The sequence below is a fragment of the Phormidesmis priestleyi BC1401 genome, from assembly GCF_001650195.1.
Taxonomy (GTDB): Bacteria; Cyanobacteriota; Cyanobacteriia; order Leptolyngbyales; family Leptolyngbyaceae; genus Phormidesmis_A; species Phormidesmis_A priestleyi_B.
Genome location: NZ_LXYR01000029.1, coordinates 1 through 57,671, shown reverse-complemented (window position 1 = coordinate 57,671; position 57,671 = coordinate 1). Strand labels below are relative to the sequence as shown.

General features: G+C 47.9%; 46 protein-coding genes. 28 read left to right on the top strand and 18 right to left on the bottom strand.

Annotated elements, in window-relative coordinates:
* Positions 1-228 precede the first annotated feature (228 nt).
* The 4 genes from A8707_RS15585 to A8707_RS15570 all read right to left on the bottom strand — a co-directional run bounded on the left by A8707_RS15585 (position 229) and on the right by A8707_RS15570 (position 5,497).
* Entirely contained in the window at positions 229-1,614 is a 1,386-nt protein-coding gene (locus tag A8707_RS15585) for a GAF domain-containing sensor histidine kinase (protein WP_068818167.1), read from the bottom strand.
* 470 nt (positions 1,615-2,084) lie between these two features.
* Positions 2,085-2,924: an S-formylglutathione hydrolase gene (fghA, locus tag A8707_RS15580; protein ID WP_068818166.1), complete on the bottom strand. Its 840-nt coding sequence runs from the start codon at positions 2,922-2,924 to the stop codon at positions 2,085-2,087.
* A gap of 5 nt (positions 2,925-2,929) precedes the next feature.
* Positions 2,930-4,039, bottom strand: a complete 1,110-nt coding sequence (locus tag A8707_RS15575; protein ID WP_068818165.1) for an S-(hydroxymethyl)glutathione dehydrogenase/class III alcohol dehydrogenase — start codon at positions 4,037-4,039, stop codon at positions 2,930-2,932.
* A 261-nt stretch (positions 4,040-4,300) separates the two neighbouring features.
* Entirely contained in the window at positions 4,301-5,497 is a 1,197-nt protein-coding gene (locus tag A8707_RS15570; RefSeq protein WP_082906378.1) for an alpha/beta fold hydrolase, read from the bottom strand.
* Positions 5,498-5,913: 416 nt separating this feature from the next.
* On the opposite strand from A8707_RS15570, the gene A8707_RS15565 reads away from it, so the two are divergent.
* The 11 genes from A8707_RS15565 (at position 5,914) to A8707_RS15515 (ending at position 20,334) form a co-directional block, all read left to right on the top strand.
* Entirely contained in the window at positions 5,914-6,306 is a 393-nt protein-coding gene (locus tag A8707_RS15565; protein WP_068818164.1) for a DUF2267 domain-containing protein, read from the top strand.
* A gap of 998 nt (positions 6,307-7,304) precedes the next feature.
* Positions 7,305-8,387, top strand: a complete 1,083-nt coding sequence (locus A8707_RS15560) for a polysaccharide biosynthesis/export family protein (protein ID WP_068818163.1) — start codon at positions 7,305-7,307, stop codon at positions 8,385-8,387.
* Between the two features lie 5 nt (positions 8,388-8,392).
* Positions 8,393-9,916 carry a GumC family protein gene (locus tag A8707_RS15555; protein ID WP_068818162.1) on the top strand — a complete coding sequence of 508 codons (1,524 nt, stop codon included), beginning with the start codon at positions 8,393-8,395 and terminating at the stop codon, positions 9,914-9,916.
* Positions 9,917-10,142: 226 nt separating this feature from the next.
* Positions 10,143-11,102, top strand: coding sequence for a glycosyltransferase family 2 protein (locus tag A8707_RS15550; protein WP_068818161.1), 960 nt, complete (start codon positions 10,143-10,145; stop codon positions 11,100-11,102).
* Between the two features lie 208 nt (positions 11,103-11,310).
* The gene (locus tag A8707_RS15545; protein ID WP_156518615.1) at positions 11,311-12,570 is read left to right on the top strand and encodes an O-antigen ligase family protein; all 1,260 of its coding nucleotides are present in this window, start codon (positions 11,311-11,313) and stop codon (positions 12,568-12,570) included.
* Positions 12,571-12,735: 165 nt separating this feature from the next.
* Entirely contained in the window at positions 12,736-14,004 is a 1,269-nt protein-coding gene (locus A8707_RS15540) for a lipopolysaccharide biosynthesis protein (RefSeq protein WP_068818159.1), read from the top strand.
* A gap of 35 nt (positions 14,005-14,039) precedes the next feature.
* A complete protein-coding gene (locus A8707_RS15535; protein ID WP_068818158.1) occupies positions 14,040-15,044 on the top strand; it encodes a glycosyltransferase family 2 protein in 1,005 nt (334 codons plus the stop codon).
* Positions 15,041-16,036, top strand: a complete 996-nt coding sequence (locus tag A8707_RS15530) for a beta-1,6-N-acetylglucosaminyltransferase (protein ID WP_197484792.1) — start codon at positions 15,041-15,043, stop codon at positions 16,034-16,036. Before A8707_RS15535 ends, A8707_RS15530 begins: the two co-directional genes overlap by 4 nt.
* 5 nt (positions 16,037-16,041) lie before the next feature.
* Positions 16,042-16,938 carry a DUF6492 family protein gene (locus tag A8707_RS15525; protein WP_068818157.1) on the top strand — a complete coding sequence of 299 codons (897 nt, stop codon included), beginning with the start codon at positions 16,042-16,044 and terminating at the stop codon, positions 16,936-16,938.
* A 392-nt stretch (positions 16,939-17,330) separates the two neighbouring features.
* A complete protein-coding gene (locus A8707_RS15520; RefSeq protein WP_068818156.1) occupies positions 17,331-18,548 on the top strand; it encodes a glycosyltransferase family 2 protein in 1,218 nt (405 codons plus the stop codon).
* Between the two features lie 172 nt (positions 18,549-18,720).
* Positions 18,721-20,334 carry an alpha/beta hydrolase gene (locus A8707_RS15515; RefSeq protein ID WP_231948101.1) on the top strand — a complete coding sequence of 538 codons (1,614 nt, stop codon included), beginning with the start codon at positions 18,721-18,723 and terminating at the stop codon, positions 20,332-20,334.
* A gap of 184 nt (positions 20,335-20,518) precedes the next feature.
* On the opposite strand, the gene A8707_RS15510 is transcribed toward A8707_RS15515, so the two are convergent.
* From A8707_RS15510 to A8707_RS15490, 5 genes are all read right to left on the bottom strand, one after another.
* A complete protein-coding gene (locus A8707_RS15510; RefSeq protein ID WP_068818155.1) occupies positions 20,519-21,064 on the bottom strand; it encodes a Dps family protein in 546 nt (181 codons plus the stop codon).
* A 147-nt stretch (positions 21,065-21,211) separates the two neighbouring features.
* Positions 21,212-21,673, bottom strand: coding sequence for a DUF2141 domain-containing protein (locus tag A8707_RS15505; protein WP_068818154.1), 462 nt, complete (start codon positions 21,671-21,673; stop codon positions 21,212-21,214).
* Between the two features lie 54 nt (positions 21,674-21,727).
* Complete coding sequence (locus tag A8707_RS15500) at positions 21,728-22,345, bottom strand: helix-turn-helix domain-containing protein (RefSeq protein ID WP_068818153.1); 618 nt, start codon at positions 22,343-22,345, stop codon at positions 21,728-21,730.
* A 49-nt stretch (positions 22,346-22,394) separates the two neighbouring features.
* Positions 22,395-22,883, bottom strand: a complete 489-nt coding sequence (locus tag A8707_RS15495; RefSeq protein ID WP_068818152.1) for a Dps family protein — start codon at positions 22,881-22,883, stop codon at positions 22,395-22,397.
* Positions 22,884-23,112: 229 nt separating this feature from the next.
* The gene (locus tag A8707_RS15490) at positions 23,113-23,376 is read right to left on the bottom strand and encodes a ParB N-terminal domain-containing protein (protein WP_068818151.1); all 264 of its coding nucleotides are present in this window, start codon (positions 23,374-23,376) and stop codon (positions 23,113-23,115) included.
* A 358-nt stretch (positions 23,377-23,734) separates the two neighbouring features.
* Between A8707_RS15490 and A8707_RS15485 the strand changes: the two genes are divergently transcribed.
* The gene (locus tag A8707_RS15485) at positions 23,735-26,779 is read left to right on the top strand and encodes a helicase-related protein (protein ID WP_068818150.1); all 3,045 of its coding nucleotides are present in this window, start codon (positions 23,735-23,737) and stop codon (positions 26,777-26,779) included.
* 183 nt (positions 26,780-26,962) lie between these two features.
* Here the strand turns inward: A8707_RS15485 and A8707_RS28230 are convergent, their stop codons facing one another.
* Positions 26,963-27,172 (bottom strand): hypothetical protein, encoded by a 210-nt coding sequence (locus A8707_RS28230; protein WP_156518613.1) that lies wholly within the window; start codon positions 27,170-27,172, stop codon positions 26,963-26,965.
* A 108-nt stretch (positions 27,173-27,280) separates the two neighbouring features.
* Here A8707_RS28230 and A8707_RS15480 point away from each other — a divergent pair, with 108 nt between their 5' ends.
* Both A8707_RS15480 and A8707_RS15475 read left to right on the top strand, forming a co-directional pair.
* The gene (locus A8707_RS15480) at positions 27,281-27,523 is read left to right on the top strand and encodes a DUF2283 domain-containing protein (protein WP_068818149.1); all 243 of its coding nucleotides are present in this window, start codon (positions 27,281-27,283) and stop codon (positions 27,521-27,523) included.
* A 140-nt stretch (positions 27,524-27,663) separates the two neighbouring features.
* Complete coding sequence (locus tag A8707_RS15475) at positions 27,664-29,304, top strand: SpoIID/LytB domain-containing protein (RefSeq protein ID WP_231948100.1); 1,641 nt, start codon at positions 27,664-27,666, stop codon at positions 29,302-29,304.
* 41 nt (positions 29,305-29,345) lie between these two features.
* Here A8707_RS15475 and A8707_RS15470 read toward each other — a convergent pair whose 3' ends face one another.
* Both A8707_RS15470 and A8707_RS15465 read right to left on the bottom strand, forming a co-directional pair.
* Positions 29,346-30,854 (bottom strand): ABC transporter permease subunit, encoded by a 1,509-nt coding sequence (locus A8707_RS15470; RefSeq protein WP_068818147.1) that lies wholly within the window; start codon positions 30,852-30,854, stop codon positions 29,346-29,348.
* A 571-nt stretch (positions 30,855-31,425) separates the two neighbouring features.
* Positions 31,426-32,409, bottom strand: coding sequence for a metal ABC transporter solute-binding protein, Zn/Mn family (locus A8707_RS15465; protein WP_068818146.1), 984 nt, complete (start codon positions 32,407-32,409; stop codon positions 31,426-31,428).
* 66 nt (positions 32,410-32,475) lie between these two features.
* Between A8707_RS15465 and A8707_RS15460 the strand changes: the two genes are divergently transcribed.
* The 5 genes from A8707_RS15460 (at position 32,476) to A8707_RS15440 (ending at position 39,639) form a co-directional block, all read left to right on the top strand.
* Positions 32,476-33,222: a metal ABC transporter ATP-binding protein gene (locus A8707_RS15460; protein ID WP_068818145.1), complete on the top strand. Its 747-nt coding sequence runs from the start codon at positions 32,476-32,478 to the stop codon at positions 33,220-33,222.
* A gap of 21 nt (positions 33,223-33,243) precedes the next feature.
* Positions 33,244-34,131, top strand: coding sequence for a metal ABC transporter permease (locus tag A8707_RS15455; RefSeq protein WP_068818144.1), 888 nt, complete (start codon positions 33,244-33,246; stop codon positions 34,129-34,131).
* A gap of 93 nt (positions 34,132-34,224) precedes the next feature.
* Positions 34,225-36,015, top strand: coding sequence for an ABC transporter ATP-binding protein (locus A8707_RS15450; RefSeq protein ID WP_068818143.1), 1,791 nt, complete (start codon positions 34,225-34,227; stop codon positions 36,013-36,015).
* Between the two features lie 272 nt (positions 36,016-36,287).
* Positions 36,288-37,655 (top strand): hypothetical protein, encoded by a 1,368-nt coding sequence (locus tag A8707_RS15445; protein ID WP_231948099.1) that lies wholly within the window; start codon positions 36,288-36,290, stop codon positions 37,653-37,655.
* 250 nt (positions 37,656-37,905) lie between these two features.
* Positions 37,906-39,639 carry a polysaccharide deacetylase family protein gene (locus A8707_RS15440; protein ID WP_231948098.1) on the top strand — a complete coding sequence of 578 codons (1,734 nt, stop codon included), beginning with the start codon at positions 37,906-37,908 and terminating at the stop codon, positions 39,637-39,639.
* On the opposite strand, the gene A8707_RS15435 is transcribed toward A8707_RS15440, so the two are convergent.
* A complete protein-coding gene (locus A8707_RS15435) occupies positions 39,636-40,817 on the bottom strand; it encodes a GNAT family N-acetyltransferase (RefSeq protein WP_068818142.1) in 1,182 nt (393 codons plus the stop codon). The genes A8707_RS15440 and A8707_RS15435 overlap by 4 nt on opposite strands.
* Before the next feature lie 1,728 nt (positions 40,818-42,545).
* On the opposite strand from A8707_RS15435, the gene A8707_RS15425 reads away from it, so the two are divergent.
* Complete coding sequence (locus A8707_RS15425) at positions 42,546-42,944, top strand: hypothetical protein (protein ID WP_068818140.1); 399 nt, start codon at positions 42,546-42,548, stop codon at positions 42,942-42,944.
* A 429-nt stretch (positions 42,945-43,373) separates the two neighbouring features.
* Here the strand turns inward: A8707_RS15425 and A8707_RS15420 are convergent, their stop codons facing one another.
* The 3 genes from A8707_RS15420 to A8707_RS15410 form a co-directional block, all read right to left on the bottom strand.
* On the bottom strand, positions 43,374-44,063 hold the full coding sequence (locus A8707_RS15420; RefSeq protein ID WP_068818139.1) for a tetratricopeptide repeat protein: 690 nt from the start codon (positions 44,061-44,063) through the stop codon (positions 43,374-43,376).
* A 134-nt stretch (positions 44,064-44,197) separates the two neighbouring features.
* Positions 44,198-44,524: a hypothetical protein gene (locus A8707_RS15415; RefSeq protein WP_068818138.1), complete on the bottom strand. Its 327-nt coding sequence runs from the start codon at positions 44,522-44,524 to the stop codon at positions 44,198-44,200.
* Between the two features lie 111 nt (positions 44,525-44,635).
* Complete coding sequence (locus A8707_RS15410; RefSeq protein WP_068818137.1) at positions 44,636-45,595, bottom strand: orange carotenoid-binding protein; 960 nt, start codon at positions 45,593-45,595, stop codon at positions 44,636-44,638.
* A 291-nt stretch (positions 45,596-45,886) separates the two neighbouring features.
* Between A8707_RS15410 and A8707_RS15405 the strand changes: the two genes are divergently transcribed.
* The 8 genes from A8707_RS15405 to A8707_RS15370 all read left to right on the top strand — a co-directional run bounded on the left by A8707_RS15405 (position 45,887) and on the right by A8707_RS15370 (position 55,537).
* Positions 45,887-47,683 carry an ABC transporter ATP-binding protein gene (locus A8707_RS15405; RefSeq protein WP_068818136.1) on the top strand — a complete coding sequence of 599 codons (1,797 nt, stop codon included), beginning with the start codon at positions 45,887-45,889 and terminating at the stop codon, positions 47,681-47,683.
* A 105-nt stretch (positions 47,684-47,788) separates the two neighbouring features.
* Positions 47,789-48,205 carry an ester cyclase gene (locus A8707_RS15400; RefSeq protein WP_068818135.1) on the top strand — a complete coding sequence of 139 codons (417 nt, stop codon included), beginning with the start codon at positions 47,789-47,791 and terminating at the stop codon, positions 48,203-48,205.
* Between the two features lie 48 nt (positions 48,206-48,253).
* A complete protein-coding gene (locus A8707_RS15395) occupies positions 48,254-49,600 on the top strand; it encodes a dihydrolipoyl dehydrogenase family protein (protein WP_068818134.1) in 1,347 nt (448 codons plus the stop codon).
* A gap of 138 nt (positions 49,601-49,738) precedes the next feature.
* Entirely contained in the window at positions 49,739-51,331 is a 1,593-nt protein-coding gene (locus A8707_RS15390) for a response regulator (RefSeq protein WP_068818133.1), read from the top strand.
* Positions 51,332-51,703: 372 nt separating this feature from the next.
* Entirely contained in the window at positions 51,704-52,549 is an 846-nt protein-coding gene (locus A8707_RS15385; protein WP_068818132.1) for a metal-dependent phosphohydrolase, read from the top strand.
* Between the two features lie 165 nt (positions 52,550-52,714).
* A complete protein-coding gene (locus tag A8707_RS15380) occupies positions 52,715-53,857 on the top strand; it encodes a glycosyltransferase family 4 protein (protein WP_068818131.1) in 1,143 nt (380 codons plus the stop codon).
* Positions 53,858-54,041: 184 nt separating this feature from the next.
* Entirely contained in the window at positions 54,042-54,926 is an 885-nt protein-coding gene (locus tag A8707_RS15375; RefSeq protein ID WP_068818130.1) for a phosphodiester glycosidase family protein, read from the top strand.
* A complete protein-coding gene (locus A8707_RS15370) occupies positions 54,923-55,537 on the top strand; it encodes a DNA-3-methyladenine glycosylase family protein (protein WP_197484790.1) in 615 nt (204 codons plus the stop codon). Before A8707_RS15375 ends, A8707_RS15370 begins: the two co-directional genes overlap by 4 nt.
* A gap of 29 nt (positions 55,538-55,566) precedes the next feature.
* On the opposite strand, the gene A8707_RS15365 is transcribed toward A8707_RS15370, so the two are convergent.
* A complete protein-coding gene (locus A8707_RS15365) occupies positions 55,567-57,228 on the bottom strand; it encodes a CTP synthase (RefSeq protein WP_068818129.1) in 1,662 nt (553 codons plus the stop codon).
* Positions 57,229-57,364: 136 nt separating this feature from the next.
* Positions 57,365-57,556: a hypothetical protein gene (locus A8707_RS28225; RefSeq protein ID WP_156518320.1), complete on the bottom strand. Its 192-nt coding sequence runs from the start codon at positions 57,554-57,556 to the stop codon at positions 57,365-57,367.
* Positions 57,557-57,671 lie beyond the last annotated feature (115 nt).

Genomic DNA, 57,671 nt, shown 5'->3' with positions numbered 1-57,671 from the left:
GGAGGAATTCTGAAAGGCTTATCGCTTCGTTCCCATTGGAGCAACGCTGTGACAAGAGGGAACGAGTTTTCAATACTTTTGAGTTTTCTTCAATGACAATGAAACCACCCTGCCTCTCCTTGGAGAGAGGGATTGGGGGCGAGGGCAATTCATACCTTCAGCAACGCCCAGTTTCGTAGTGCGATAGGAGCAGCTTTCAACTCAAAACATTCTACTCTGGCTCAGTTCTCAGGTTCCTGAGTTTGCTGGAAATTCCATAGTTGCCTGTTCGTCACCTTGCAGAGGAAACTGAAGGATGAACTGCGTTTGATTAGTGCAGCTTCTTACTTCAATCGTTCCATCGAGCCGCTGCACTAGCTTTTTAACGAGTGCCAACCCCAATCCTGTCCCGGCGTGTTTCCAGGGATTCTGATTAGGGATGCGATAAAATTTGTCAAAGATGTATGGCAGTTCAGCGTCTGAGATCATGATTCCCGTGTTGCAGACGCTGATGTGAATCATGGCACCGATCGTTAGAACCCTGACAAGAATGGTGCCGCCGAGAGGAGTGTATTTATAGGCGTTGTTTAGTAGCTCTGTCAAAATTCGCTTTAAGCAAGACTCATCCGTCATTATCGTCGGCAGGTTGGGCGGCACGTCAACGATCAGCACCTGCCCCTGTGCGCGTATCTGCAACTCAAAGCTGTGAGCAACCGCTGGAATCCAGTGGGAAAGAGCGATCGAGTCTTGGTTTAGAGGCTGAATCGTCGCGTCTAGTCGAGCGAGATCCAGCAAATCGTTGATTAGCTCAATCTCACGGTTACATTCTGTTTGCAGAATCTGCACATACTGACCCAGCTTTTCATGAATGGGCAGCATTTGGGCTTGCGGCAGCATGATCTCTAACATCTGAATTGCCATCTTCATCGTCGCCATCGGGCTTCGCAACTCGTGAGAAACCGTGCTGAGAAAGTCGTCTTTGAGTCGATTCAGCCGCTCTAGTTCTTCTACCTGCGATCGAGACGTGCGATATAACCGTGCCTGACGAATGGCGGTTGCACACTGATTGGTAATCTGTTGAGATAATCGCAGCTCTAGTTCTCCAAACACATAGTCTCGGTCAATCACCAGACGCAGATCTCCCAATACTCCCTGCTCGTCAGCGATCGGGCAAAATAGCGTCGTCACTCGCCCTTGAATTGGGTCAGGAGAAACGAGACCCAGTTGAAAGTGCTCTCCCTGCAACAACTGACGATAGAGAATCGGGGATGCAGACATGGGCAAAACCGTCCCCTGCAAAGACAAAAAGGACTCGGAATATTCATATTGAAGGGTGGCGGTGTCTTGCTCCAACTGATAAAGGACAACCTGACAGCGCTTCACGCCCAAGCCCAAACCCACTTCTTCAACCGTCGTCTGAAGAATCTGCGTCTCATCTAAGCTATCGCGCACCTTGTCTGTGATTCGCTTCAGCAAAGATTCAAATTCTAGCGCCTGCCGGAGTTGAGCCGAATATCGATGCTTAGAGTCTTCAGCCAGTCTGCGATCGTGAGCCTGTTTGCTAGTCCGATCGTCAGAGTCAGAACACGTTGCGCTGCTAGATTTGAGTAGAGAGGAATCGCCTCTCTTCGTCATAAATCGGCGCACTATTGCCGAGAAAAAGCTATGCGACGCTAAGAATGCTCTGAAAAGGTCTAGCATCAGGGAAAATTCCGCTAAAACTGTCAAACACTGCTGTTAATTCTGCCCTAAAATCAGCGACTGCTCTTGACTGAAAAGAATAGAGATATCGGCATCTCTCAGAGAAAAACAGTAGAGAGAGGATGAGCGATTTAGGATAGTTGATAACAATCTTCCAGGCACTACTCAGTAGGCGCAATTTAAAGTTAACTCGTGTAGGTGGATTTTGCTCAACCCGCTAGAAGTTCTGACTTTGGGCGGTGTCGTAATTAGAGGGTTTATCTGAGATCTTGCAGCATTCTCAGTCAGCCCGACAACCCGCCCCGAACTTCAGTTCAGGGTGATTAGATGCTATGAACGGGAGGTTTTGATCAGGTGCAGGATCTCAGTTATGGCTAAACTTAACTCTTTTGCCGTTGGGCTAATTATTGGCTGCACAAAATGCTGGCATGATGACGAATGTGATCTTCGATAAACGTGGCAATGAAATAATAACTGTGGTCATAACCCGGTTGCATTCTCAGACTTAGCGCTTGTCCCATTTCAGCACAGGCTTTTTCAAACCTTTCTGGAAAGAGTTGAGTGGTGAGAAATGGATCACTCGTTCCCTGATCAATCAGGATTGATGAGTGAAACTTAGCTTTCTGAATCAGCTCAGTCGCATCATAATCACGCCATCGCGTTTGGTCGGAGCCGAGATAGTTGGAAAACGCTTTTTGACCCCACGCACACTGCATCGGAGCCACGATCGGAGCAAACGCCGAGACAGACTGATAGAGATCGGGGTTTCGCAGCGCACAAACTAACGCCCCATGTCCGCCCATTGAGTGACCCAAGATTCCCTGCTTGTCAGGGTTCACCGGAAAGTTTTGGTGGATCAGTGCGGGTAATTCATCGATAACATAACTGTACATTTGGTAGTGATCGCGCCAGGGTTGCTCGATCGCGTCCACATAAAATCCTGCCCCGGTGCCCAAATCCCAGTCTTTATCTTCGTCGGGCGCTCCAGTCTTGCGAGGACTCGTATCAGGAGCGACGATCATCAGTCCATGTTGGGCGGCAAACTGCTGTGCGCCAGCTTTGACCATAAAGTTCTCTTCGGTGCAGGTGAGACCAGAGAGAAAGTAAAGCACAGGAACGGGGTGTAATTTTGCTTGGGGTGGCTGATAGACTGCAAATCTCATTTCGCTATTGCAAACGGCGGATGAGTGGCTATAGAAGCCAACTTTGCCGCCGAAACAAAGACTTTCATTTAGAAGTTTCATAACGTTTAAAAGGTTAGAACGGCGCGAATCACTTCGCCTCGGTGCATTAAATCAAAGGCTTCGTTAATTTGCGCGATCGGCATTACTTTTGTGACTAAATCATCGATGTTGATTTTGCCATCCATATACCAATCGACAATTTTAGGAACGTCCGATCGTCCTCTTGCTCCTCCAAATGCGCTTCCTTTCCAAACACGCCCTGTCACGAGTTGAAACGGTCGGGTGCTGATTTCTTGTCCTGCTCCTGCAACGCCGACTACCACACTCACGCCCCAGCCTTTATGACAACACTCCAACGCTTGACGCATCACATTGACATTGCCAATGCACTCAAAACTATAGTCGGCTCCACCTTTTGTTAACTCGACGAGATAGGGCACTAAATCTCCGTCGATCTCTTTAGGGTTAACGAAGTGAGTCATGCCAAGTTTCTCAGCGAGGGCACGTTTAGCAGGATTGAGATCGACTCCGATGATCATATTGGCTCCCACCATTCTTGCTGCCTGAACTACGTTTAAGCCAACGCCACCCAGACCAAAAACAACGACGTTTGCCCCTGGCTCTACTTTGGCAGTGTTGACAACGGCTCCGAGTCCGGTGGTAACTCCGCACCCAATCAGACAAACTTTTTCAAACGGCGCGTCTTTTCTGATTTTGGCAACAGCGATTTCGGGCAAAACGGTGTAGTTCGCAAAGGTCGAAGTGCCCATGTAATGATGAATCATTGTGCCGTTGAGCGAGAACCGACTCGTTCCATTTGGCATCATGCCGCGCCCTTGAGTCGATCGGATTGCCTGACACAGATTGGTTTTTTGACTCAAGCAATATTCACAGTTGCGGCACTCTGGCGTGTAGAGCGGAATCACATGATCGCCGGGTTTAACGCTGGTCACGCCTGACCCAATTTCGACGACAATCCCCGCACCTTCGTGTCCTAAGATCGCCGGGAAGAGTCCTTCTGGGTCGGCTCCTGACAGGGTGTAAGCATCTGTGTGGCAGACTCCGGTTGCTTTGATTTCGACTAACACTTCTCCGGCTTGAGGCGGTTCGAGTTTAACCGTTTCTAGGCTGAGAGGGTTTCCGGCTGTGAAGGCAACTGCCGCTTGAATATCCATGACTTGCTCCGATGTAGATAGCCGATCGTAAAGAGCGCGTTGAAGCCACCTTTTACTATCTACTATTTACCATTCACTTCGGGTTCTGTCTCTTAAACTTCTTCTAGAGTCGCTCACCCCATGAGTAAACTTCTTGCAAAAGCCCGAAGATGCCCTCATCCCCCAACCCCTTCTCCCAAATTTGGGAGCAGAGGAGCCAGATTTCAAAGTCCCTCTCCCAAACTTGAGAGAGGGGTGAGGGCAGAAACTTTTGCAGGCGGTCTAGCCGCGATCGTCTCCTAACACTTGGGTCTGAATCCATTGAATTAATTCAGTGTTGACTCGCTCTGGACATTCATCGTGAGCACAATGTCCGGCTGCATCAAGTTCGACGAGTTGCAGGTCTGCGTCATAGCTCAAAAACTGTTGAGCAGACGCTGACGGAATCATCCGATCTTGCTTTCCCCACAGCAAAAGAGACGGAATGTTAATGCGAGTGAGAATCGACTGAACGCTCGGACTAAACTGCGGACTCATCATTCCTTTTAAGATTGCACAGAATGCTTGAGCCGATCCTTGCTCTCGTGTCGGCTTTGTCAAAATCTCTAACAACTCATCGCTGATAGCATCTCTACCCGCGTAAGCAAGACTTGCCCAGTGACGCGTGATCCACGGCTGTTTGAGAATATAAAAGAGGGGATAGAGCACGATCGGAGATGCAAAAATTCTTTGCAGCGATCGCACAAGAGGACGTAGAGCAGACGGAATCGCCTCTTCGTGACTGGCAGTATCAGGCAGACTGATCATCGCCACTCCGCGCACCATATCGGGGTGATTAGCGGCGGTCGCTAAACAGGTGAGTGATCCGATCGAGTTGCCGACTAAAATCACCGGAGTTCCGATAAATGTTTGCCAAAACTCGTGAAGTTGATCAACCCACAGATCGATCGAGTAGGCAATATCAGGTTTATCAGATGCGCCAAAGCCCAGCAAATCGATCGTGTAGACGCTGTGATGCTTTGCCAACTCAGAGATATTTTGTCGCCAGTGCCCGATCGAGCCGCCAAACCCATGCACCAAAATGATAGGCACCTGACTTCGAGGGTTTGGCATCACGGCATGATGAGTCTTCCAGCCTCGCCACAGTGAACTCTGCTGATACCCATATTTTTGAATTAGCTCTTTTGCAGAAGGCACAGAAACCTGAATTTTAGGAAGGGCAGACCGAGGAATAAACGTCTCTAGCGCCTCATAAAGGGCTTCTTCATTTGTCAGGTTAGGATTTAGAACTAGCCAACAGACTGCCAAAAAGACGATCGTAAACAGTTGAGTGATGTCAGTTGCTGAGAGGACTCCATCAGCAGCGCTGTTGATAACTCGATCGCCAATCGCAACCAGCCAGGCAAGATTTCCAAACTGCCAAAAATCATCTCTCAGTTGGTTAGAAAATTCGGGCGAAATGCTGCGATCGTAATTCATATTGCATTGCCGCTAAAATCTGCTTCTTCTGGAAAAATAGAAGTCTCAAGTCGCTGCTGTTAAAAGAGCTAACAGGATAAAACCCTACTATTCACATAAGTACACATTCGCTCAATTTCGGCGAAACAACCTCTATAGATAGTTCAAGATTTGGCAAGAATGCTCTTTTCAACTCCTAACCTTTGCACTCCTACTAATGCCTTTAGACAGATTTTATCTAGTTGAGACCTAGTTCAATGAATGATATTGAGTTTAGTGTGCAGGATGGACATTGCCGTCCAATTACAGGTCAAACCCAAAATAGAAGTTTCTTGACCCCTGTTCTCTGACACAAGGTAGAGACAATTAGCTTCGCCGCTCTACACAATTGAGAAGCGTGTTCGTTAACACCAACTGCAACATTCAGGAGATAAGACGTGAAATACGACGAATTTATCAAATATGTGCAAAGTTTGACACAAACTGACTCTCGCGAAGACGCTGAAAAAGCAACCCAAATCACGCTAGAAACATTGAAAGAAAGAATTGTGGGTGATGAGGCGAGTCAGCTAGCGGCTCAACTTCCTGAAAAGATTGCGAAATATCTTAGGGGGCGCGAAGGACAAGGGGGAGGTCATTTCAAAATCGAAGAGTTTTACCAGCGCATCTGCGATCGAGGAAACGTTGAGCCGGAGACAGCCGCAATCTATGCAAGAGGGGTCTTTGCTGTTCTTGAATCAGCCGTTAGCCCAGGTGAGTTTGCAGACGTTAAGGTCAACCTTTCTGAAGACTACGACGAGCTTTTTATAACTCCTGCTAGCCTGCATTAACTCGCTTCTAACACCCAAATGATTGCTGTAGGGACGTTGTTTTTCACGTCCCTTTTTTTTGAAAAGTTATGACTCAGCGCTGGCTCGCGATGGTCGTCTAATCGTTAACATCAGAATTTACAAGCAGTTTTGGCGCTGCTGAATCGATCGCTGAAGCACAGATTTTACCCTCATCCTAGCCCTCTCCCAAAAGGAGAGAGGACAAGAGTTCTGACTCTTTTCTCCCTAGGGAGAAGGGTTGAGCAAAGCTCTCGCCCCACTTCGTGAGGAGGGCATTTCACATCTGCATTCAGCAACGCCGCAGTTTCCATTCCTTCTTAAGCAATAATCCTTAACCTCTTCTCATACTTAACGGTGTGTATCTTCTTCTAAGTAATACTGTCTAGAAGATTTTCTTTCGTGAAGCTACTCTTGATCGCTTTTCTATCAAATTCTTACGAATGGAAAAAACTAATGAGGAAAACTTCAATCAATTGTGTTTTTAAGGGCATTCTGTTGTGATAAGAGGCAGCAGATGTACAGAGACGAATATACAGTGAACAGCAGTTGTTCTCGCGCCAGGGTTGGTAAGTAGACAGACTTGATTAAACATAAAATGCGGGAGATGCCCTCACCCCAGCCCTCTCCCGCAGGAGAGGGAGCCAGAATCTAGTTCCCCTTCTCCTTGGGGAGAAGGGGTTAGGGAATGAGGGTCTTCAGTTTAATTGTGCCTACCTACTTATACCTTGTACACAAAGCGAAAAGCAGAGGTAAGCTGGTCGAGAACCCGCTCAGTCATGATGTTGCAAGAAATGATGATTGCTACCTATGAATGGCTTCAGCTCAACGCCAGAGTTGTAGCAAGATCACAGAAAGCCAGTTAGAGTGCATAAAAGTTCTAAATAATAGACGTATTTGCCCCGATATTTTCAGCCAACCAATGGGTAGACTTTAGACGCATACAGATTAGTTCTGTAGCGAAATGAAACAAAGTTGGGTTCAACAAGTCAGATTGACCTATGTCATTTAATAAGTCTGCTATTCTCCTACTTGCTGTCGGTGTCACACTGCTAAAAGTGACCCCTGCATCTGCACTGCCACTCTCACCGGGCGATCGCCTTCGCCTATTCATCCCTGCTGATGCTGATCTCCCAGAATCTCAGCGGATTAGCGGTCTATATGAAGTCAACCTTGACGGAACTCTGCAATTCCCCTTTCTCGACCCCGTTCCGGCTGCTGGATTAGAGCTTCCTCAAGTCGAGCAGCAATTAAGCCGCATCCTCATCGAAAAAGGTTTATTTAGAGCAAACGGACTGCGAGTCAGTATCAAGGTCTTTCAATGGGCACCCGTTCAGGTCACGGTGTCAGGTGCCACGTTTGAACCCGGTCGAGTGTTGATTAACAGCCAGCCAACTAACTCCACGAGTGGCAACCTAGTGAGCATCCCGACTCCGATCGCGGGCACTATTCCCGTTTCGGGCAACTATCCTCCTGAGCGCTACCTAACCGCCGCAATTCGCGCCGCAGGGGGAGTTAAGCCAGATGCTGACATTAAAAACATTCGCCTGATTCGCAATAGTCGAACCCAAGTGGTTGATTTATCAGGTGTGCTTTCTGGCGAGTCAGAGCAAGATGTTCCTTTGATTGCAGGCGATCAGGTGGTCGTTCCTCGTTTAGAGAAGATTCAAAATGATCTGGTGCGCCCTTCGCAGTTAACTCCTTTAATTGTTCCAATCTTTGTCTCAAACTCGACGACCCCCAACCCAACCGGGGGGATAAATCGCGCTACCGAGTTAGCCTATGGAACGCGCTTCTCAAATGCTGTCGTTTCGGCAGGGTGTGTGGGTGGAAACATCTCCACCAATGCAAAGCGCCGAGTCACTCTAATGCAGACCGATCGTACAACCGGGAAAACAACCGTCATCGATCAACCTGTCGAGACCCTTCTAAGAAATTCTACTGATAATATCAACAATCCTTTTCTCATGCCGCGAGATGGAATCGTCTGCTACGACTCTAAAACCGAGAATACATCAGGGATTGTTCGCTTTATCTCTGACATCCTTAATCCCTTCAACATAATAAGAGGGTTATTCCGTTAAAGCTTATGAATGAGCTAACAAAAGCCTCCTATCCTTCCGAGCCTTCTCTAGAGCGCAATGACTGGCAGGGCTATCTGCTCTTAGGTCTGGTTGCAAATGCTTCTATCTGGGGGTTGTCTCTTCTGTTCCTGAACGTTGCCAAACCTATTTATACCAGTCAATGGGCGCTCACTTTGCCTTCTAGTCGCTCTAGCAGCAGCGTCAACCTGCCTCAAATCGGTGGAGGAAGTTCGCAAGTCAGTTCTCCCTTTGACATCAAGACTCAAGACCCGCGCGAAAACTATAAGTACATCGTGACAAGCGAGTCTGTTTTAGCAGAAGCGGCTAAACAGTTGAACATGACGGTTCAGAAGTTTGGTGAGCCTCGCGTTAAGATTGTTGATAGCTCTACCCTCATGACGTTTGAGGTCAAGGGCAGCACTCCTCAAGAATCTAAAGATAAGTCGATCGCGCTCTATCAAGCATTTGAGGCAAGGCTCGTTCAACTGAGACAGCAAGAGGCGATTGAGAAGAATCAAGGCATCAAGGCAGCCTTAAAAGATTCGCAGCAAAACCTTGAATCAACCCAAGAGCGTCTTTCTAGCTATAAAGCTCGTTCGGGGTTAGTGTCTAATAGCCAGATTGATCAGCTATCTAGCGCGATCGAAGATTTGCGTAAGCAAAGAGCCGTAGTTCTAGCAGACCAGCAGCAAGCGGGTGCCCGGTTAAAACAGCTATCTGCTAATTTAAATATTTCTGCGCCCCAAGCCGCCGAAGCGTTTACCTTAAATTCAGATCAACTGTTTCTCCGTAATCTCCAAGACTACAGCACAGCGACGGCTGAGACTGATCTTCTGAGCGCTAGACTAGGACCCAACCACCCAGCGATCGTTCAACAACGAATAAAGCAAGAAGCCGCTAGAGCCGCGATGCTCGATCGTAGTCAATCGCTTTTGGGAAGGTCGGTCAACCCAGCGACTTTAGATCAACTGAACCTTGGCACCAGCACCAACGACGTGAGGACGGGCAGCGCACGCGATACCCTCTTTCAAGAAGTGATCACTGCCCAAGTCGCCGAACAAGGGTTTCGCGCTAGCGCTGCAACCTTAGAGCGGCAGATCGCTCAACTAGAAGCAAAGCTTAAGACGCTGGGTCAATATGGTTCTGCGCTAGATGGGTTGAAGCGAGACATGCAGATCTCTGAGGCGGTTTTCTCTTCAACGTTGGGTAGCTTAAACCTTGGTAAGGCAGAGCTATTTGGCTCCTATCCCCAAGTTCAACTCATTTCAGACCCTAGCTTGCCTGAAACCCCTAGCTCACCCAAGAAAACATTTGTGTTAGTAGGCACAGCACTAGGCTCTATTCTCCTATCGACTGGGATTCTGGGCTTGTGGTTTCGCAAGCGCAAGAAGGGAATGTCTAGACAAGCTTCAGCCCTGGAATTAAATGCTTATTCAGACCCTAGATCTCCGATCGGAGATTCAAAGTCTAACAGAGCAATTGACTTGGGGTCTTATCCAGATGCAGAGGCTAATCCTTCTAAGCTCTAGCCTACACTTGCAGCTAGAAAGGAAGTCACTGATGACGAATACTGCTTTCGGGCAATCTTCCTTTCCTTTGTGTCCGGCTCGTCCTGTCTCCGTCCGAGATCAAGGCGTTAAACTAAGCCCTTTGATTACCTGTTAGAAACCTTCATGAAGGTTCATTAAAAGCTTATAAAATTCTGCATTACTCAATCGTCATAAGCAAGTTCGTTCGCAATAGAAGGCAAGATTTATGTCGATCGTATCTGTGATCATTCCCGCATACAACTCTGAGAAGACTATCCTAGCAACGCTCGAATCAGTGCAAGGGCAAACTTTTTCTGACTTCGAGCTGATTGTGATTGATGATGGCTCAACCGATCGTACCGTTGATTTAGCAAACACGCTGCAAGATTCACGGCTCAAGGTTTTCTCCTATCAGAACGGGGGCGTTTCAGTCGCTCGCAATCGAGGGATCCAGCACGCAAGCGGAGATTTCATTTCATTCATTGATGCAGATGATCTATGGCTGCCAGACAAATTACAGCTTCAGCTAGAATCTCTACAAAAGAATCCAGAAGCAGGAGTCGCTTATAGTTGGACTACTTTTGTAGACGAGAAAGGCACTGTTTTATACACACAAGAACCCGTTTTTCACGAAGGCAACGTCTATCCTCAATTGCTTGTTGAAAACTTCATTCTCAATGGCTCTAACGTTCTGATTCGCAGGCGGTTTGTCGAGGCTGTAGGAAACTTTCATGCTTCTCTAAGATATGCAGAAGACTGGGAGTTTTACATACGGCTAGCGAATCTGTGCACGTTTGTTGTGGTGCCAAAGCATCAAATTATCTACTTACGTTCATCGCAGTCAGCAACGTCTAATGTGGACGAAATGGAGAGAGACCTCATAGCTCACATCACGAAAGTTTTTCAAACAGTTCCATCAAAGTTTCAATCTCTTAAAAACCTCAGCTTGGCTTGTGCTTATCGATATCTTGCTCAACAATATATCAGCTATGAACTGACTGCTGCTGCTGTGAGCCAAGCTGGTCAAAAGCTGAGGCAAGCAGTTCGTCTTGAACCCAAAATTCTCTTGGATAAGCACACTCAAAAGTTAGCAATTAAGCTGTTTTTGATGCAGATTTTGCCCTATGAGTTTGTCAGCAACCTTAAAAAATCAATACGCAAACCTTCACTAAATTCTCATTCCTAACAACTTAAATCTCTTAACTAAACTTTTGACCTGGTGAAATGTAATTAAGTGGGAGCTTCATTGTCCTTTAAAGCGTTAGAAATTATGGTTCTCTAGGTACTTGGACGCTCAAACTGAACGGATTTATGTCTGGTTAATAACTATAGCTCTCACGGTTCTCCAAAGTAACGTTTATCTTCAATTAACTTCGTATGTAGTGAGTCTAGAAGTGCTTAAACCTCAGAATCTTGAAGAAAAGCTAGTCTGGTACTCCATCATTGGCACCTATGGAATTAACTTTCTGGGGGCACTATATGTTTGGATACCTGTACTTGCCTGGCTATTGGCAGGGCGCTTAGGGGTAAAACTTTGGCAGCAACCTGAAGACTCTCCTCCTCAAGAGAGAATCACCATCCCATTATCAATCTGGGTGTGGGTTATCAGTATGTTATTCATGGAACTGACTGTAGTCATGTCTCATATTGACTTTGATCTGGGATGGACAAAGATTGCTTCTAGCACGATCGTCTGGTCAAGATCATGGGCACTAATGGCACTGTTTCCGATCGCAGGTTGTCTTCCATCTATTCGCCCCCGTTTAGTGTATCGAGCGATTTGTATCGTCTGTGCACAAAGTATTGTTTTTGCGCTGCTTGCTTTTTTGGCTTTCAAAGCCAGCTTTTATCCTGCCTATTTGACCCCTTGGTGGTATCTCTTCCGAGGAGATCCGCAAGTCTACACGGTTGCGATATTCGGGCTACCGCCGGGTGACGGCTTGGATGCTGAGTTCCGTCTCAATTTGTTCACTCCCTTCGCTAATACCCTGGGAATTGTAGGAGCTGTCTTTTTCTTTCTAGCAATTCAAGAATCTGATAAACGGTGGAAATGGGCAGGTGCGATCGGCGCAGCAATCATGGTTATTTTCTCCTTCTCTCGAATGACAACCCTTTGTCTAGTCATTGTTCCTGCCCTAACTTGGTTGCTTACCAACTTTACCTGGCATATGCGTCTCGTAGGGGGATTGGCTAGTTTCTTGCTGGGTCTATTCGGCACACTAGCTCTAGATTCTGCCCGAACTTTCTATGAAGCAACCTTTGTGAACTTTCGACAAGGTTCAGAGAAGGTTAGAAGTAAGCTTGCAGAGATCGCGCTCTATAAATGGGAGACTGAAGCTCAAACGTGGGGACATGGTTTTGTGACTGAACGAGGACCTGAAACAACAGAAGGAATTCCGATCGGAACTCATAATCAATGGCCTGACCTTCTTTATTTAAGGGGCACGATCGGGTTCTTTGCATTCCTAGTTCCTTTGCTGTGGACATTTGCAGATCTGTTGATTAAAGCTCAAAAGAGCCAAACTGCCAAAGTAGGATTGACCATCGTTGTTCTCCTTGTGGTTTGTACGAGTGGTGCAAACGTCGAGGCGGCAACTTATCTCTACTGGCCCGGCTTGCTCATTCTAGGAATGGCATTTCAGGCGAAGGAATGAGGGTTGCTTTCTCGAAGATATGGGGATTACTGACATAGTGATGGGTAAGAGGTTAGTTTCCAAAGATTCGGAAATCTCTATATTCTGTTCATCAAGCTTCAGCAATGGCTAGTTGCTCTATTCTTCTGAGTGCCGAGCATCAATTCCATCCAATCACATCAAATTATGGGCTTTATAGAGCAACTCAGTAGCAAAGTCAGGAAAAAGTTTTCTAGCCAGTTTGTTCGCAATATTAGCTGGTTAGGGCTTTCGGAATTGATTCCTCGAATTTGCCGCCTAGGAGTCGTGGTGATTCTGGCACGCTTTCTAAACTCTTATGACTATGGTTTAGCAGCGATCGTGCTAGCAGTGTCAGAATTCACGCGTGTATTTATGGATTTTGGCGTAAACGCAAAGATCATTCAAGCTGACGACGCGAACGTGGAAGAACTGAGCAACTCTGGCTACTGGTTAAACTGGGTCATTTTTGTCAGCCTATTTATTATTCAGAGTCTGGTTGCTTTCCCAGTTTCCTGGTTTTACCACGATAACCAGTTGATCTTACCAATTTGTGCCGCTGGAATCCCTTATCTAATCTGGCCTTTATCCGCTGTTCAAAATGCTTTAATTCAACGAGAAAATCGACTGAAGATCACAGCACTTCACAATACGGTGCAAAACTCCCTCAGCTATCTTCTCTCAGCGCTTCTTGCTTCCCAACATTTTGGCTTGTGGTCGATCGTATTACCAGGGGTGCTAGTAGCTCCGGTTGGTGTGATAATTTATAACGTTAATTATGACTGGAAGCCTACCTCCGGATTCACAACCCATCGCTGGAATGAAATTGTTAGCTTTGGCAAAAATATCTTAGGCGGACAACTTCTCAAAGCGGTAAGAAACAACTTAGACTATTTAATTGTTGGTCGATTCTTGGGTATAGAGCAATTAGGCATTTATTTCTTTGGCTTTAATGCAGGGCTAGGAATCAGTCTGAGTATTATCAGCGCCTTGGGAACAGCAATTTTTCCCTATCTTTGCGAAGCGCGCTCAGAGCCTGCGAAGTTTAAGCAGCGTTATTTTAACGGTCTCAAAACTATTTCATTCGTGATCATTCCTCTCGTTTTATTGCAAGTAAGTTTGGCTCCCATCTATGTGCCTATTCTCTTCAGCCCTAAATGGGTTGTGGCTGTTCCGGTGCTGATGCTGATCTGTTTGTCTGCAATTCCTCGACCTTTCGCAGATGCCGCCTCTCAGCTATTGGTGGCGGTCGGCAAGCCTCACTTAGTATTGCGGTGGGATGTGTTGTTCAGCACATTGTTTCTAGCTGCGCTGTTGATTGGGGTGCAGTGGCAGGCGGTTGGCGTTGCGGCTGCCGTTCTTATCATCCATCTGATGGCGATGCCCTTGTTTACCCTCTGGGCAACTTACTCCATTTTTCCTAGGCTCAAACATTAAGCAACCTGTTCATTAAGAGTTACAGCAACTGAGCGATGAAAAAAGTCTCTGTTATCGTCCCCATTTACAATGTTGAGAGCTACGTTGAGTCTACAGTTCAGTCAGTCTTGAATCAGACTTATCAGAACTTTGAACTCCTCATGATTGATGATGGCTCTCCCGATCGCAGTGCCGAAATTTGCCAGCGATTTACTGATCCCCGGCTGACATTAATTCGTCAAGCCAATCGTGGTTTAGCAGGAGCTAGAAACACAGGAATTCGTCATGCACAAGGAGCTTATATAGCTTTTTTAGATGGTGATGACCTCTGGCTTCCAGATAAATTAGAAAAGCACGTTCACCACTTAAAAAATTCTCCAAACGTAGGACTTAGTTTTAGCCGTTCTGAATTTATTGACGAATCTGGAAATCGTTCAGGCACTTACACAATGCCTAAACTAATAGAAATTACGCCCCCTGACCTACTGCGAGATAACCCGATCGGAAATGGTTCGGCAGCGGTGTTGAGGCGAGAAGTATTGGATGCGATCGCATTTCAGGACAACCGCTTGGGAAGTGAAGAAACGGTCTACTTTGACGAACACTTCCGGCAAGCCGAAGACCTTGAATGCTGGTTACGCATTGCGATTCAAACCGAGTGGCGACTTGAGGGTATTTCTGATGCTTTGACCCTCTATCGAGTTAACTCAGGAGGATTGTCTGCCAACCTGCTCAAGCAGTTTGATTTTCTAGAAAAGGTGCTTGAGAAAACTCGTACCTACGCGCCTGACCTTATTGCTGAATGGGAAGACACAGCCAGAGCTTATCTGTTCCGATATTTAGCTCGAAGTGCAGTGCGAATGAAATCCAGTTCGATGGCAGTTAGTCTGATGCATCGCGCTTTAATGAGTCACTGGCAGATCGTTTTAGAGCAACCCCGACGGACTCTAATGACTTTGGCTGCTGCCTATCTACTCAAGCTTTTACCCCGCTCTATTTATCAACAGATTGAGAGACTCACAGCTAAACGAACTCGTTCACTGACTGAAGCAAAGCTATGATTAAAATCCTTTATATTATTCAAACCTTTAAAGCTCCAGAGCAAATCCAGCGATTGGTGCAAATCATCAAGCGATCGAGTGCAAGTTCTGAAATCATCATCAGTCACGACTACACGGTCAGTCATCTAGACGTGGAGCCACTGCAAGCTTTGGGCGCTCAAGTCCTGAAGCTCAACGGTAAAGGAGGGCGCGGAGACTTCTCAATGCTTCAGGGTTATCTAGATGCGATCGAGTGGGCTTATGATCATCAGATTCAATTTGATTGGGTGATCAATCTTTCTGGTCAAGATTATCCAACTCAGCCACTTTTAATGATTGAGCAGTTTTTAGAACTGACTCACTACGACGGTTTTCTCAGCTATTTTGAAGCTTTTTCTGATACTAAAGAAAATCCTTGGGGAAGCCGGGAAGGGCGTAATCGCTACTTGTATCAGTATTGGCGATCGGGGCTTGTCATTCCTAAGCAGACACTTCAAAGCAGAGCGCTTGGTCGATTGGAACTTGCGATCGAGAAAGTTCAGCCTTTCCTAAGAGTTTTTTCAATCTATGACTGTTTGATGGTGGGTGCTAATGCTCATTCACCCATATTTGACGAAAAATTCTTATGCTACGGCGGCTCTTACTATCACGCTCTTTCCAGCAAATGCGTCAGATATCTATATGATTTTTCTCAACAAAGCCCGCAGGTAGTTGAATATTATCGCAGAACAGTGTGCCCTAATGAGTCGTTCATCCAAACTATCTTAATCAACAGTGGGCTGTTCAATTTTTGCAATGACTGCAAACGTTATCTTGATTTTGCCAGCGAAGAGGATAGCAGCCGCCCTCGCACGCTTAGAGCTAAAGATTATCCAGTGTTAATTCAGGACAACATTCACTTTGCGAGAAAGTTTGAGCCAGCCCAAGATAGCGAAATTTTGGACTTGTTAGATGCAAAAATACTTCAAAATCCACAAAGTTTGAAGACTTCAATTGATCTTTTACATTCATAATAACCATGAATCCCTTTAGTTCCGCGATTATTACTCCTAGCTATGCTCCAGATTTTGAGCGATGCCGACTACTATCCTGGAGCATTGAACAGTTTGTAACTCCTTCAGCTACCCACTACATCATCGTTCCAGCTAAAGATCTTTCTCTTTTCAGTCAATTAAAAAAGCCAAATACAGAAATAGTCACCGTCGAGTCAATATTACCCTGGTGGGTTCAGCGTCTTCCGATCGTTAAAAACGGCTGGTTGAACTTTAAGACTGGGTTTGTTCGCAATTGGCTGTTGCAGCAAGTTGTTAAGCTTGCCGTTCCTCAACAGGTGAGTGAAGATATCTTGGTCTACATTGATTCGGATGTGACGTTTATCCGCCCAATGGATCTAGAAAGTTTTGTGGATGGAGATCGAGTTCGACTTTTACATATTCCTAACCAGTTAACCCCAGAATTTGCAGCAGAATTTCCAATACAGGATAAATGGCTTAATGCGACAGGCCAATTACTTGGGCTACCTGCAACTCCTCTCCCAAAACCAGGATATGTTGGGCAAGTCATCACGTGGAGGCGAGATAACGCTCTAAAGTTGCATCGGCACCTTGAGAAGGTTTCTGGACGAGGATGGGTAGAAGCGGTCTGTAATTCATGGCATCTGTCTGAATACTTGTTGTATGGCACTTTTGTTGATCAAGTTCTTCAACAGCAATCTGGTCACTTCTACGATACGGAAGGCATCTGTTACGAATATTGGGGAGACCAAACACTGTCAGACCAGCAACTGCAAAAGTTTTTATCAGAGATGCCATCAAGAGCGAAAGCCATCATGATATCAGCTAAGGCAGATATTCCTCCAGGACGATATGAGACTTTTGTAAAGAGTTCTCAAACCTATGGGTTTAGGTCTAGTTGAAGAAACATAAAAGCTTACGCTGTGGGATGTCTCTAAAGATAGAGATATTGAAATTGGTTCCTCGTATGAAAGTAATCTACGAGTGTCTTACTTTTTACTGATCAAGTATTACACTCTACCTTCAATACTCTGGACATTTTTTGAGATGGATACTGAAACCCGTATTCCACCGTTGGCGTTTGCCTCAGTGATGATGCTGGAAACCTCATTCTGCCGTTGGCGGTTTAAAATTGTCCAGCCTATTGTCTAAGGTAGGTAGTTTTTCCCTTGAGGTCGTCCACTCTAATGAAACAAAGTTTGTGCAAACCTCTAGTAAGGTCAATTTGCTCATGAGTCTGTGGATTCTACGCTCTAAATCTATTTCTACAAGAATCGAGCAAGGTGGTAGCTAAATGTCGATCAGTCAGCTTTTGCTCTTGGGGATCGACACCGTTCTGTGCTTTGGTGCCTCTAGCATTCTGTTTTTAAGCCTGATTCTTTTGACCGAGTGCGCTGCTGCCCTGTTTCCAACGTCTTCGATCGCAAGTCAACATCATTGGCAAGATATTAGAGTTGCTGTGTTAGTGCCCGCTCATAATGAAGAGAGGGGCATCTCGTCTACATTAATTGGGCTGTCATCTGTTTTAAAACAGCAGGATCGCCTCATAGTGATTGCAGACAACTGTAGTGATGCAACCGCTGAAGTCGCCCGTGGAGGAGGCGCGATCGTCATTGAGCGCCACGATCTAGCCCACACAGGCAAAGGGTATGCATTGGACTTTGGATTGCGCTTCCTTGAAACTGACCCGCCTGATGTGGTGGTCATTGTCGATGCCGATTGTCAAGTTGAGCTGGGAGCGATCGCAACCCTAAGCCAACGAGCGATCTTACTGGAACGCCCGATGCAGGCAACCTATCTAATGGAAAAGCCTTCTCAGGCTACTCCCAAGCACGCTATCTCTGCTTTTGCTTTTAAGGTGAAAAATTTGGTTCGTCCCAGTGGGCTTTTGCGCTTTGGGTTGCCTTGCTTGTTAACGGGGACGGGGATGGCTTTTCCGTGGTCGGTCATTCGATCGGCGGATTTGGCAACTGGTCATATTGTTGAGGATATGAAACTCGGCTTAGATTTGACGATCGCTGGCTATCCTCCTGTTTTTTGCCCAGATGCGACTGTAACGGGCTGTCTACCTCAGCACGATCGAGCGGCTGAGACTCAAAGAACTCGCTGGGAGCATGGGCATCTTCAGTCAATCTTGACTTACGTTCCGGTTCTGGTGAAAGCTTCATTGCAGAAGAGGCGAGTTGATTTGTTAGCCCTTGCCTTAGATCTGTGCGTTCCCCCGCTCTCTCTCTTAGTTGTTTTGTGGATAGGCTGCACGCTAAGTTCTCTAGCGGCGGTTTTCTTAGGCGCATCGTGGATACCCGTGGGTGTTTTGGCGATCGCCGGGTTAGTGCTCATGAGTGCAGTCTTGGCAGCTTGGGCAAAGTTTGGACGAGTTGACCTGCCGTTGCGCGAGTTGCTTGCGGTTCCTTTCTACATTCTGTGGAAAGTTCCGCTCTACCTCAAGTTTTTGATTCGTCCTCAAAAAGCGTGGGTGAGAACTGAACGAGATGAGGTCAAGTCAAACTGACGTAGCGTCCAGACGAGTGGAAACCTTCTGAACGATGACGAACGCTTTTAATCTTGTGGGAACCTGGGGAAAGAATTTGTGTCAGTTCTACAATCAAGGGGTTGATTGACACAACGGGCAGAGGATGGCGATCGTGAAGCGACAATTACAACTGATAAAAAGACAGAAACGATTGCCTCAGTGTTTAAACCCTGTTTTTCGTGGTTTGTTTGGCAGTCTCTCGATCGCTCTGACGATCGGAGCCGCTCTACCGGGTTTGGCGGCAGAGCGACTAAATCTGCGGCTGGGTCCGTTTGAGCAGTCTGTTGCGGTTGGAGATTTAGAACGCTTCGCCAAAACTGGCGAAGTTCCTTCAGCGCTACAGCTCTATGCACCTGTGTTGACTCCACAGGTGCGGAAATCACTGACCAGCCGTTTGCAGTTAGACCCTAATTTTGGGGGTCAAATCGTTGATGAACTTTTGAAGTCGCCTTCGGGAAAGCAGCTTTTGTCATCGTTGCAGCAAGCCGTACCTGGGCTAACGATCGAGCAACTTCAGGCAAGTTTTTGGTTAGCGGCGCGACAGGCAAATGGGTTAGATGCGATCGCAGTGCTCAAAGCGATCCCGCAAGAAACAGTGACGGTGGATGTCACAAAAGCGATCGATATCGCCTCTCAGCTCAATTTCTCTTACTGGAAGAGTCAAGCCGTTAGTTCCTTATTAGAGCGGAGCCTTAAGACCGATTCTGACTTTCGATCGAGCTTTGACCCGTCTAATCCGGGTTCTGAATCGGTGCAGCAACAGACGCTTCCACTCTACGATCATGCCAGAAGTCGCAACCTGCCCGTCGATGTGTATTGGAGTGGCAAAACCCGCGGTCCTCTCGTGGTTCTCGTCCCAGGATTTGAGGCAAATCGAGGCTTTTTAGCCTATCTTGCTCGTCATTTAGCGTCTCATGGTTTGACGGTGGCAGCGATCGAGCATCCCTCTACCGCTCAAAACGGGCTGCCAGTCTCGCTCAATCTTGACCAGCTTATTCCAGCAAAAGAATTTATCGATCGCCCTAAAGACATTCAGTTTATTTTGGATGAACTGACGCGACTCAACCAAGAATCGGGTTTCCTGCAAGGCAAGCTCAACACTCGGCAGGTAACGGTAATTGGGCATTCTCTCGGCGGCTATGAGGCGTTGGCATTGGCGGGTGCAGAACTGAACCTGGATGAGTTGCGTCAATTTTGTCGAGGCGGCAATCTGCTACAGCGAGTTCCGGCAGACTGGCTGCAATGTGCCGCAACTGGGCTGTCAGAAAATCGTTTCAGCCTGCGAGATCGGCGAGTGGTGCAGGCGATCGCGCTCAACCCAGCGATCGGACAAATCTTTGGTAAATCTGGATTGTCTCAAGTCGCGACCCCTACCTTAATTTTGACTGGAACCGATGACACGCTGGCTCCTGCCTTTAGTCAACAGCTTCAGCCCTTTACGCAGTTGCCTAACCCAAAATATTTGTTGACCGCGATCGGTGGCACTCATCTCAGCGTCAGTGATCCCGCAAGTTTTGGAGGCGCGATCGCTCAAGGAACTCTCGTTAAAGAGCGGCGGGGTCAAGATGTTGCACCGCTACGTCGATTGCTGCAAGGAGTCAGCCTTGCCTTTATCGAGCAGACAACCTCAGACGCAAAGACTTATGCACCTTTTTTGACTTCTGCTTACGCTCAGTCGCTGTCTACCTCAGATTTGCCTCTGCGCTTGAACAATCAGCTTCCCAGTAATTTAACTCGTTTGCTTACGTTTGCGGCGCTCCTTTAAAAAATAAGAGATGAGCGGTTAATATGCTCATCTCTTATCTACTGGATAGACAGGCTCGGTTAGAGTCACTCGTGTCGATGGGTTTCGACTCTGCTCAACCTGCTGGGAATTCTAGCTTTAAGCAGAGCCGAAATGTGTCTTACCGTTGATTCTGTCTACCTACTTAGTCATCAAACTAAGCGAGTTAGCTGCCAACACCTGCGGGAAACTTGAGGTTTGCAGGAGCTTGTTGACCGTCAGGCTTAATCGCTTTGCCTTCAATAAATGAGCGGAGCATCCAAGCCATTTCCTCGTGTCCTTCCATCAGCCCTGTCAAGAAGTCTGCGGTTCCTTCATCGTGAAACTTTTCGGAGCATTGGTCAATGTGCTCACGCAAGCCGCGGATGATTTGTTCGTGGTCATCGACTAAGTTTGACACCATGTGGTCAGAAGGGGGCACGTCGCCTGAGTGTTCTTTGATAGAGGAATACTTCAAGAACTCTTCAGCCGTTCCGATCGGAAAGCCGCCCAACATCCGAACCCGTTCAGCGATCGCGTCAACGTTTGTGCTCAAGATTTGGTACTGTTCATCCCACATTTGGTGAAGTGAGCGGAACTCTGGTCCGGTGACATCCCAGTGATATTTCTTGGTTTTGATGATTAACAGATAGGTGTTAGACAAGTCTTTGTTCAACAGTTCGGTAACACCCTTGCGTTGCTCATCCGTTAGTCCGATGTTCAATTTACGCATCTTATTCACTCTCAAGCGCTAGTTTGCTATATACCATTGCAACAAATCGACATAGGGATAGCATCACTCGCAAGGATGAAGAATCGCCAAAGTCTTATTGATCTAATGGAATCTATATTTTTTAGTTAAAAAGTACTGTGGAGCAATTCACTTCCCTAGTAAGTATCTCAGTTGAATCTGAGTCGTAGTATTTTCACCTGCAACTGAGACGGCTGCATCAGCAAACTTGGGTGCACCTGTAAGGATCGCTGGATTTCTTGAAAACCCGAAGCCTTCGGTGGGCAACCCTAAGAAGTTTCGGTTTGCCTGCCGATCGTTGTTTTCATCGTGTAAGACGGCGATCGCATAGTTTCCGGGTGACAGCGATTTGAAGGTGACTCTCATTGAGACATTCGTGATTTTTACACACTTATTTTGCACTGCGTTATCCCCGTTCGTTGGAAAGCCTTGACTGGTTGAGAACACGCTAAAGCACAGTTGCCCATTACGATTTCGCAATCCACCAATCTCAGCCGTTAAGCTGCTTGCTGAAGCGGCACTCATCGTTGACGTAAGGGTTAGACCGCCTAAAGCAATGGTCAGACTCCACAGGCGAAAGTGTTGCAGCATAGACATTGTTTAAAGATTTGCAATGGGAAGGTTAACAGGATTATATCGCTACAGCTACGCCACGAGACTGACTTTAACGCGATGGAGTAAGCGATCGGGCTGCTGATAGCCTGCATAGCGCACTTTAACTAATTCTCCCGGTTCAGCCGTGCCGCTCATCAGTTGATGAACCTGGGGATCGTAGGGAATTTCGCTGCCCACGGTGCCGATCGCTTCAATGCCCCACTGCTGAATTAATTGCTCGATCGGGCGCACGAGCGGCAATAGTTTTACAGCCGTCAGTTGGGGATTTTGTTGAGCAGCATAAGCGGCGGCTGACCACTGCAACAGCCACGGCTCTAAAGTTTGCAGACTCGTTTGTTGAAATTCTTGCCAAAGATCGTCTCGCTGCTGGCTCAGTTGAGATTGGAGTCTTTGATATTCGTGCTGAAGAGACGCAGTTTCAGGGGTTTCTTCTGAGAACATTTTGAGCAAATCCGCGATCGTTATCCGCAACGCTTGACTGAGTTTTTGAAGGGTTTCTAGCCGCATCTGCCCGATCTGACCTCGACGCAGCCGCCTAATTTGTTGTTCAGAAATGCCCGCTTTTTGGCTGAGTTCTTTAAACGTAGACACACCCCTCGATCGCATCAAAGTCTGCAGTTGAGGGGTGTGATCTAAAGGGCGATTCATATGAGGTATGAGTAAGAAGCCGATCTCACTCATACCTCAAAACGGGTCACTATTCGAGTAGACTTCGCAGCATCCAGGCTGTCTTTTCGTGAATTTGCATCCGTTGAGTGAGCAAATCTGCGCTGGGTTCGTCGTTGGCAGCGTCTACGATTGGGAAAATTGATCGCGCCGTCCGCACAACTGATTCTTGCCCTTGCACAAGCAGACGAATCATTTCTTCAGCTTTGGGAACGCCAGGAGTCTCGTCGATCGAGCTAAGTTTGGCATATTCGCTGTAGGTGCCCGGAGCTGGAAAACCGAGCGATCGAATGCGTTCTGCGATCAGATCGACTGCCAGCGCTAACTCGGTGTATTGTGCTTCAAACATCAGGTGAAGCGTGTTGAACATCGGTCCGGTCACGTTCCAGTGAAAGTTGTGAGTTTTGAGATAGAGCGAGTAGGTGTCAGCCAGCAAGCGCGATAGACCTTCAGCAATCTCTTGGCGCTTTTGGAGATCAATACCGAGATCAATGGGCATCCCAGATGTTTGAGTTGGCATAAGGTTTCCTTAACTAATGAATGTGTGATGAAAAACAAGTCAGAATCGTGATTAATCGTCTTTGAAAAGAGTAGCGTAAAGAAAAACTCTGGTGTTGCTGAATCGGTGTGTGAGTTTTCAGATTGACCCTCACCCTAGCCCTCTCCCAGGAGGAGAGGGGACAAGATCTTCAGATCCCTTCTCCTTGGGGCGGTTCATACTTGTACTCAGCAACGCCAGAATTTCCTCTTCACGCTAAATGGTTTTGCAAAATCGATCGAGGGGCACGGCGAACCCGACACAAGATCATTTCATGCCCCAAACGGCTACATGCCTCATAGCGGTGACAGCCAGAAAACCCATAATACTGTCCGTCTACTTCTAAGACATCGATCGGTTCTTGTAAGCCGACTTCTGCGATCGAGTCCATCAAGGCTGCGACTTTTGCCTGGTCGTTTTGTCGAAAGAGCGGACGGCGAATCTGGTTAATCGGGATTTCCTGAACTCTAACCATCGGGTTCTTCTCAGTTTCCTTGCTTCTAAATCATACTCGTTATGATTATGAGTTGCAACTATAATGTGAGTTCGGGTTAAGGAGAGGGCAGCAAGTTGTGGTCAAGCGCGATCGAGGGAAATTGGGAGAAGATTCGCGATCGCAAAGGTTGGTTGAAATGCCTGGAAGACCACTGTACTGAGTTGAAGGGGTATCGAGTGGTGTGCAGAATGATGCTGACCCTTATCGGGTGAAGTTGATGTAGGCTGCGCGTCGTCAGAGAATAAAGATACAAACAAGATTTTAAGCGTCGCTAATGTATTGCAAGTGGGCACACTAGCGTTAGTTTAAGCAATAAAGAATTATTAGAATACAGCCCATGCCACTATTTGAAATCCCTTCCGCAGATGGTTATGACGCAGATATAGTTTTTGTCAGAGATCAAGAGAATCCAAATGATCCTGTTTACACTCACTATGCGTTTACAAGGGGATCTACTGCCAACAACAATGAAATTAGACAGCGACGAGGCATTCCGCTAGACAACTTCCGAAGTTGGGACTGGTTCATCAAGGAGTTTCCAGAAATTGAAGAACAGCTATCTAGCTCAAGAGAATATTTGCCAGGAGAGAGCGTCCTTAGCTCCGCAGATAGATATCCAGATTTCAGTATAAACACCGTTATGCGCCTCGGTGCACTTGAAGTGCTTGCCAACATTTTTTCGGGTCGTATTACTGCCAATGACAAAGACCCATTTCCGCATCAACTTGCACTGCAACAGTATGTGAGGTCAAACTCAACTAGAGTCAAGCGGTTGCTGATTGCAGATGAGGTTGGGCTAGGAAAAACAATTGAAATTGGTTTAGTATTACGAGACTTGCTCATTGCAGGTGGAGATCTTGCTCAATTTCGCTGTCTTTATCTAACAAAAGCCGGACTTTTAGAAGATGCCTGTATAAAGCTCCAAGCAGTTATGAAAGGAGCTATCGACGGACAAAACATTGTTCAGGTTGTAAGCTCTTTTAGGGACTATGGTAAAAACAGTATTAGTGGTATTCACGTTGCAAGTATCGATGCTGCAAGATGTTATGTAGAAGAGCGTGACAAAGAGAGTTTGTCTAACGATTGTCCAATTAGCCCTGACATTCTCATTATTGATGAATGTCATCACTGTGGAAGTAATGAAGACCTTAGCAGTCTTGAAAGAATTAAATCTGCAACTCAAACTTATAAAGCTGTCTATCAGATGACCACAGGGCAATACTGGCAAAATTCCAGCCCACCGAAACTCGTTGTTTTAATGAGTGCGACTCCTTTCCGCTCCAAGGTTCAGTTTGTTAACTTACTTCGCCTCTTAACCCACCAAAGCGCTGTTGAAAACGCCTTTTCAGATATTACAGAGAGTGAACTTGTCGAGAAACTAAGTCAGAACGAGTCTACTGCCGCAGTTATTTGGCGGCAGCAAAATGATGTGCGTAGTTGGTCTGGTCAACCTCTATTCCCTATGCTCAACGTAGAGCGAGTGAAGCTTGAAACCAGTCCTGAATACCTTGAGATTATGAAAGAAATTTGTGGGAAAGTAGCACGAATTTGCGAAGCTCACGGTGAAAGCTTTGGTGGATTCGCAACCAGGCAACTTGAAATGAGGCTAACCAGTAGCTCGATTTCTGGCGCAATGTGGCTCTTTCGCTGGTGTGTGCGACATCAAAGGTGGAAAACTCAGGAAATATATAGACGAGATACATCTGAAAGCACTGAGAATCTTCGTAAACTGATTGTGACGCTCTCACAGCGACTAGCCGAATTCGATAAAAGTATAGCAAGTACGACAAGACATGCAGATGTGCTATTTCCTAGCGATAATTTTAATGAATTTAAGGCAAAAATCTTGTCACAGAGAGAAGGAAAAATCAACGAAATCTATAAATTCAGCGAGGTTCTACATCAAAAAGATGATGAAAACCGAAGCTTTACTGCTGAGAGACGTGAAATTCTAGAGTTAACTAATCTTGCATTGCGCTTATTAAACTTCTCTGCGGTCACTGAAAGCAATGGGGTAGAAAACGCAAAGTTGAATTGGTTGAAAGAGAAACTCGAACAGTATCCTGATTCTCGCTTCTTAGTTTTTACTGAGGTTCTACAGACTTGTGAGATTATCACTAAAGCCCTTCCTGGAATCTGTGAAAAAATTACGGGAAGCATGGGTGATGCAGAACGAGAGAAGGCTGTTCGCAAATTTCGCGGTGTAGATCGATCGCCCGTCCGCGTTCTGGTCGCAACTTCAGCAGCAGATGAGGGCTTTGATTTTCAAGTCGCAAATCAGGTTGTGCATTGGGATTTAAGCTCATCGCCAGCGGTATTAATGCAAAGAAATGGCAGAGTTGCAAGGCTTGGGCAAGTTGCTGATGTGACTGCACACTACCTGATCATGACAGGTACGCACGAAGAAAGAAGAGAGTTGGCACTGCACGAAAGATTTGAAGAGCTAGGAATAAAAGATGAGCAGTTACGTCTCAGAATCTTAGGAGGACTGAGTGAAGAGAGAGAGAAAGAGATCTTAATTGCTGTTGAAGAGAACAAACCGCTGGTAGTTAACCAGATTTTAGAGAATGCCAGCCAACAGAACAAAGAAATGAATCAAAAACTGGGAGACCTTCAGAAGAAGCTTGATGCGCACTCAGTAATTGATCGAAAGATGCTTTCTGAGAGATTATCATGCTGGCTTAAGCTTGGACTGCCACCCCGAATGCAAAATGATTTCACGTTCAAGTTTGACACTGTAGTATGGCAACGCCCAGTTTTCACGATCGGAGAAAAAACTGGAAATGAAACTGCAAGCGCAACAGTTGCGGAAATCAAGAAGGCAGGTAGCCATGCAAGATCAATTAAGGTGACTTTTGATCCAGAATTCAATCTCTTTGGCTCGCTTGGAGGAAACTATTCCCTAGCAGGTCTTCGTCCTTGGACAAAGCGAGTAAAACCCAGTAGTGCAGCGGAAGTTTGGAAGCATCGTCCGCTTAAAGATGTTGACCCTATTGGAGACCTTGCATGTTCTCTAGCTCGGCAACGCGGGGCAGATTTTACTACAATCTCTGCTAGCAAATTACGCGAGGCGCTGCCAGATTTACATGAAGCTCGCTATCTACTATTCGCAACTCATCCCATGCTTGAAGTAGAGGCACACCCGTCAGAGAATATATCGTACCTGACGTTTTATGCATTCAAGGATGAATCCAATGCACCAATACATTCTCAAGGACACTCTGCTGACCAAGTTCACAAGGTTATTTCACTTTTGGAAGATGAAGTGCAGAACTTAGATTTTGAATTGATAAACTCTACCTTGCTTAAGAATGCACGAGAAGCAAGTTCTAGAGTTTCAGAATGGTTGCGGAGTTCTAGGATATTACCTGGACTTGGATGACAAACATACTTCTTGCCTATTCCTGTTGCTTTAGTTGCTGTACTTCCTTGAGTCTGAAACAGAAGGATGAAAAATATTTAACCTGACAGGCACTTTATTTTCAGTGAATGCCCAAATATCTCGTTTGTGCTGAGAACCATAGCTGATGTGGATAGTCGATCGCCCCCATAAAAATACAGTGAATCAAACGGCGATCGCTGTTCCAGAATCCACTCCACAAGGCGATCGCTCTCCAAGTTCATTATTCTGAAGTTTCAGACAGCACCGGGACGATCGCAGCCCTCCGTTGAAATAAGAGCGATTAGAACAAAGCGATCGCTCAGTTGCCTTTAGCCCACCAGAAGAAACTCTAGTTAGTGGTAGCGGAGATAGAGAAATTCGACTCTGGAACATTCACAGTCGATGGTTGGTTGTCGTTTATCGAGAGGAAAATGAGGATGGTTTTGTGATCACTGCGTTTCCAACTCGAAGAATCAATTCTCTCAACAGAAGGCAGCAACTATGTCCATAGCCAATTTTCAAGAAGCGCAAGACTATCTCAAGTTTTTGCCTGTATTACAAGGCTTGCCCAAACGCCCGTTTCTTTTGCTTTACGACTCAGAAGCTGATGTTCTCTACATTGACTTCTACAGCCCACCAAAATCTGCTAGTGATAGCGAGTTGACAGATAGTGACATTGTGATTCGCTATGACGATGATGATGAAATTGTCGGACTCACTATCTTGAATGCCAGTAAGCAATGAGCGCTACCTCGTCGAGTTGATCCTTGAACTTCTGATTTCTGTAAACGCTTAATTGATCACACGCTAAGGCGATTACAATCAAAAACGTATATCTTTAGACAGAGAACCGCTTACCACTTCTGCACAGGCGAGGAACTACCGTGATCAGGACTTTAATTACCTTTAATCGGCTGTCGATCGCTGCGCTGACTGCTCTCTGTCTGACCGTTGCAACTCGTCCCGTCAAAGCCGCCACTGATGTAGAGCTACAGATTGGCGTAGTGCAGCGATTTGGAGACAAAGCCAAGGATGTGATGACGTTGAAGGCTTTGTCAGGCGATCGTCTGACGCTGCGTTTCACCACCAACGGCAAGCCACAAATCCTTACCACACCCAGCATGAAGCTAGAGACGGTGATGCAGCCTTTAAAAGAGTCACAGGCAGATGAACGAGTCGTCTTCAGCACCCATCGCAGCTTTGAAACCGCAGAAGCTCAGGCTGAACAGTGGCGCGCTCAGGGAATCGAGGTCGAACTCGCTCAGCCCGATCGCTGGCAGGTTTGGGCAAAACGCAGCACCTACAATACGCCGCTATTGAGACGGTTGTTAGTGCAAAGTCTGCAAGCTAGAGGCATTCAAACTGCCCGAATCGATACCAAAATTCTCAAACAAGTGCCGCGACCGTCTTTTGAGCTAAATGGCTATCGCTACACGCGAGATCAGCTAGAGATCACGGCTGCAAATGGGCAGATTCAAGTCGATCGAGAGAAAGACGATCAGCCCAATCGCACCTATGCAGGAACTCTGCGACTTCAACCAAACGCCTATGGCAACTCGACGCTTGTAAACGTCGTTCCATTAGAAACGTATCTGCGGGGCGTAGTTCCTCACGAAATTGGCGGATGGGCACCTCAACCTGTGTTAGAAGCTCAGGCGATTCTTGCCCGCACCTATGTGTTAAGAAATTTACGCCGATTTGCGATCGACGACTATCAACTGTGTGCTACAACTCAATGCCAGGTTTATTGGGGAATTGATGGAACCGTTCCGGCGACTGACCAAGCGATCGCCGCTACACGCGGTCAGGTTCTCACCTATCAAAATGAGTTGGTCGATGCGCTCTACTCTTCGACGACGGGCGGAGTGACGGCTGCCTTTAATGATGTCTGGAGAGGCTGGGATCGTCCTTACCTACAAGCCGTGATTGACTCGGTGAATCCGGTCTGGGATTTGAAGAACCGCAGCTTATCAAATGAGCAGAACTTGCGGACTTTCATCGCTCAAAAGAAAGGCTTCAACGAAGACAGCACCGAGATGTTTCGCTGGCGCTACGAAAATACGCTGGCTCAGTTGAACAAAGATTTTCAATCCTACTTAAAGAGCATTCAGCATCCTCTCGCAAACTTTAAGACGATTCAGAAATTGCAGGTGACGCAGCGATCGCTAGGGGGACGAGTTTTGAAACTCGCGGTCACGACCGATCAAGGCACGATCGAGCTAGAAAAAGACGATGTATTAAATGCGTTTGAGGCACCTGCTAGCCTGCTGTTTTATGTGGATGCACTGGTAGACAAAAATAAAATGCTCAAAGGCTACGCGTTTGTGGGCGGTGGTTTGGGGCACGGTGTTGGGTTAAGTCAAGTCGGTTCCTACAACTTGGGCAAACTCGGCTGGACTAGCGATCGAATTCTGGGCTTCTATTTTCCGGGCGCACAGCTACAGCCGATCAGCAACTCAATTACTTTGTGGCGCGATCGGTCTTCTCTACAAGGGCAAGCAGTCCCTAGCTTCAGAAATAACTAGACAAAGTTGCTGTCGCGTTCTCATTCACGATCGCGACGGCATTAGACTTTTTTAGCTTTATCTCTCCGTGCAGGGTTCATTTTGCGTTCTAAAAAGCCGAATCCTTGGGATGAAAGCAGCGTTAACGCCAGATAAATCAGCGAGACCGTTGCATATAATTCAAACGGTCGATAGTTTTCAGCCTGAATTAGCTGCCCTTGTCGGAATAATTCCTCAAAACCAATCACAGCGACCAAGCTTGTATCTTTGAGCAACGTGATAAATTGGTTGCCTAATGGCGGCAACATCCGTCTAAAGGCTTGAGGAAGAATCACATATCGCAGCGTTTGCACAGGGTTTAACCCCAAAGACTGCGCGGCTTCAAACTGACCCGTCTCGATCGACTGAATTCCCCCCCGGACAATTTCTGCAACATAAGCCGCACTATTGCAGCTCAGAGCCACGATCGCCGCTATAAACCGATCAAACGTAAAACTCAGCCCGATCGCCTGAAACAGAGGGGGAAGACCAAAGTAAATCATAAAAATCTGCACGAGCAGAGGCGTTCCTCGAAAGAAGTCGATGTAGGCTCGCGCAGCCCACTGCACAGGTTTGATGGCAGACAGGCGAGCAACTCCAATCAGTGAACCTCCAATCAATCCTAGAAACACCGAAACGACAGCGAGTTGCAGCGTAATCAGCGTTCCTTTGAGCAAGGTTGGCAGCGCGTTGAGAATCACACTCAGCGATCCCGCTGGCGTTGTTTGAGTCTTTTGAGCATTGGCAAACGCAGAGTCTGGCAGTTGAGGCGGTTGGGCAGCAAACCATTTTTGATAAATCTGAGCATACGTCCCGTTTTGCAAAATGGTGGTGAGTCCTTGATTGACTCGCGGCAAGTTTGCAGAATTAAGCGGTAACGGAATTCCATAAAACTCTTCGGTCAAGAGGTTTCCAACGACTTCGATCCCTTTGAGGCTCCCGGTTTTGATGGCATATAGCGTCACAGGCGAATCTTCGATCACCGCATCGACATTGCCATTTCTCAACTCTTGAAGTGCCAGAACTGCGGCATCAAATGTGCGAATTTTAGCGCCAGGAATCCCTTTAGCCGTCGTTGCTCCCGTTGTGCCAATGTGAACCGCGATCGACTTCCCCTTCAAATCATCTAGGGTCTTAATCCCTTGAGTTCCTGACCGAACGGCGATCGCGAGTCCGGCTCTAAAATAAGGTCGCGAAAAGGAAACCGCCTGCGATCGGGCTTCTGTAATCGTCATGGCTGCAACGGCTGCATCCACAGTGCCCGCTTGCAGCGACGGAATAATGCCATCAAAGGTGATGTTTCGGAACTCAACCCCAAACCCTGCTGCTTGACCCACCGCCCGAATCAAATCCACATCGAATCCCTGAATCTCGCCGCTCGGTGCTCTAAACTCAAACGGCGCAAATACAGGCTCGACTGCAACCGTCAGAACTGACTTCTCTTGCGCCTTGCCAATGCCCCCAACTAATAAGACACACAGCAGACTGAGCAATAGCGATCGTAGAAATCTGGTTCCTCGAAGCTGGATCATGATGATATAAAACTTAGTGCATATAAGTGTGAAAGTGGGTCTGACATTTTAACGAGCCGAGCGGAATTCCGTTGACCTAAGTCAGGTGATCGCCCACCCGACTCGGCTTTAGAACCGGACGTGAAAGGTTGCTTTCATTCGGCTCCTCTCCAAATTGACCCTTGTTATAGGTACTCAATTGCGTTGCTAGATTGCTACTTCCACCGTGTACTAGGTCGTGGCAGTGACGGTGCGTAGCTGTCAAGTTTCCTCCTCGGTTATTTCTGTAGTTGCCATCCAAACGATGGATTTCTATCAGGTCTTCCGGGTTGAAGTGTAGTCCACATTCAGCACACCGCCCTTTGTGTTGTTTAATGGCTATAGATACAGTCTGGGAGGCTCCAAGCTTTTTGAGATAGTAGAAAGCAAAGCCTGGAAATGTCCAGAACACAGCGAACCCTCACCCAACGGAGAAGAAATCGAAGCCCACCCTATAATACTTGTTGCTGAGGGTGGAACAGACGACGTGGAAAACCTCCAGCATTTACAGGAGAGGTGCGACCCTCAAACTTCACCCGACCTACTAACGAGTTTACTTTGCTTGAAAAGCCGTGAACTTTCCGCCCAAACCCTGCACGATCGCTTTCGTATTTGCCGTCAACATTTTTTGATAGGTCTCGCCACTGCTCCCCGGTTCACCCAACCCATCCGTAAAGAGTTCTTGATCAGAGACTTTTACATTGGCTTCTTTAGCGACCGTTTCAATTAACTGCGGATTGATGCTGACTTCTGCAAAAATCGTGGGGACTTTGGCAGCCGTAATGGTGGTGACTAATTCTTTGACTCGTGCGGCAGTTGGCTTTTCTTCGGTGCTGATGCCCTCTAAGGCTCCTTCAATCGGAACGTTGTAGGCTTTCGCATAGTATCCCAACGCGTCGTGAGTAGTGACTAACTTGCGAGTAGCGGGTGGAATCGTGGCGATTTGTGACTTAATCCAGCCATCGATTTGCGTGAGTTGGACGGCGATCGCTCCAGCGTTTTTGGCATACAGATCAGCATTCGTCGGGGCAATCTTTGCTAAGTTATTTTGAATCACTTGAGTAATCTGCACCCCGTTTTGAGCATTGTGCCAAACGTGCGGATCAGGTTCGGTTTTACCGTCTTCCTCAAAGGTCTGGGGAGTCGGAACTGCCACTTCATCGACCGCAACTTTAGTGGCATTTGAGTCAGCTTGGATGAGTTTGACCAAACCAGGTTCAAAATTATAGCCGCCATATAAAACGAGATTGGCAGTCTCGATCGCTTTACGATCGTCTGGCGTAGCTTGATAGAGATGCGGGTCAGTTCCAGGCTTAATCAAACACGTCAAATTAACCGTGTTGGCTGCAATTTGTTTGACTAAATCACACAGCACCGAGTTGGTGGCAACGACTTTTGGAGCGTCGCTTGCGATCGTCGGAGTCGCAGCAGAACTCGCAACTGGGCTAGCTTGATTTGCAGAGGGAGCACTACAGCCTGTGACTCCGATCGAGAGGGCGACAACCGCAAGACAAGTTTGACGAAGGAAGGAATTCATGGTTTTTTAACGGCTCAGGACGCGATAGTGTTCTATAATGAGAATCATTTTCATAGCTGAGTTTGTATGTTAGAGGTTCGCAATCTGGCTGTCAACTACCGGGGCGTTTGCGGGTTAGATCACGTCAGCTTTAAGATTGAGCCGGGGCAACTGGTCGGAATTTTGGGTCCCAATGGAGCCGGAAAAAGCACGATGCTCAAAGCGATGCTGGGGTTAGTTCCGGTGTCGAGTGGGTTGGTGAACTACTGTACGGGTCCGCTACATCAGCAGCTAGAGCGAGTGGCGTATGTGCCCCAGCGATCGCAGATTGATTGGGATTATCCGATCACCGTTTGGAACGTCGTGATGATGGCGCGAACTCGACAGCTAGGCTGGTTTCGCAGACCCGGACGAGCGGCACAAGAAATTGTCAAAACGGCGCTCGATCGAGTTGAGATGACTCACCTAAAACAGCGTCGAATCGGAGAGCTTTCGGGGGGGCAACAGCAGCGCGTTTTTCTGGCTCGTGCTTTGGCGCAACAGGCGGATATTTTTTTGTTTGATGAGCCATTTGCAGGCGTTGACAAAAAGACAGAGGCGATCATTTTAGAGGTGTTCGAGGAACTGCGATCGCAGGGTAAAATTTTGTTGGTAAGTAATCACGATTGGGGGCAATCATTGACCCGCCTCGATCGCTTGCTGTTGTTAAATCAGCGACTCATTGCCGACGGTTCGCCGCAAGAGGTGATGACTCCCGAAAACTTACAGTCAGCCTATGGCGGAAGTTTACAGACTCCGTTATATCAAGATGTAGATACAAATCTATTTTGTTAAACTAATCAATCATTGGTAACGATGTTAAACCTATTAACTGAGCCGTTAACCTACGGGTTTATGCAAAATGCGCTGGCGATTAGCACTTTGGTTGGAATTCTCTGTCCTGTGGTTGGCAGCTATCTGATCGTACAACGAATGGCACTATTAGGAGACGTGATTGCCCACTGTGTATTACCAGGAATGTCTCTATCATTCTTTTTTGGGATTGATATTCTAATCGGTGCTTTTGGATCTGGTATTCTCGGCTCATTTTTAATTGGTTGGATTCGGTCTCAGTCCCGCGTTAAAGTTGATGCAGCAATGGCGTTAACGTTTTCGACCTTCTTCGCGTTGGGAATTACTCTGATTACAGTACTAAAAAATAAAATAGATTTAGATAGTTTTTTGTTTGGTGATGTCCTAGGCGTTACATCAACTGATATTTATCGGACGTTAATTATTTCACTGGTTATTCTGATTGTCGTTCGGCTCTTTTATAAAGAACTCTTGTTCTACACCTTCGATCGCACAGGTGCCCAAGCGATCGGGTTGCCAATCAACGCGATTCATTTTGGTTTTATGGCAGCCATTACGCTAACTGTGATTGCGAGTATGAAAGCGGTTGGCGTGATTTTAGTCATTTCGCTACTCGTCGGACCTGCCCTTACCGCTTATTTGCTGGTGAAAGAGCTGCATCAGATGATGTTGCTAGGCTCGATGATTGGCGTGATCGTAAGTTTTGCGGGAGTCTATTTGAGCTATTACCAAAATGTGCCATCAGGACCCGCGATCGTGCTCGTCTCTTCAACGTTATTTCTATTCACGTTTCTTTTCAGCCCCACTCAAGGCATTCTCACCCGCCCAGAACCCGCTAGTCGATCGGCTCGATTGCTGCGAAAACTGCGGTTCATCAGGCGCGCTGAGTGAGACAATCAACGTTATCTAATGTCAAAAATTATCCAGCCTTGCTGAAATGCAGGATGATTCGTTAACGCTGAAGCCCCGCCCCCAAACCTTGCTATGAATCCTTCCCACTCATCTGACGATGCCTCGCCCATGATCTCGCTTCGGCGCGTTTTGACTAGCTTAAAGTCGTATCGATTTGCAGCGATCGGAGCCTTTGTCAGCTTGCTGCTGCTGACCGTCGCTAACGCCATTACGCCGCAACTCTTTCGCTGGGGCATCGATCAGGGCATCACGCCCAAAAACCTGTCGATCTCGCTGCAAAGTGCGGGGTGGATGGTGGTGGCGGCGATCGCACGAGGGTTGTTTAACTTTGGGCAAAGTTTTTGGGCAGAAGCCGCCTCACAGGGAGTCGCCTATCGGTTACGCAATCAGATTTTTAGCAAGATTCAGAATCTCAGCTTTAGCTATCACGACCAGGCGCAAACCTCGCAACTGTTGACTCGCGTTACTAGCGATGTCGAACAAATTCGGACGTTTGTGGGCACCAGTTTTATTCAGGTTTTGGGTTCGGTTGTAACGCTGGTGACGATCTCCACGATTCTGCTGATCATGAATTGGCGATTAGCTTTGATCACGTTAACCGTCGTGCCGATCGCGGGTTGGCTACTAGCACGATTTTTCACCAAAAACAGCAGCTTGTTTGGACAGGTGCAAGAACAATTAGGTGACTTGAACGCGGTGCTGCAAGAGAACTTGATTGGGGTGCGAGTCGTCAAAGCGTTTGTGCGAGAATCGGCAGAGCTATCGCGTTACACCACGCTCAACGATGAATTAGTCGCCATAAATATGAAAACGATTCGTGCGATTCGCGGCACGTTTCCGATCATCTTTTTGTTGAGCAATTTAATCACGCTGGCAGTCGTCGGATATGGCGGCGCAGAAGTGATTGGCAAACGGTTTTCGATCGGAGAGTTAGTCGCGTTTAACTCCTATTTACTGTTTATTCTCCAGCCCATTTTGCTGATCGGATTTGCGGCTCCGGCGATCGCTCAAGCTGCCGCGTCTGCCGAGCGGGTTTATGAAGTCGTCGATGCTGAAATTGACATCCGCGATCGTCCTGGTGCTGTCCCGTTTGATCGCTGTGGCGGCAGAATCACCTTCGAGCACGTCTCATTTCGCTATCCGGGTGCAACAACCGAAGCTCTTAAAAGAGTCTCTTTTGAAACCAAACCGAACGAGCTGATCGCCATTTTGGGCATGACAGGTTCAGGAAAAAGCACGATCATGAATTTGATTCCGCGCTTTTATGATGTGAGATCGGGGTCAGTGAGAATTGATGGGCGAGACGTGCGAGATTTTACGTTGGCGAGTTTGCGATCGCGCATCGGCATTGTTTTTCAGTCCACTACTCTCTTTGCAGGCACCATTCGCGAAAATATCGCCTACGCTGCGCCCGATGCACCTCTCGATCAAGTGATTGAGGCGGCAAAGACTGCCCAAATTCACGACTTCATCAGCAGTTTGCCCGATGGCTATGACACCTCAGTTGGAGAGCGCGGAGTCGGACTGTCGGGCGGACAAAAACAACGCATCGCGATCGCCCGAACCCTCTTAACCGATTATCGAATTTTAATTCTCGACGACAGCACTTCGGCGGTCGATGCTCAAACGGCATCTCAAATTCAAGCTGCGTTAGATGATTTGATGCGACGCAAAACCTGCACAGCGTTTGTAATCGCCCAACGCATTAGCACGGTGCAAAACGCCGATCGCATCCTGTTAATGGACAAAGGGCAATTAGTCGCCCAAGGCACCCACGACGAGTTAATGGCAACGAGTCCGCTTTATGGAGCAATTTTAGAATCACAGGTGAAGCGATCGAACGTTAGTACATTTGACGGTTGATCGTCTAGCACGTTTCTTGCAGGGCGCTAGGGCGTGTGTCAAAACTCTCGCGCTGCGATTCTGCTTGCCCTGAACTGAAGTTCGGGCTAACGTGGGATCCGTTGAAACGGACTCAGGATTTGACCGGACTCGCGTTCAGTCCGTTTTAACGGACTTTCGACCACTAGCCCGAACTTCAGTTCAGGGCGGGATAGCAACGAAGACCAGAGCTTTGAAACACTGCCTAGAGTGTGAGACATTAGACGCAGAGGGCAAGAAGATTCGACACCACTATGAACGCGCCGTTAAAACTGTTATTGCAAAAAAGCTGGAAACCACTGCTGTGGGCGACCAACCTACTGGTCATTGGGGGAGTTCTTCTCATCCTTCCTGCTCAATCTCAAACGATCGTGCCTCAAGCTACCGCTGCCGCCAGAATTAAGCAGCGCGAACAACAGATGCACCAAACTCGCCCCGATCGCTACGATTTGAGCCGCTATCCCATCACCGACGCTAACGAGCGCTATTGGCGCAACTTGCTTTGGTCAACGGCAGTCACAGAACCGCAGTCTGCGTCAGTCGATGGCGCGATCGCTCAAATTCTCTCGTTGACTTCTCGCCGCAGTCTCTCCCCAGCTCAAGGACGAACCCTTGAAATGGCAATGCAGGTAGGCACACAGCTTTATCTCAGCAATCCGGCTCAATATGGCGGCGTAAAGCAGCAGTTTTTACAAACCCTTGAGCGTAGCGCTGATGCAGAGTGGGTAGCGATGTCGGTTTCGGCACTGGTGCAGGGCGGTGCTGACGCGGGGCAGCGATCGCAGTGGCGCACTCTTATTCAGCAACGCTTTCCTAGCTGGCAAACTCATCCGGCTCTGATCACGACGATTCAAGCAATCGAGACGCTCGATCGCCCTCGCCCCACCCCTCCCTTAAAAGATCTGTTGACTTGGACGATTGCCCCTGGTCAACTTCAGATGTATGTGATTTGCCGATCCGATCGCGGCGTTCTCTGTCAGTCAATTTTAAAAGATCGTCAGGGTCAATTTGTGCGCCAAAACGGTCAGTTGTGGTCGGTGCCCTTGTTGACGCGATCGCTGCACAGCTTGTCTAGCGTCTTTACTCGTGGGCAAACTCCGCAGGGAATCTACCGCTTAGAGGGCAGCGTTCCTCAACCAGATACCGAGTTTTTTAGAGCCTACGGCACCTTTTCGTTAGTCAAGCTGTTTACGCCTTTTGAGCCTGGGGTGAAAGCATTTTTGCCCAATCGCCCCGGTCAAATCGTTGGGCTGTCTGCCTATCAATCACTGCTGCCTCCTGCTTGGCGCAACGATTTTTCGATGCAGCAGAGCTATTGGGCAGGAAAGGCAGGTCGAGGGCTATTCCGAGTTCATGGGAGCGGGGAAGCTCCAGCTTTTTTTACAAACAACAGCCGCTACCCAGATAGCGCAGGGTGGAACCCCACGATCGGCTGTCTTTCTGCCCTAGAACTCTATGATCAAGCTGGACGACTTCAGAAAGCAGATATGCCCAAGATTTTGACGGCTCTAACCGCCGTTGGTGGACAGAACTTTTCGGGCTATTTGATTGTGGTCGAGATCCCCGATCGAGTCAACACACCCATCTCTATGCAGGAGATTGAGGCAATGCTTAGAGAATAAATTTTCCTCTAAATCGCTTGATTCAGTATCGAGAGATTTAGGAGATGTGATCCATAACACCTTAAAATGTCTTCAGAATCAGTTAGATCTAGCAACGGAGTTGCTGTTAAAGCCAACCATGAAGCTATCCCACCGGATTCTCAGTCTATTGAAATGCGGACGTTTAAAGTCCAGGCTTAACCGAGTTGTGTGGGTCAGCCTACCTTTATTTGTTTTGACGCTTTTAATCGTGGTCTCTACGTCCAATGGGATGCTGCCCAAACTATCGCTGCTCAATCCCACAGGGATGGGGCTGTTAGCTGCGAAGAAATTTTCGCCGATGCTCTCCAATTTTGATATTTCTCTGACCCCTTTGTGTCGTCAAGGCAACTCAGTCGGCTATCAAGCTTCGACCTCTGTAAGCAACCCAGCGCTTAGTGCCGCAAATCGTGCAGTTCGAGATGCGAACGTGAGTGGGCTGCTAGAAGAGATCGCCCCAGCCTGGAAAGACACGATCGCGGCACCGCCCTTTCCTCAAATTCACGGGCGGGCACGATTGGCAAAAGCTCCGGTGATCATGTACCACGACATTATTGCCGAGAAACAAGTTTTCTTTGATGTTACGCCCACCGAGTTTGAGGCAGCGCTGCAATCGATTCAGAAAAACGGTCTCACACCCATCAGTTTGGATCAGTTGGTCGAGCATCTCAAGACCGGAATTCCATTGCCCAAAAAGCCGATCGTGCTGACCTTTGACGATGGCTATCAAGGGCACTATCAGTTTGTGTATCCCCTCTTAAAGAAGTATGGATACCCCGGTGCGTTTGCCATTTACCCCGCTAAAGTGGGCACGACAAAAGGGCGATCGAGCCTTACATGGGCACAACTGAGAGAAATGACAGCCGATCCGCTCGTGACGATCGCGTCTCATAGTCTCACCCATCCCGCCGATTTGAGAGAGTCCACAGACGCGCAGCTTCAGCAGGAGTTTGTCGAGTCGAAGCGGATTTTAGAAAAAGAACTCAGTCAATCGATTAAATATTTTGTGTATCCGTCTGGCAAAAATGACGAGCGCGTTCAGCAGGGCATTCAGCAAGCCGGATATGAGGCTGCCTGGACGATGAACGACGAAGAAACCCGATTTGCTCAAGATTCAGAAAATCTGCTGACGATCGATCGCATTGGTCAATCTCAATTAGCAGAGGTAATAGAGAAAGCCGATGGCGGACCCTCTCTGAGCTTTTTGGGCAATTCGTCAAACTTTTATGCGCCCGTTCAACTCACCCACACGAAAATCAGCCAGGTGCCGCTAATTTTTGCGTCTGGCGGCAAACCCATCACCATTCATGCCGACAGCCGTTATCAGGTTCCTGAAATTATGGCTAAAACGACGGCGATCGCAGCAGTTGACGGCGCTTTTTTCTCGCTCAAATCTCTCGATTCCAATCAAATGATTGGTCCAGTTTTCAGTCAAACGACAGGCACATTCATTCCAGGAAATCGCGGAGAATTACCTCTGCTCAAAGGACGACCCTTGGTTCTAATCAACGCCAGCACCGTTCGGTTTGTGCCTTTTGATCCGAGTCGGCACAACACCCAAGCGGGCATGGAAAGTGATCTACCGGGGCTGACCGATGGGTTTGTCGCGGCGGCTTGGCTCGTCAAAGAGGGTCAGCCTCAAGACGCTCAAAGCTTTGGTAAGCTGTATGGATTTGATGCTGATCGCGATCGGGCTTTTTGGGGCATCGATTGGGCAAACCGCCCGGTAGTAGGCGTGTCGGGCGATTATGTCAACTCAGTAAAGTTTGGGGAAGTTCTCAGTCGGGCTGGATTGCGGGATGCGGTCATGCTCGATTCGGGAGCTAGCGCCTCCTTAGCCTACCAAGGTGAGTCGATGATGAGCTACACGCCTCGCCCCGTGCCTCATGTCGTCGCGCTGTTGCCGCCTGAGTCAGGAGCAGAGGTTGCTTGCAGCGTGGCATCGGTTAGCAAACCCAACCCCTAAAAAGCATCCGGCATCCAGGGAGGCGACCCAGCAAAAAGTTGGGTGGCGATCGTCAGGGCAGAGTCAGTTGCCGTTAAGCGATCGCACCTCTGCAACTGGTGAGGAGAAAACAGCCCCGTGTAGAGCGGTGCCAAACTGCTGACCTCAAGCTGCAAGTCTCCTCGCCCTCCAGGGGTGACCGTTCCAGCACCGTCGGTGACACTCAAAATTAGCTTGCCCTGATTGGCGGTCAGTAACGGATCTTGAATCTCAAAATGCAAGTCTGCCGTGATGCCTGCTGGATATTTGCGGGCTTCAAGGGCGTGCCGGACATCGACGATTCGCAGCATCCAGCGAGTCAGAGATTGAATTCTGGCGTTCTTTTGCTCTGATAGAAACAGGGTCAACGCATCGATCGGAGCGCTTCGCCACTCAATCGTCTCCATTTGGGAACGGTGAGCCGCCAAAAAAGACCAAAATCGCCGGGTCGCCGCCGGAGTGAGCAACACCCAATCTTTTACCACAAGCCGAGACTGCTCGCCTTCGCCCTGCTGCCGAAGAATGATATAGCCTTGTGGCTGGGCTGCCGTCCCCAGGCGATAAGCATAGGGAGGCGTGTTTTTTTGAGATTCTAGCAGCCCTTGCCAAATCACCGAATTGCGATCGAGATAGCCATTGATCTGCTGGGCTTGCCGTTGATAGAGGGCGGCAAATTCACTTGAGTCAAGCGAGACTGGCTCGATCGGCAGTGAATCGTCTCGAAGCTCAATGCTGCTGGTTGAAATCTCCCAGGTGCACAGAGTTCCGGCTTGTTCATATCCGGCTTTCCGGTAGAGAGGCTGAGCCGCCGAATACAAGACTGAAAGCGGGGTTCTTTGGGCGTGAAGCTCTTTCAGGACGTTTTGCATGAGGGCGATCGCTGCCCCTTTACCTCGATAGTCGGGCGCAATTCCCACGGCTGCAATGCCGATCATGGGCACACACGCCGAGCCATACCACTGCCCCAGTTGTAGCAGCCCCAACCCTCCAATCACCCGCTCTCGATCGCAGAGAATGCGAACGTTCTCGCTGCCGATGCGAGTTAAATAGACCGATTCATCAGATGGCGGACTGTTGAAGCATTGTGCCAAAATTTGCCCAAGCTGCTGCACCTCAGTCGCATTGGCTGGAACTCGATAGTCAAATTGACCCGAAGGCATTAAAACTCCTCATTCTGATTGCTGGACGATCGTCAGTCAGAATCTCCTAACTGTAAGATGCTCAGGCTGAGAAAAACGCTGTCTAGCTGCTGTAACGTTTGGGACGATCGCATCAAAAATCGAGTGTAGCAATCAAAGCATAGGCAATGCTAGGGCGAACTTCTCCCATTCAGTAAATCTGTGTGCTGCCAGTCAGACTCAGTTTGAAAAAATGCGGAAAGTTTTGACCGATCCACCTAATTTAGAGTGATACAAGGAAGCCTTCTCTCCAAAAAGGTGTTGTGAGTACGATCACCAACCTCACAAATTGGTTTGGATGTTATGAAGTCCAGCATAACCCTCCACTCATCCTCTTGCCTGTTCCTGAGATAGTGATCGCTGCCTTAGCAGTGCGGAGCGGTAATAGACAGAATGCTGTAGGGAGGCGCAAGTGCCGCACGAACGCGCTTTCACCTAACTTAACCTACAGTAAGAGGGCGATCGCTGACGTGAATGCGCGATCTACTGAAACGAGTCAGTAAACCACCGTTTGAGAACACAATTTGTCTTTTCGCTTGCGGAAAACGCCAAAATGAATATGCGATCTACTGAAATGAGAAAGCAAATGGTTGAAATGGGAAAGCAATTTGTCTGATTGCTTACGGAAAACACCAAAAAGAGAAAGCAAATTGCTACTTTGCTTACTAAATCAGCAGTAGAGAAGCAGATTTTCTCTAGCCTAGAAGCAAAAAATCTGAAAATCGCTCAGTATAACTGCCGAAATGGAGGAGTTATCCTGTGAAGACTCGGTATAAAACCTTAAAAGAAAGAAGTTGTCCGGTCTCTACACAAAGTAATTTCCTCGTGGAGCGTATTATGATGATTGGCAAGAGTCCAAGCCGCAGAAATAATAGCTATGCACCGAACAAAAGGAGTTTCGATGTTTGACAACTTTCCAAAGACGCGACCTCCTCTGCCAAAAGAAATCCAAGACATCTACTCGGCGCATTACAAGTCAAATCGTGAGGGTCAGACAACTGCTTCGTCGTTAGCACAAAGGATGGAATCATGGTTGCATAGGCAAGTTGCAAGTGATGTTGCCAACCTACAAGATTCAGCAAAGGTAACGTTGGAGTTAGGCGCTGGCACCCTTAATCAACTTCAGTACGAATCCACAGTTCACTCGTATGACATAATTGAGCCTTTCACTGACCTCTATAAAAGCTCACCTCTTCTCGGAAAGGTTAGAAACATCTACTCGGATATTTCTGAAGTACCGAACAGTTGCCGCTACGACCGAATCACTTCAATAGCGACACTTGAACATATCTGTAACTTGCCGGAAGTGATAGCGCGGAGTGGACTCTTGTTGGCAGAAAATGGCGTGTTGCGTGCAAGCGTGCCAAGCGAAGGTACATTGCTATGGACACTAGGTTGGAAATTGACCACTGGGTTGGAGTTCAAGCTAAGGCATGGACTCGATTACAGCCTGCTAATGAAACATGAACACGTAAACACGGCGAAGGAAATTGAGGAGGTGTTGCATTACTTTTTTAAGCGAATTAAGTGCAAGGTATTTGGGCTATCTAAGTCAATCTCCATTTATCGGTACTATGAATGCCACAATCCAATAATCGATAGATGTCGTAAATTCTCAAGAAGCACATAACAAGGCGTTGCACTCGACCGCATACAGCTCCGCTCCTCATTTCATCGCTACGCTTCCGGCGGCGAGTGAGCTATACCATTATGCAGCTTAAGTTAACGGTTAAGGAATTCAGCAAAGAGGGAATATTGGAAGTAATTTATCCAGTTAAGCTCTCTTGGTTAAATTATAACCGTTCACACTCCTCCCTATCTTTCAGCGAGAAAGCAGGGGCTTCGATCTTTTTGGCAGGGCGAGCGAACAGTTACCTTAACCCTATGTTGCAATTTTCCCGCACTCCTTTCGTACTTGGGATCGCCTTCACAGCAATGGGGCTGGTAATAGGCTATTTTGCCACTCACGTTTCGACATTCACATGCATTCGCCATGAAATGGAGCAGCAAGGAATATGTCGATTGAAGCAATCAACCTTATTTCTCCCTTGGAACAAACAAGTTACAAGTTTTCAACTAAACGACATCCAGAAAGCTGAATCCGTCTAGATTGGCATCGATAGTTATACTGTTGTTCTTCGATCGCGCAATGCTTCACCCAGCTTTTTACTTCACAAATCAGAGTATTTTGAAAATGCTCGTCAGCCCGCAAGCCAGATCAATTCTTTTCTCGGCAATTCCAAGGCTAAAGTATTGAGCACGCGAGAAGGCGATGGCATTCAAGAGACAATAATTCTACTCAGGTTCTGTGGATTTGGCTTACTGCTCACTTGGAAAGGAATAAAATTTCGGCATCATCCAGATTGAAAGATATGCTTGGACGTAAAGTAGTGACGGTTCAGCACCGCATAACAATGCCCATGCACACCGATCGTTGAGAGCGATTCGGTTATGATGCAGGGGTCATCTGCGTCGGGTGATTATGAACGTTAGTTTGTTGAACCCGATCGCCAAAGTTAATCTTTAGATACGATCGCCTTACTGCAATGCTTCAAGAACTTGCCCAGCTACTTTAATTTGACTCAAGCTGAATCCCGCTTCGTCCAGGTTAGCTAAAAAAGCGCGATCGCGATATCTGCCATCCTCAACAATTGCCTGCTGATAAGCCTGTTTAGCCAACGATTGTTCTTTGTTATTCCAATGCGCGATCGCCAGTGCCACCCAAGGATGAGGATTATTCGGCTCTAGTTTGGCTGCCCACTTTGCAGACGCGATCGCCGAATCGTAGGCAGCTAATCGCCAAAATTCCAGACTAAGATTGTAGTGAGCAATCTCATTCTCTGGAGCAAGCAAAGTTGCCCAGGTGTGCACCATCACGGCATCGGTTAGGCGATCGCTGACCAAATAGACAATTCCCAGTGCGTTGAAGGTCGCTATGTCAAAGGGATTGAGGAACGTTGCCTGTTCTAGAGTTTCTGCCGCTAACGGGTCTTGCTTTGCCAGATGCAGCGTCCATCCTAAACTTACGCGACCCTTGATATTTGTCGGCTCAAGCTCAACCGCTTTTTGAAGTGCCACGATCGCCGCCTCAAGCTGCCCTTGATCTCGATATTGGATGCCGCGCTCACGATATTGAGCCGAGGTGAGCGCGAGCAGAGGTTTGACGTTTAGGAAACTGCTAGCCAACAGGATCACGATGAAAAGGTCTCGGATTCGAGAGACGCGCATGAGATTTGCTTGAGCAACGATACTAAAATTTTACGCTCTTCACTAGAACCCGCTTAGTTTTGGATGGCAGCACCTCGGCGATCGATGCCCAAATAACGTTGCAGAGTCAAGCCGTAAACGTGAGCCACATCAAACTACATCCGTGATAAAACAGCGACCTTTGACAGTTTGTCTTTATCCAGCCCTTCTAGCTCGTTGATATGAAGCCAACCCTCCTTAATTAATCCCGCAAAGACAAAAAGCAGACCCGAATATTGGTAGTCGTACTTGCCCTCAATTCCAAATCGTTTGGCGCTTAAAAAATCGTGTAACTGCCAGAGATTCCCCAACTCTACGATCGTGCTTGCCTCCTCTCGAACGTGTATTAGCAGCGCCTCAACTTCTCGTTTATGAGCTTTATCAAAGGCAGTTCGAGCTATGTTTTTCTCAATATCAGTCCACTCAGGGTCACTCACTTGCATAATTCAATCTAAAATCCGTTCCGCGTTAATGGGTTAAATTTGTTGCGTCTGCTCAGGATGATTGAGCGCCCTTGGCTAAGAGAGCGCCCACCCGATCGACTCGTCCGCTTCCTAGCGAACCAGGTTCAAAAGCTCTTTAGGAGACGCTAACAAGTCAATGGCGACGAAAAAGATCTTGCCTTCAGGGTTGATCAAGAAACGCCACGCCATATTCATGCCCACAGCCGCGCCAAACCACGGAGTCTGAACCTTGCCCGTGACTTTTACCTGGGTGTAGCCATCTTCTGCGGGTTCAGCAACACCGCGCTCTGGGAGCAAACTGAGGTTCTGACATTCTTCTCGGAAGAACCGCATGATCGCATCTTTGCCGACGATCGGTTTCTGGAAGGGAGGCTGCAATGCACCATCCGGGACAAAGAGCTTGATCAGTTCGTCAAAGTCATTGGCATTCAAGTTGTCCATGTAGCTCAACACCGTTGGGTTGTCGAGACCTTCAATGGCAACTTGAGTGCGCTGAGACATCTCTCTAGGCGCAACTACAGGCTCAGAGATTCGGGTGTAGCTGTCGAGTTTCCCTGCATCAAAGCCCATGTTTACAACCGAGTTCCGCAGGACGGTGATCTGTTGTCCTTGATCCAGGGATTTGAGAGTTTCTAGCACCGCGTTTGCGTTAGCTGAGAGCTTGTAGCCAGCCGGGATGGGCGCGACCGCACCTTGCTCCATCCATTCTCCAAGCTGATTCCAAAAGCCTAGCTTGATGTTAGGCGACCAGGTGGCATAGGTGCGGCAGATCGGAGCGTCTGCATTGTTTGCCAAGTCGCACATAGCCTGAGTTTGCTCCTCAAAGGTCATTTTCTTGACTTGGTTCAGGGTTCCTTCAGCAAACTGCATATTGGCTGCACCTGGAGCCGCAACGGTGACGGTTTTGCCCATTTCTAAGAAGGCAAACCACGTCCACGCTAGCTGATCTTCAGCGCTGAGTTGGTTAAATCGCGCGGTCAATGCTGGCACTGCACCAGCCGAGAGGGTTCCGGGAAAAATACCACGGGCAGAATCAATAGTAATTGCCATGCGGAGGGTTGCCTCACTAAGTTTTCAACTGACTTAAGAATAAAGCAGAATGTTCGTGGGTTACGTTTCTGTTCCCTAGTGATTAAGTTATCATAAATCTTTATAAAAGTTAATCAATGTTTATATTCATCTTAGAAACTTAGTTCCGTTGGCGACGGTCATATCTGAGAAAGCTTTCTACAGAGCTGTTTGACGCTATCTAGTCATTCATTCAGCAGCCTCTCGATCGTGCTCTCTAAACCAGGTTTGGCATTATTCTTAGAGAAATCAACGACCGATCGAGGAAAACACATGAGAGGTTCCATCGCTGCGCCTGACGAAAAACCACGTCAGCAGATCTCGACGCTGAAACGCTTTTTGCGCTATTTGCGACCCTATCGAAAAGAGGTGCCAACTGCGCTAATTCTGGTGTCGATCGGGGCAGCCACTCAAGCGATCGGACCTTTTTTAATCGGTTGGTCGATCGACAATCTGATCGTTCGAGGCAACCTGCCCGGACTGCTGATGATGCTGGGCATCTTGGCACTGATCTATTTACTGGGAGTCCAAGCGATTCGGGGTCAGATTTTGCGCGTCGGTTGGATTATGCAGCGATTGCTAGCTCAACTGCGGCAAGATATTTTTGTCAAAATTCAAAGTTTGCCGTTGAGCTTTTTTGATCAGAGTGAAGCGGGAGATTTGATGAGCCGTTTGCTGAATGATGTCAGCACCGTTAATCAAGCATTTGGACAAACGATCGCTCAGATGTTGGGCAACTTGTTTAGCATCGTTGGTATTATCATTGCGATGTTGTTCATCAATCTGCAACTGGGGCTGTTAAGTAATTTAGTCGTCCCGTTAATGATTTTCACAACTGGGTTGTTTGCACGATGGGCGAGAACGCGATTTCGGGTGACGCGACAAACGATCGGAGAGCTATCCACTAAGTTAGAAGAAGATATTGGTAGCGTTCGAGAGGCACAGGCATTTAATCGGGTGTCTCTAAACATTGAAGAATTTGAACAACTTAACGCTGCCAATCGCGATGCAAATATTGAAGCGGTTGCAATCACCGCAGCGTTTCTCCCCTCGATCGATTTTCTAAATACTCTAGCCACTGCGGGCGTGTTGGCGTATGGTGGCTATCTAGCAGTGACAGGTGCCGCAACCGTTGGCGTTGTCACCGCATTTTTGCTCTACGTTCAGCAGTTTTTTCGACCGATTCAGATTCTCAGTCAGTTCTATACGCAAGCTCAGTCTGCCTTTGCGGGATTAGAGCGCATCTTTCTGCTGTTGGATGAGCCATCAAAGCTTCAAGACGCGATCGACGCGATCGAGATGCCCCCCATGCGTGGAGAAGTCACCTTCGAGACGGTGACATTTGGCTACACCTCTAGTCAGTGCGTTTTGAATGGCGTTTCTCTCCATGCCAAACCCGGACAAATGATCGCCCTCGTCGGACCGACCGGAGCCGGAAAAAGCACGATCATCAACCTGATTTTGCGCTTTTATGACGTGACTGGGGGAGCCGTCAAAATCGATGGCATTGACGTTCGCACTGTGACTCAAGCCAGTTTACGTCGTCCGATCGGCATCGTTTTACAAGACACCGTTTTATTTAGCGGTAGCGTTGCCGAAAACATTGCGTTTGGCAATCCTCACGCGACGCAAGCCGACATTGAAGCGGCGGCTCAAGTGGCAAACGTCCACGAGTTTATCACCACGCTTCCTCAAGGATATGCAACGCTGTTGGGTGAACGAGGAGCCAGCCTCAGCCAGGGGCAACGACAGTTGATGAGCATCGCCCGCGCTGTGTTGATCGATCCGCGCATTCTGATTCTCGACGAAGCCACTAGCAGCATTGATACGCGCACCGAAGCGTTGGTGCAATCTGCGATCGCTCGACTGCTCGAAGGGCGCACCAGTTTTGTGATTGCTCACCGTCTCAGCACCGTGACTCAAGCCGATCAGGTGTTGGTTGTCCAGCAGGGCGAGATCGTAGAGCATGGCACTCACGCCGAACTCGTTGCACAACAGGGCGTTTATGCCAATCTGTACGCACTTCAGCTAGGGCAGCGATCGGAGGTGAATGTGATGACAAACCTTTAATTTCTCAAACTCACTCCTTCAGAAAGATGAGCCGCCATTTTAATCTGCATACAATCTAAAACGGAGAACCAAAATCTACTTTTCTATCATGGAGAAAATTAAATAATGCCAGTCGAAGAAGATAATAAAGCAGTCGTGCGCCGCTTTTATGAAGAGGTGTTCAATCAGGGACGTGAAGAAGTCATTGACGAAATCATCGCTTCCGACTATCTGGATTACGGTCATACTCCGCCAGGACGGGGGCGCGAAGGAGTGCGGGAAGATATGCGTGGGATGGGTGCCGCATTTACCAATGGTCACTTCACGATCGACGATTTAGTTGCGATCGGAGATCAAGTCGTCGCTCGCTGGACAGGGACTCTGACTCATACAGGCACATTTGAAGGCGTTTCTCCAACTAACAAGTCACTATCACTAACAGGCATCAGTATTTATCGCGTTGCCAACGGACAGATTCTAGAAACTCGCAATGCCGTTAACTGGATGCCGTTGCTGCAAGAGCTAGGCGCGATTTCAGCCTAGCAAAGAGTCAAGTCTAAAATCCCAAATTCGATTAGGAGAGCGTGCCCAATGGAAACCGCAGACTTGATTGTGATCGGCAGTGGTCAGGGTGGAATTCCGCTTGCCAGTGATTTTGCAAAAGAAGGACGTAACGTGGTGCTCTTTGAACGCGATGCTTTGGGAGGAAGCTGCATTAACTATGGTTGCACTCCCTCAAAAGCATTTTTAGCGGCGGCTCACGCAGCAGGTCGGGCACGGCAGGCAGAAAAGCTAGGAATTCATGCTCAAGTCACGGTTGACTTTCCGGCAGTGATGCAGCGAGTTCGCAGTATTCGAGATAGCTTTCATCAAGGGGTTAGAACCCGATTGGAATCGGCGGGTGTAAGAATCGTCTGTGCAGAAGCCTCGTTTATCGCACCCCGATCGGTGGCAGGAGACGATTTAGAGGTGCAAGCTCCGATCGTCGTCATCAACACGGGCACCTCTGCTTTGATTCCCGACATTCCTGGGTTGGCAAACACACCCTATCTTACGAACCGCAACTTCTTTGATTTGCAAACCTTGCCCCCGCGTTTGCTCGTGATCGGCGGTGGATACATCGGCTTAGAACTGGGACAGGGAATCGCACGGTTAGGCAGTCAGACTCAGATTATTGTGCGGGGCGATCGGGTGCTCGATCGTGAGGAATCTGAAGTCAGTGAGGTACTGGTCACAGCATTGGAACAAGACGGAGTGCAGCTTCATTTCAAGGTCACGGTCGAGAACGTGGAGTATGCAAACGACTTATTCACCCTGACGTTGAGTAATGGCGATCGCCTCGAAGCAGAAGCCTTGTTAGTCGCGACCGGACGCAAACCCAACACTCAAGCCCTCAACACGGCGGCAACCGGAGTCGAGCTAGACGATCGCGGCTACGTCAAAATTGATGACCACTTTCATACTGCCTGTGAGGGAGTCTACGCGATCGGAGATGCGGCAAACCAGCCTGCCTTTACCCATGTCTCATGGGAAGACTATCGCCGCTTAAAAGCGATTTTGTCGGGCGGAGAACGCACCCGCCACGATCGAGTTCTCGGCTATGCAGCTTATACCGAGCCTCAAATCGGGCGAGTCGGCATGACGCTTGAGAAAGCACAGCAAGCAGGCATCAACGCTCGATCTGTAAAATTGCCGATGTCTCAGATTGCACGCGCGATCGAGTGGGGACACGACTTAGGATTTTATCAACTGGTGATTGACCAAGACACCGACAAAATCTTGGGCGCAACGCTCGTCGGCTATGAAGCGGCTGAAATTGTCCATGTGTTCCTCGATCTCATGGAGGCGGGAGCAACTTGGCAACTGTTAGAGCAAGCAGTTCACATTCACCCGACCTACGGAGAAGCCTTGCCCAGTTTAGCGCGGCTGCTGATTTGAGCGGGGATAAGAATGACATTCTCTCACGATAAGATTTACTTACTCAGTAATTTCCCCTACACTGGTGGTTAGTGTTCCCGTTGAGCTGTTTTTTAGAGACATTCATCTCAGTAATCTTCCTACAGAATCATTCACGCTATGCGGATTCTTTTAGTCGAAGACGATCGGCTCATTGCAACTCCCCTAATCGAAGCCCTAAACGACCAGCATTATGTAGTAGACCATACCATTGATGGTTTAAAAGGATGGGGACTCGCAGAATCGTTTAGCTACGATTTGATTTTGCTCGATGTTTTGCTTCCTCACCTCGACGGGATTAGTTTTTGTCAGCGCTTGCGATCGCAGGGCAACCAAACGCTGATCCTATTGTTGACGGCTCAAGACACCACCACCAAAAAGGTGCAAGGGTTAGACGCAGGGGCAGATGACTATGTGGTTAAACCGTTTGATCTGCAAGAGCTATTAGCCCGCATCCGCGCCTTACTGCGTCGGGGAGGATCTACACTACCGCCTCTGCTGACGTGGGGAAACTTGAATCTCGACCCTAGCACCTGTGAAGTCACCTGTGAATCGCAGCAACTCCGCCTCACGCCCAAAGAATATAGCCTGCTTGAACTGCTCCTTCGCAACCCTCAGCGCGTCTATAGTTCGAGTGCTTTAATCGATCATCTCTGGTCACTCGAAACTCCCCCCGCCGAAGAAACCATTCGCTCTCATGTTAAGGGGTTGCGACACAAACTCAAAACGGCTGGAGTAGCTGGAGATCCGATCGAGACCGTTTATGGAATCGGCTATCGTCTCCGAAAAGCTGAAAGACTCAAACCGCAAACCGCAGACCGCAAGGGGCTTCCCAAATCTTCTGCTGCCCAAGTTGAAGCCGAAGTGGATGAGATTTGGCGAGATATTCGCGACCAACTCAATCAGCGTGCCATCGCGATCGAGCAAGCTAGCCTTGCCTTGCAAAATAACCAACTGGGTCCAGTGCTGCGATTGTCTGCCGAGCAAAATGCTCACAAGCTCTCTGGGTCACTGGGTATGTTTGGCTCAGAACAAGGCTCACGGTTGGCGCAAAAAATTGAAACGCTACTTACGTCAGACGTGCAGCCTAGTCAGATTCACACCTTTTGCCAACTCGTGCAGGCACTCAGACAAGAAGTGCAGATCCTGAACGCAAAGCAGCCCCCCGAACTGTTAGCTGATGATGATGTTCTTGACGCGCAGCCGTCTTTTTCAAATGCTGCCGCCAGTTCGATCGTTCGCAATTTTGCAGAACTTTGTGTGGCAAATCGTGCTCAGTCGCTTCAAGACTTGGATGAGTCTTTAGCGTTAGCCAAGCAAGAAGCCCGATCGTTCTCTCTCGCCATTCTGAATTTAGAGTCTCCTCAGCAGACACTCGATCACCAGCATTCTCAGATCAAGAATCAAGTCATTCATCACTGTGGAGAACTCCTGCGGACTCGATTTCGGGCAACTGATGTGATTGACTATTGGGGAGATGAAACGTTTGTGATCGGTATGGGAAACACGTCTCACTCGATCGCCACCAAACGGATGACTGACGTATTAAAAGTTCTCCACGAGCAAGCCCTGATTTCTGCAAGCTCTCACTCGTTTGAAGTAGCGTTTAGCGCGGGTATTGCAGGATATCCCCAAGACGGTGCTGACCTGCAAGCGTTGTATCGATCGGCAACCCAGGCGCTTGAGCAGGCAAAGGCAGAAGGCAGCGATTGAGTCTTGTTTACCTGACCTGGGACAAGCGGCTTTTGACTACGCTAGATGCCAAGAGAAATCTGCCTGTAGATAGATGTAATTTTTGCATCAATTTAATGCGCCTAATATGCATCACTCCACAAGTTCTGCATATTTTGAGACTAACTTGAGGTAGACATAAGTCGTATTTGTACCTAGTCGATGGTGTAATGCCTTTGATTCTTGAATTGATTTACAACGCCTAGCAAACCTGATAAATCACCTTGTCTCTGTTTGATAAGTCGCATCCTACGGCACTTCTCGATCGGAGGCAACGTGAGCTAACCTCGCTCCCTCGTATTTCTGTTGTCTGAAAACGCTCCATTCAAGCAAGTTAGTGAAGAGCCGTAGATCATGATTCATTCTCAATCTGCAAAAATTCGATATTGTGTTGAGCATCTGCAAGCGGTCTGTCAGCACATTTATGATGACTGTCAACCGGGCTATCTCGATTTAATCGGTCAAACCGCAACCTTGGCGCTGAACGCGATCGCGCTGAGTGATATGCCCTATCACAATCTTGAGCACACGATTTTAGTGACGACAACCGGGCAAGAGATGTTGCGCGGAAAGTATCTCCTTGAGGGAATGATTTCGTGTCAAGACTGGGTGCAGACGATTTTGGCGCTCGTGTGTCATGACATTGGCTATGTGCGCGGGATTTGTCAGCACGATCAGGTTGACGATCGCTGTCGCTATGCCACCGGAATCGGAGATGAAACTGTCTTTCTGCCTCTAAATTCCACCGATGCGAGCCTTGCACCTTATCACGTCGATCGGGGTAAGCAGTTTATTGAAGACCACTTAGGTGGTCATCCATTAGTTGATGTGGAGGCAATCAAGCTCAACATTGAGCTGACTCGCTTCCCGTTTCCTGATGAGCCGCTTTGCCGAGACACGGCAAATTATCCAGGTTTGGTAAGAGCGGCTGATTTGATTGGGCAGTTGAGTGACCCATATTATTTAGAGAAATTGCCTGATCTGTTTTATGAGTTGGAAGAAACTGGAACCAGTCAGGCGTTGGGTTATCACCATCCGAGAGACCTGCGATCGGGCTATCCTAGTTTTTACCGCAAGGTGGTCTATCCCTATATTCGCGACGGCATTCGCTATTTGAAGCTAACTCGACAGGGGTGCGATATCTTGACTCATCTTTATGGGAATGTGTCGATCGTCGAAAATGAATTGATGGCAGTCTAGCAATCAGGTGACAGGTGTAGGATTGGGGCAGTAAGTCCGAAATTTCCTCTCAAAGATTTGGACAATAAACCTGTTGAACCTATCAGCAGAATCTCCGAGTTTCCACAGAGAGCTTATTTGTAGTTTCGGTCAACAATAAACTAGCTATTTAGGACTTGTTCAACAATGGCAACGGTTTTAATTGCTGGAAATGTACACCTGACTTATCCCAATCTTCCCCGTCAATCTCAGCATACTTTTTTGCGCTTAAAAGCATTTCCTTTCGGCAGATATCCTTTGCGAAATATCTTACCTCGCTCTGGTGATTTAGCTGCGTGGCAACCGACTTTTAACTCGCATCAAGTGATTCATTGTTTTAATCAAATTCCTTTAACTCGTCAGCCTTGGTTGATCACCTTTGAACAGGCATTACCTTACGATCGAGAAAGCTGGTTGACACCGTTACTAACTCAAAGGTTAGCGGCTGACAACTGTGTGAAATTGATTGCGATTTCAGATTACGCCAAGCTTAAGCTAGTTCAAGCACTGAAGAATCATCGCCTACAAAAAAAGTTACTAAAAAAACTGGACATTGTTCATCCTAACTTTCAAATTCGGGCAGATCGAGCCAAACGTTATAGAAATGGAGAACCCTTAAATCTGATTTTTGTTGGCAATCAATTTGCTCGTAAAGGAGGAATTGTCGCCCTAAGATTAGCTAAAAAAGCAAATGAATTAAAGCTTCCGATCGTAGTTCACATTATTTCTAAACTCAGTTTTGATAGCCCAACAGATCATTTAGATCCCTCAAACTATCAGCCAGATTTAGAACTACTCAATCTTCCCAACGTTGTTTTTCATCAACAAATTCCTAATTCTAAAGTTCTAGAGTTATTAGCAGAAAGCCACTTTCAACTAATGGCAACCTTACACGACACCTATGGATACAGTGTTATAGAAGGGTTTTCGGTAGGGACACCTGCCATAACAACTAACGTCTGTGCACTACCAGAACTTATTCATCCGAGTGACAATGGCTATCTTCTGTATTTAGAATTGGATGAATCTAGGCAGTGGAAAAAGTGGATGCACGGCTCTATGCGCCAAACTGATGAATATTGGCAGGTGTTAGATAGCACATTTAATAACTTGGCAGATCAAGCATTAGTCAAGTTACAAGAATTTTTCAATCATGCCAACTCATCCTTGATTTATGAGCAATTGAGTGAAGGTGCATTGACTCACATGAAAGCCTTGCACGATGCTGAAAAAGCAAATCAGTGGTTTGATCAGCTATACATAGACATCGCTCAAAAAAAGCATCTATAGATGTCAGAGTCTGTGCAAATAACGATCGCGATCGCAATCACCCTTGCAACAAATAATAGATTTAACAATCCTGTAGAGACGTTCCGGTGGAACGTCTCGCCGATCGTGCCCCGACCAACCATCTCTCATATTCAAACACAAAATCGGGACAACCCATTTCCGCCTTTTGCACTAGACTTGCAAAATGGCAAAACCTTGGCGAATTATTTTAGGATTCATTGGCTTGGGATCGCTGTTGGTCTCCAGTTCCCACGCTTTTTGGTATTCCGCCTTCGCCGATCGCTCATCAGCAATCACTAAATCTAAGCCAGTCATCAGCTACAAATCTCGCAAACTATCTCACGGAACCGCCCATATTGTATCGATTCCGGCAGGACAATTTCGGGTAACTCCTGCCCTATCAGCCAGCACCGAACCGCTAGAAGATTTTGCAAAACGAGACGGCGCGATCGCTGCTATCAATGGCGGATTTTTTGATCCAGAAAATCACCAGTCCACGTCTTTTGTGGTTCTCAACGAGCAAGTGATCGCAGACCCTCGCCAGAACGATCGCTTGATGCAAAATCCCACTTTGTCGCCTTATTTAGACAAGATTTTGAACCGCAGTGAGTTCCGATCGTATCAATGTGGAGACACGATCGCCTATCGGATTCGTCAACATCAAGATCCGATTCCGGCAGGATGTCGATCGCTGAGTGCTTTGGGAGGCGGTCCTCGTTTATTGCCAGACAGGACGGATCAAACAGAAGGATTTGTTGATCGAACCAAGGGACGCGACGCACTAGGCAGCGACCAGCCCAACGCGAGAACCGCGATCGGACTAACCCATAACGGCACCATCATCTGGGTAGTGGTGGCTCAAACTCCTGATGTCGCCAACTCTGGAGCGTCACTATCAGAGTTAGCAGAGTTGATGAAAGGCCTGGGCGTTGAAACGGCAATGAATCTCGATGGGGGCAGTTCTTCGGCACTCTATTATCAAGGCAAAACGATTTATGGCAAACTAGACAAGACTGGAAACCCCATTCAGCGACCTGTAAAGTCAGTTTTTTGGGTCAAAGCTCGATGAAATTGGATTACTCGATCGCTGTCTCTGCCCTCAAACAATCTGACCCGATTTTGGCGGCGGTCATCGATCGAGTCGGTGAATGTACGTTAGATCAGACGCAGCATCCTGGAGACTTATTGTATTCGCTGTCCCGATCGATCATCTCACAGCAACTCTCAACCAAAGCAGCCAGCGCCATTCATCGTCGCTTTCTCACACTCTATTTGGGGATGCCAACCGCTCAGGAAATTTTAGACACAGCAGACGAAGACCTGCGCGGAGTCGGGCTTTCGCGGTCTAAAGTTCTCTATATGCGAGATTTAGCAAACCACGTTCTCAATGGGTTGCCTACCCTGACCGACCTAGAGACGATCGACGACGAAACTATCATTCAAACCCTGACTCAAGTGAAGGGCATCGGACGCTGGAGCGTGCAAATGATGCTGATCTTCCGGCTGCATCGGTGGGATGTGTTGCCCGTTGATGACTTGGGCATTCGGACGGGAATTCGTCGAGCTTATCAATATTCAGATATTCCCAACAAAGCCGCGATCGAGGAATTAGGAAAAGTCTGGCAACCCTATCGCACGATCGCGTCCTGGTATCTCTGGCGCAGTCTAGAGAATGTTTGAGCGGCGATCGCTCAAGGGCTTTAAACCCATCAACTTTCGGTAAAGGCGACTAAGGGCGCTCCTATATGAGAGTTTAGCTCTAGTTTTGCAGACGGCTTTTCAGCAACTGCCGACTGAATGAACCCCTTAAACAATGGATGAGGTTTGCTGGGTCGCGACTGAAACTCTGGGTGAAACTGAGTCGCCACAAAAAATGGGTGTCCGGGAAGCTCAATGATCTCGACCAGTCGCCCATCTAGCGACGTGCCGCTAATCACATATCCAGTCTCTAAAAACAGGCTCCGATACTGATTGTTAAACTCATAGCGATGGCGATGCCGTTCATAGACAACTTCTTCTTCATAGAGACTAAACGTCACCGTATCCGGGGTCAAGCGACAGGGATATAAACCGAGGCGCATGGTGCCGCCCAAGTCTACAACGTCTTGCTGTTCGGGCAATAAGTTGATTACCGGATTTTTGGCATCTGGGACAAATTCAGCGCTGTGAGCCTCTTCTAAACCCGCTGTGTTTCTTGCCCACTCAATCACTGAACACTGCATTCCCAAACACAAGCCCAAAAAGGGAATTTTGCGGGTTCGGGCATACTCGATCGCTGCAATTTTGCCATCGACTCCCCGAATCCCAAAGCCACCCGGCACTACGATGCCATCAACGCCTTGCAGATAGGCATCTGCACCATGCTCTTCAACGTCTTCAGAGCTAACCCATCGCAGTTGCAGCTCGCTGCCGTTGGCGATCGCGCCATGCTTCAGTGCTTCGACCACCGACAGATAAGCATCACTCAAGCGCACATATTTGCCAACGATCGCAATTTCGACTTTCTGAGTCGGACGGTAGAGCCGCTCAACTAGGGTGTGCCACTTGGTTAGATTGGGCTGACGTTGCTCTAGGTGCAGCAGGTCGATCGCTTGGGTGGCGAGTCCTTCTTTCTCCATGATCAGCGGCACTTCATAAATGCTGGCGGCATCTTGACAAGTGATTACACACTCGACTGGCACGTCGCAAAACTCAGACATTTTGTCTTTAATGCCGGGAGGAAGCGGACGATCGCAGCGACACACCAAAATATCGGGCTGAATGCCAATCGATCGCAGCTCTTTAACCGAGTGCTGAGTAGGTTTGGTTTTCATCTCACCCGCTGACGGAATCCAGGGCACTAGGGTGACGTGCATATAAATCACGTTTTGCCGTCCGACTTCTTTACGAAATTGACGAATCGCTTCTAAAAAGGGCAGCGACTCAATATCGCCTACGGTGCCCCCAATCTCGACTAGAACCACATCAGGATTGGTATTCTTCGCGACTCGCAAAATCCGTTCTTTGATCTCATTGGTGATGTGAGGAATTACCTGCACGGTGCCGCCATTGTAGTCGCCGCGTCGCTCTTTATGAATGACTGACTGATAAATTGCCCCAGTGGTGACGCTGTTGAGGCGAGACATCGGCGTGTCTGTGAACCGCTCATAGTGTCCTAAGTCGAGGTCAGTTTCAGCCCCGTCTTCAGTCACAAATACTTCCCCATGCTGGAATGGACTCATCGTTCCGGGATCGACGTTGATGTAGGGGTCGAGCTTGAGAATCGAAACGGAATAGTCGCGCGACTTGAGCAATCGACCTAAACTGGCTGCTACGATGCCCTTGCCAATACTAGAGACAACGCCACCTGTCACGAACACAAATTTAGTCATAAAACCTGAAGGGCAGAAACGCAGATAACCCGTTTATTTTGACATAGGGATCTCTAGGTCGGGGATTATCGCCATAAAACAAGGAGCATAACAATAACACCATACTCCTTGTTTGCATCAGAGAAGCAGGGTGGTTTCAAGTTAGCCAGCGAAAAACCTGATGGACTTGATTGGCTAGATGACGAATGCAATCTGGGAGAGTACGGCAACCCAAACGACGGGCAAGGGTAATCAGGAACGAATTGAAGATCGCCCAACTAATCGGGGCATACCCACCCCGTCGAGGCGGATCATCTTCGTGTAAGGTGACATCTTTGACCCAGTGCAACCCATTTTCAATTTGCCATCAATTCTAGGAATTCAGGGGCATCGAGGGTTAAGTTGCTCAAGTAGCACTGCGCCTCTTGAAACGGCTTGCTCGCCCGGATGCCCTGGCGGTTGAC

Coding starts and splice junctions, on each gene's coding strand:
- A8707_RS15385 (WP_068818132.1), top strand. CDS start 51,704: ATGATTCATTCTCAATCTGCAAAAATTCGATATTGTGTTGAGCATCTG.
- A8707_RS15505 (WP_068818154.1), bottom strand. CDS start 21,673: ATGCTGCAACACTTTCGCCTGTGGAGTCTGACCATTGCTTTAGGCGGT.
- A8707_RS15445 (WP_231948099.1), top strand. CDS start 36,288: ATGAACGCGCCGTTAAAACTGTTATTGCAAAAAAGCTGGAAACCACTG.
- A8707_RS15370 (WP_197484790.1), top strand. CDS start 54,923: ATGAAATTGGATTACTCGATCGCTGTCTCTGCCCTCAAACAATCTGAC.
- A8707_RS15585 (WP_068818167.1), bottom strand. CDS start 1,614: ATGACGAAGAGAGGCGATTCCTCTCTACTCAAATCTAGCAGCGCAACG.
- A8707_RS15425 (WP_068818140.1), top strand. CDS start 42,546: ATGCAGCTTAAGTTAACGGTTAAGGAATTCAGCAAAGAGGGAATATTG.
- A8707_RS15510 (WP_068818155.1), bottom strand. CDS start 21,064: ATGCGTAAATTGAACATCGGACTAACGGATGAGCAACGCAAGGGTGTT.
- A8707_RS15440 (WP_231948098.1), top strand. CDS start 37,906: ATGCTGCCCAAACTATCGCTGCTCAATCCCACAGGGATGGGGCTGTTA.
- A8707_RS15465 (WP_068818146.1), bottom strand. CDS start 32,409: ATGAATTCCTTCCTTCGTCAAACTTGTCTTGCGGTTGTCGCCCTCTCG.
- A8707_RS15415 (WP_068818138.1), bottom strand. CDS start 44,524: ATGCAAGTGAGTGACCCTGAGTGGACTGATATTGAGAAAAACATAGCT.
- A8707_RS15455 (WP_068818144.1), top strand. CDS start 33,244: ATGTTAAACCTATTAACTGAGCCGTTAACCTACGGGTTTATGCAAAAT.
- A8707_RS15570 (WP_082906378.1), bottom strand. CDS start 5,497: ATGAATTACGATCGCAGCATTTCGCCCGAATTTTCTAACCAACTGAGA.
- A8707_RS15520 (WP_068818156.1), top strand. CDS start 17,331: ATGTCGATCAGTCAGCTTTTGCTCTTGGGGATCGACACCGTTCTGTGC.
- A8707_RS15500 (WP_068818153.1), bottom strand. CDS start 22,345: ATGAATCGCCCTTTAGATCACACCCCTCAACTGCAGACTTTGATGCGA.
- A8707_RS15365 (WP_068818129.1), bottom strand. CDS start 57,228: ATGACTAAATTTGTGTTCGTGACAGGTGGCGTTGTCTCTAGTATTGGC.
- A8707_RS15490 (WP_068818151.1), bottom strand. CDS start 23,376: ATGGTTAGAGTTCAGGAAATCCCGATTAACCAGATTCGCCGTCCGCTC.
- A8707_RS15400 (WP_068818135.1), top strand. CDS start 47,789: ATGCCAGTCGAAGAAGATAATAAAGCAGTCGTGCGCCGCTTTTATGAA.
- A8707_RS15550 (WP_068818161.1), top strand. CDS start 10,143: ATGTCGATCGTATCTGTGATCATTCCCGCATACAACTCTGAGAAGACT.
- A8707_RS15535 (WP_068818158.1), top strand. CDS start 14,040: ATGAAAAAAGTCTCTGTTATCGTCCCCATTTACAATGTTGAGAGCTAC.
- A8707_RS15540 (WP_068818159.1), top strand. CDS start 12,736: ATGGGCTTTATAGAGCAACTCAGTAGCAAAGTCAGGAAAAAGTTTTCT.
- A8707_RS15390 (WP_068818133.1), top strand. CDS start 49,739: ATGCGGATTCTTTTAGTCGAAGACGATCGGCTCATTGCAACTCCCCTA.
- A8707_RS28230 (WP_156518613.1), bottom strand. CDS start 27,172: ATGTTCCAGAGTCGAATTTCTCTATCTCCGCTACCACTAACTAGAGTT.
- A8707_RS15560 (WP_068818163.1), top strand. CDS start 7,305: ATGTCATTTAATAAGTCTGCTATTCTCCTACTTGCTGTCGGTGTCACA.
- A8707_RS15450 (WP_068818143.1), top strand. CDS start 34,225: ATGAATCCTTCCCACTCATCTGACGATGCCTCGCCCATGATCTCGCTT.
- A8707_RS15405 (WP_068818136.1), top strand. CDS start 45,887: ATGAGAGGTTCCATCGCTGCGCCTGACGAAAAACCACGTCAGCAGATC.
- A8707_RS15435 (WP_068818142.1), bottom strand. CDS start 40,817: ATGCCTTCGGGTCAATTTGACTATCGAGTTCCAGCCAATGCGACTGAG.
- A8707_RS15480 (WP_068818149.1), top strand. CDS start 27,281: ATGTCCATAGCCAATTTTCAAGAAGCGCAAGACTATCTCAAGTTTTTG.
- A8707_RS15575 (WP_068818165.1), bottom strand. CDS start 4,039: ATGGATATTCAAGCGGCAGTTGCCTTCACAGCCGGAAACCCTCTCAGC.
- A8707_RS15485 (WP_068818150.1), top strand. CDS start 23,735: ATGCCACTATTTGAAATCCCTTCCGCAGATGGTTATGACGCAGATATA.
- A8707_RS15380 (WP_068818131.1), top strand. CDS start 52,715: ATGGCAACGGTTTTAATTGCTGGAAATGTACACCTGACTTATCCCAAT.
- fghA (WP_068818166.1), bottom strand. CDS start 2,924: ATGAAACTTCTAAATGAAAGTCTTTGTTTCGGCGGCAAAGTTGGCTTC.
- A8707_RS15460 (WP_068818145.1), top strand. CDS start 32,476: ATGTTAGAGGTTCGCAATCTGGCTGTCAACTACCGGGGCGTTTGCGGG.
- A8707_RS15470 (WP_068818147.1), bottom strand. CDS start 30,854: ATGATCCAGCTTCGAGGAACCAGATTTCTACGATCGCTATTGCTCAGT.
- A8707_RS15495 (WP_068818152.1), bottom strand. CDS start 22,883: ATGCCAACTCAAACATCTGGGATGCCCATTGATCTCGGTATTGATCTC.
- A8707_RS15525 (WP_068818157.1), top strand. CDS start 16,042: ATGAATCCCTTTAGTTCCGCGATTATTACTCCTAGCTATGCTCCAGAT.
- A8707_RS15410 (WP_068818137.1), bottom strand. CDS start 45,595: ATGGCAATTACTATTGATTCTGCCCGTGGTATTTTTCCCGGAACCCTC.
- A8707_RS15375 (WP_068818130.1), top strand. CDS start 54,042: ATGGCAAAACCTTGGCGAATTATTTTAGGATTCATTGGCTTGGGATCG.
- A8707_RS15395 (WP_068818134.1), top strand. CDS start 48,254: ATGGAAACCGCAGACTTGATTGTGATCGGCAGTGGTCAGGGTGGAATT.
- A8707_RS15555 (WP_068818162.1), top strand. CDS start 8,393: ATGAATGAGCTAACAAAAGCCTCCTATCCTTCCGAGCCTTCTCTAGAG.
- A8707_RS15420 (WP_068818139.1), bottom strand. CDS start 44,063: ATGCGCGTCTCTCGAATCCGAGACCTTTTCATCGTGATCCTGTTGGCT.
- A8707_RS15530 (WP_197484792.1), top strand. CDS start 15,041: ATGATTAAAATCCTTTATATTATTCAAACCTTTAAAGCTCCAGAGCAA.